This is a genomic window from Reichenbachiella sp. MALMAid0571, assembly GCF_040151475.1.
Lineage (GTDB): Bacteria > Bacteroidota > Bacteroidia > Cytophagales > Cyclobacteriaceae > CAXBNB01.
In genome coordinates, this window is the sequence record NZ_JBDKWG010000116.1 from 1 (window position 1) to 57,671 (window position 57,671).

General features: G+C 38.3%; 51 protein-coding genes and 1 tRNA gene (1 of these 52 running past the window's edge). 46 read left to right on the forward strand and 6 right to left on the reverse strand.

The window, feature by feature from the left end:
- The 37 genes from AAOP42_RS07655 to AAOP42_RS07835 form a co-directional block, all read left to right on the forward strand.
- On the forward strand, nt 1–772 hold a 772-nt coding region (locus AAOP42_RS07655), incomplete at its 5' end, for a cadherin-like domain-containing protein (protein ID WP_349527895.1).
- 11 nt (nt 773–783) lie between these two features.
- Nucleotides 784–1,698: a PorP/SprF family type IX secretion system membrane protein gene (locus AAOP42_RS07660; protein ID WP_349527896.1), complete on the forward strand. Its 915-nt coding sequence runs from the start codon at nt 784–786 to the stop codon at nt 1,696–1,698.
- A gap of 49 nt (nt 1,699–1,747) precedes the next feature.
- Nucleotides 1,748–3,979, forward strand: coding sequence for an OmpA family protein (locus AAOP42_RS07665; protein WP_349527897.1), 2,232 nt, complete (start codon nt 1,748–1,750; stop codon nt 3,977–3,979).
- A gap of 258 nt (nt 3,980–4,237) precedes the next feature.
- The gene (locus AAOP42_RS07670) at nt 4,238–5,323 is read left to right on the forward strand and encodes a glycosyltransferase (RefSeq protein WP_349527898.1); all 1,086 of its coding nucleotides are present in this window, start codon (nt 4,238–4,240) and stop codon (nt 5,321–5,323) included.
- 4 nt (nt 5,324–5,327) lie between these two features.
- A complete protein-coding gene (locus AAOP42_RS07675; protein WP_349527899.1) occupies nt 5,328–6,098 on the forward strand; it encodes a TatD family hydrolase in 771 nt (256 codons plus the stop codon).
- Nucleotides 6,099–6,121: 23 nt separating this feature from the next.
- A complete protein-coding gene (locus AAOP42_RS07680) occupies nt 6,122–7,183 on the forward strand; it encodes an asparaginase (protein ID WP_349527900.1) in 1,062 nt (353 codons plus the stop codon).
- An 82-nt stretch (nt 7,184–7,265) separates the two neighbouring features.
- A tRNA-Ser gene (locus AAOP42_RS07685) sits at nt 7,266–7,352 on the forward strand.
- Between the two features lie 74 nt (nt 7,353–7,426).
- Nucleotides 7,427–8,245 (forward strand): MotA/TolQ/ExbB proton channel family protein, encoded by an 819-nt coding sequence (locus AAOP42_RS07690; RefSeq protein ID WP_349527901.1) that lies wholly within the window; start codon nt 7,427–7,429, stop codon nt 8,243–8,245.
- A 26-nt stretch (nt 8,246–8,271) separates the two neighbouring features.
- Nucleotides 8,272–8,598, forward strand: coding sequence for a hypothetical protein (locus tag AAOP42_RS07695; RefSeq protein ID WP_349527902.1), 327 nt, complete (start codon nt 8,272–8,274; stop codon nt 8,596–8,598).
- A gap of 1 nt (nt 8,599) precedes the next feature.
- Nucleotides 8,600–9,241, forward strand: coding sequence for an ExbD/TolR family protein (locus AAOP42_RS07700; RefSeq protein WP_349527903.1), 642 nt, complete (start codon nt 8,600–8,602; stop codon nt 9,239–9,241).
- 1 nt (nt 9,242) lies between these two features.
- Nucleotides 9,243–9,701 carry an ExbD/TolR family protein gene (locus AAOP42_RS07705; RefSeq protein WP_349527904.1) on the forward strand — a complete coding sequence of 153 codons (459 nt, stop codon included), beginning with the start codon at nt 9,243–9,245 and terminating at the stop codon, nt 9,699–9,701.
- Between the two features lie 230 nt (nt 9,702–9,931).
- On the forward strand, nt 9,932–11,026 hold the full coding sequence (locus AAOP42_RS07710; RefSeq protein ID WP_349527905.1) for an NAD(P) transhydrogenase subunit alpha: 1,095 nt from the start codon (nt 9,932–9,934) through the stop codon (nt 11,024–11,026).
- Between the two features lie 18 nt (nt 11,027–11,044).
- Entirely contained in the window at nt 11,045–11,350 is a 306-nt protein-coding gene (locus tag AAOP42_RS07715) for an NAD(P) transhydrogenase subunit alpha part 2 (RefSeq protein ID WP_349527906.1), read from the forward strand.
- Between the two features lie 2 nt (nt 11,351–11,352).
- A complete protein-coding gene (locus AAOP42_RS07720; protein WP_349527907.1) occupies nt 11,353–12,729 on the forward strand; it encodes an NAD(P)(+) transhydrogenase (Re/Si-specific) subunit beta in 1,377 nt (458 codons plus the stop codon).
- A gap of 58 nt (nt 12,730–12,787) precedes the next feature.
- On the forward strand, nt 12,788–14,227 hold the full coding sequence (locus tag AAOP42_RS07725) for an ATP-binding cassette domain-containing protein (protein ID WP_349527908.1): 1,440 nt from the start codon (nt 12,788–12,790) through the stop codon (nt 14,225–14,227).
- A 268-nt stretch (nt 14,228–14,495) separates the two neighbouring features.
- Nucleotides 14,496–16,406 (forward strand): outer membrane protein assembly factor BamB family protein, encoded by a 1,911-nt coding sequence (locus tag AAOP42_RS07730; RefSeq protein WP_349527909.1) that lies wholly within the window; start codon nt 14,496–14,498, stop codon nt 16,404–16,406.
- 98 nt (nt 16,407–16,504) lie between these two features.
- A complete protein-coding gene (locus AAOP42_RS07735; RefSeq protein WP_349527910.1) occupies nt 16,505–19,705 on the forward strand; it encodes a caspase family protein in 3,201 nt (1,066 codons plus the stop codon).
- Between the two features lie 73 nt (nt 19,706–19,778).
- Nucleotides 19,779–20,567: a hypothetical protein gene (locus AAOP42_RS07740; RefSeq protein ID WP_349527911.1), complete on the forward strand. Its 789-nt coding sequence runs from the start codon at nt 19,779–19,781 to the stop codon at nt 20,565–20,567.
- Nucleotides 20,568–20,804: 237 nt separating this feature from the next.
- The gene (locus AAOP42_RS07745; RefSeq protein ID WP_349527912.1) at nt 20,805–21,983 is read left to right on the forward strand and encodes a CHASE2 domain-containing protein; all 1,179 of its coding nucleotides are present in this window, start codon (nt 20,805–20,807) and stop codon (nt 21,981–21,983) included.
- A gap of 707 nt (nt 21,984–22,690) precedes the next feature.
- Complete coding sequence (locus AAOP42_RS07750) at nt 22,691–23,464, forward strand: IS982 family transposase (protein ID WP_349527913.1); 774 nt, start codon at nt 22,691–22,693, stop codon at nt 23,462–23,464.
- A gap of 39 nt (nt 23,465–23,503) precedes the next feature.
- Entirely contained in the window at nt 23,504–24,802 is a 1,299-nt protein-coding gene (locus AAOP42_RS07755; RefSeq protein ID WP_349527914.1) for a DNA methyltransferase, read from the forward strand.
- Nucleotides 24,802–25,680 (forward strand): hypothetical protein, encoded by an 879-nt coding sequence (locus AAOP42_RS07760; RefSeq protein ID WP_349527915.1) that lies wholly within the window; start codon nt 24,802–24,804, stop codon nt 25,678–25,680. The genes AAOP42_RS07755 and AAOP42_RS07760 overlap by 1 nt, the downstream gene beginning before the upstream one ends.
- Before the next feature lie 196 nt (nt 25,681–25,876).
- Complete coding sequence (locus tag AAOP42_RS07765) at nt 25,877–26,191, forward strand: RNA polymerase alpha subunit C-terminal domain-containing protein (protein WP_349527916.1); 315 nt, start codon at nt 25,877–25,879, stop codon at nt 26,189–26,191.
- Nucleotides 26,166–26,750, forward strand: coding sequence for a dihydrofolate reductase family protein (locus tag AAOP42_RS07770; protein WP_349527917.1), 585 nt, complete (start codon nt 26,166–26,168; stop codon nt 26,748–26,750). The genes AAOP42_RS07765 and AAOP42_RS07770 overlap by 26 nt, the downstream gene beginning before the upstream one ends.
- A 173-nt stretch (nt 26,751–26,923) precedes the next feature.
- Nucleotides 26,924–27,484 (forward strand): alpha/beta hydrolase, encoded by a 561-nt coding sequence (locus AAOP42_RS07775; protein ID WP_349527918.1) that lies wholly within the window; start codon nt 26,924–26,926, stop codon nt 27,482–27,484.
- The gene (locus tag AAOP42_RS07780) at nt 27,481–27,969 is read left to right on the forward strand and encodes a VOC family protein (RefSeq protein ID WP_349527919.1); all 489 of its coding nucleotides are present in this window, start codon (nt 27,481–27,483) and stop codon (nt 27,967–27,969) included. The genes AAOP42_RS07775 and AAOP42_RS07780 overlap by 4 nt, the downstream gene beginning before the upstream one ends.
- A 21-nt stretch (nt 27,970–27,990) precedes the next feature.
- Nucleotides 27,991–28,383, forward strand: coding sequence for a DUF1398 domain-containing protein (locus tag AAOP42_RS07785; protein WP_349527920.1), 393 nt, complete (start codon nt 27,991–27,993; stop codon nt 28,381–28,383).
- Nucleotides 28,384–28,581: 198 nt separating this feature from the next.
- A complete protein-coding gene (locus AAOP42_RS07790; RefSeq protein ID WP_349527921.1) occupies nt 28,582–28,713 on the forward strand; it encodes a hypothetical protein in 132 nt (43 codons plus the stop codon).
- A 44-nt stretch (nt 28,714–28,757) separates the two neighbouring features.
- The gene (locus tag AAOP42_RS07795; RefSeq protein ID WP_349527922.1) at nt 28,758–30,176 is read left to right on the forward strand and encodes a sulfatase-like hydrolase/transferase; all 1,419 of its coding nucleotides are present in this window, start codon (nt 28,758–28,760) and stop codon (nt 30,174–30,176) included.
- A 99-nt stretch (nt 30,177–30,275) separates the two neighbouring features.
- Entirely contained in the window at nt 30,276–30,641 is a 366-nt protein-coding gene (locus AAOP42_RS07800; RefSeq protein ID WP_349527923.1) for a DUF2200 domain-containing protein, read from the forward strand.
- A gap of 213 nt (nt 30,642–30,854) precedes the next feature.
- Nucleotides 30,855–31,388 (forward strand): hypothetical protein, encoded by a 534-nt coding sequence (locus AAOP42_RS07805; protein ID WP_349527924.1) that lies wholly within the window; start codon nt 30,855–30,857, stop codon nt 31,386–31,388.
- A 124-nt stretch (nt 31,389–31,512) separates the two neighbouring features.
- Entirely contained in the window at nt 31,513–34,707 is a 3,195-nt protein-coding gene (locus tag AAOP42_RS07810) for a UvrD-helicase domain-containing protein (RefSeq protein ID WP_349527925.1), read from the forward strand.
- A gap of 108 nt (nt 34,708–34,815) precedes the next feature.
- Nucleotides 34,816–35,790, forward strand: coding sequence for an NADPH:quinone oxidoreductase family protein (locus tag AAOP42_RS07815; RefSeq protein ID WP_349527926.1), 975 nt, complete (start codon nt 34,816–34,818; stop codon nt 35,788–35,790).
- A gap of 29 nt (nt 35,791–35,819) precedes the next feature.
- On the forward strand, nt 35,820–35,969 hold the full coding sequence (locus AAOP42_RS07820; protein WP_349527927.1) for a hypothetical protein: 150 nt from the start codon (nt 35,820–35,822) through the stop codon (nt 35,967–35,969).
- A 59-nt stretch (nt 35,970–36,028) separates the two neighbouring features.
- Nucleotides 36,029–36,283, forward strand: coding sequence for a hypothetical protein (locus AAOP42_RS07825; RefSeq protein WP_349527928.1), 255 nt, complete (start codon nt 36,029–36,031; stop codon nt 36,281–36,283).
- 196 nt (nt 36,284–36,479) lie between these two features.
- On the forward strand, nt 36,480–39,674 hold the full coding sequence (locus tag AAOP42_RS07830) for a DUF1553 domain-containing protein (protein WP_349527929.1): 3,195 nt from the start codon (nt 36,480–36,482) through the stop codon (nt 39,672–39,674).
- A 4-nt stretch (nt 39,675–39,678) separates the two neighbouring features.
- Nucleotides 39,679–41,121, forward strand: coding sequence for a DUF1501 domain-containing protein (locus AAOP42_RS07835; protein ID WP_349527930.1), 1,443 nt, complete (start codon nt 39,679–39,681; stop codon nt 41,119–41,121).
- A 218-nt stretch (nt 41,122–41,339) separates the two neighbouring features.
- On the opposite strand, the gene AAOP42_RS07840 is transcribed toward AAOP42_RS07835, so the two are convergent.
- Nucleotides 41,340–43,271 carry a hypothetical protein gene (locus AAOP42_RS07840; RefSeq protein ID WP_349527931.1) on the reverse strand — a complete coding sequence of 644 codons (1,932 nt, stop codon included), beginning with the start codon at nt 43,269–43,271 and terminating at the stop codon, nt 41,340–41,342.
- Nucleotides 43,272–43,509: 238 nt separating this feature from the next.
- Here AAOP42_RS07840 and AAOP42_RS07845 point away from each other — a divergent pair, with 238 nt between their 5' ends.
- On the forward strand, nt 43,510–43,971 hold the full coding sequence (locus AAOP42_RS07845; RefSeq protein ID WP_349527932.1) for a heme-binding domain-containing protein: 462 nt from the start codon (nt 43,510–43,512) through the stop codon (nt 43,969–43,971).
- The gene (locus AAOP42_RS07850) at nt 43,972–44,346 is read left to right on the forward strand and encodes a VOC family protein (protein WP_349527933.1); all 375 of its coding nucleotides are present in this window, start codon (nt 43,972–43,974) and stop codon (nt 44,344–44,346) included. It begins immediately after the preceding gene.
- A 9-nt stretch (nt 44,347–44,355) separates the two neighbouring features.
- Here the strand turns inward: AAOP42_RS07850 and AAOP42_RS07855 are convergent, their stop codons facing one another.
- The 3 genes from AAOP42_RS07855 to AAOP42_RS07865 form a co-directional block, all read right to left on the reverse strand.
- Nucleotides 44,356–44,949 carry a bifunctional nuclease domain-containing protein gene (locus AAOP42_RS07855; RefSeq protein WP_349527934.1) on the reverse strand — a complete coding sequence of 198 codons (594 nt, stop codon included), beginning with the start codon at nt 44,947–44,949 and terminating at the stop codon, nt 44,356–44,358.
- 79 nt (nt 44,950–45,028) lie between these two features.
- On the reverse strand, nt 45,029–45,991 hold the full coding sequence (locus tag AAOP42_RS07860) for an electron transfer flavoprotein subunit alpha/FixB family protein (RefSeq protein WP_349527935.1): 963 nt from the start codon (nt 45,989–45,991) through the stop codon (nt 45,029–45,031).
- A gap of 53 nt (nt 45,992–46,044) precedes the next feature.
- Complete coding sequence (locus tag AAOP42_RS07865) at nt 46,045–46,782, reverse strand: electron transfer flavoprotein subunit beta/FixA family protein (protein WP_349527936.1); 738 nt, start codon at nt 46,780–46,782, stop codon at nt 46,045–46,047.
- A 341-nt stretch (nt 46,783–47,123) separates the two neighbouring features.
- Here AAOP42_RS07865 and AAOP42_RS07870 point away from each other — a divergent pair, with 341 nt between their 5' ends.
- Both AAOP42_RS07870 and AAOP42_RS07875 read left to right on the forward strand, forming a co-directional pair.
- Nucleotides 47,124–47,594 carry a (2Fe-2S)-binding protein gene (locus tag AAOP42_RS07870; RefSeq protein ID WP_349527937.1) on the forward strand — a complete coding sequence of 157 codons (471 nt, stop codon included), beginning with the start codon at nt 47,124–47,126 and terminating at the stop codon, nt 47,592–47,594.
- Nucleotides 47,591–49,852 (forward strand): xanthine dehydrogenase family protein molybdopterin-binding subunit, encoded by a 2,262-nt coding sequence (locus AAOP42_RS07875; RefSeq protein WP_349527938.1) that lies wholly within the window; start codon nt 47,591–47,593, stop codon nt 49,850–49,852. The genes AAOP42_RS07870 and AAOP42_RS07875 overlap by 4 nt, the downstream gene beginning before the upstream one ends.
- Nucleotides 49,853–50,109: 257 nt before the next feature.
- On the opposite strand, the gene AAOP42_RS07880 is transcribed toward AAOP42_RS07875, so the two are convergent.
- Nucleotides 50,110–50,277, reverse strand: a complete 168-nt coding sequence (locus tag AAOP42_RS07880; RefSeq protein ID WP_349527939.1) for a hypothetical protein — start codon at nt 50,275–50,277, stop codon at nt 50,110–50,112.
- 9 nt (nt 50,278–50,286) lie between these two features.
- Here AAOP42_RS07880 and AAOP42_RS07885 point away from each other — a divergent pair, with 9 nt between their 5' ends.
- From AAOP42_RS07885 to AAOP42_RS07900, 4 genes are all read left to right on the forward strand, one after another.
- Entirely contained in the window at nt 50,287–52,539 is a 2,253-nt protein-coding gene (locus AAOP42_RS07885; RefSeq protein WP_349527940.1) for a xanthine dehydrogenase family protein molybdopterin-binding subunit, read from the forward strand.
- Nucleotides 52,540–52,701: 162 nt separating this feature from the next.
- Nucleotides 52,702–53,748 (forward strand): hypothetical protein, encoded by a 1,047-nt coding sequence (locus AAOP42_RS07890; RefSeq protein WP_349527941.1) that lies wholly within the window; start codon nt 52,702–52,704, stop codon nt 53,746–53,748.
- A 127-nt stretch (nt 53,749–53,875) separates the two neighbouring features.
- Nucleotides 53,876–54,724: a TIGR01459 family HAD-type hydrolase gene (locus tag AAOP42_RS07895; protein ID WP_349527943.1), complete on the forward strand. Its 849-nt coding sequence runs from the start codon at nt 53,876–53,878 to the stop codon at nt 54,722–54,724.
- A gap of 295 nt (nt 54,725–55,019) precedes the next feature.
- Complete coding sequence (locus tag AAOP42_RS07900) at nt 55,020–55,631, forward strand: SiaB family protein kinase (protein WP_349527944.1); 612 nt, start codon at nt 55,020–55,022, stop codon at nt 55,629–55,631.
- Between the two features lie 27 nt (nt 55,632–55,658).
- Here the strand turns inward: AAOP42_RS07900 and AAOP42_RS07905 are convergent, their stop codons facing one another.
- On the reverse strand, nt 55,659–57,140 hold the full coding sequence (locus AAOP42_RS07905; protein ID WP_349527945.1) for a dihydrolipoyl dehydrogenase family protein: 1,482 nt from the start codon (nt 57,138–57,140) through the stop codon (nt 55,659–55,661).
- Between the two features lie 277 nt (nt 57,141–57,417).
- Between AAOP42_RS07905 and AAOP42_RS07910 the strand changes: the two genes are divergently transcribed.
- Nucleotides 57,418–57,671: the 5' portion of a paraquat-inducible protein A gene (locus tag AAOP42_RS07910; protein ID WP_349527946.1), read on the forward strand. Its footprint extends 247 nt past the window's final position; only the first 254 of its 501 coding nucleotides appear in the window; its start codon is at nt 57,418–57,420; the stop codon falls past the right edge of the window.

Consider the following 57,671-nt stretch of genomic DNA (forward strand, 5'->3'; position numbering starts at 1 on the left):
TCAACTATTATGGCCTGGAGCAGAAGTAGATGGAGAGGGCAATCCGATTGCATGGCCGGGATGGGATTTTGTGGATGGAGTCTGGATTCAGATTAATGATGGTTTACGTCCGGAAATGGAACTGGTGATCTCAGTGAATCCTGAAACGTCAGTGATAGTTTCTTATCCACCAGCCACACCAACATGTTCGGCTAATCCAAACAACCCTCCAATTGCGGTGGATGATGAAGAAACGACCGATTCAATAACGCCTGTTGATGGAAATGTATTGGATAATGACACTGATCCTGATGGACATAACCTTACGGTAAATCCTTCACCTGTATCAGGTCCACTTAATGGTACTTTGGTATTGAACTCGGATGGCACATTTACTTACACACCAGATTCTCAATTCGAAGGAGTTGATACCTTTGAATATGAAGTGTGCGATGATGGAGTGCCGTCAAAATGTACAACGGCCATTGTATCAATTACAGTAGAGAAACCTCCATTGGATATACCTCAGATTTTTGGAGGATCTAACAATCCAACATGGTATATAGAGGGTATTGAAGAATATCCAGACAACCATGTACAAGTATTCAACCGTTGGGGTAATTTGGTGTTCGAGCTTAGGGGCTATGACAACAATTCAAGAAACTGGGCTAGTGAATCTACAGTGGGAGTAATTATTGGTTCTAATCAGGTGCCTGATGGTACATATTTCTTTGTGATTGACCTAGGTGATGGATCGAAACCTAAGAGTGGGTTCGTTGTAGTGAATAGATAAATTCTTTAGATATGAAGAAAATAAAAATATTATTATTATCGGTGGGGATTGCTTTTGCAGTGTGTAGTACCGTTATGGGTCAGCAGCAAGTGATGTTTACTCAATATATGTTTAATGGGCTTGCACTCAACCCTGCTTATGCAGGTCATGATGGAGCCTTAAGTATTACTGCACTTACAAGACATCAGTGGCTTGGTATTGATGGAGCCCCTAATACGCAAACATTATCTGTCCATACGCCAATTAGAAAGAATAAGATTGCTGTAGGTGCACTGGTATATCGAGATCAAATTGGGTTAACCACAGAAACAGGACTCACCGCATCCTATGCCTATAGAATCCAATTTGGCAAGGGTAATCTTTCCATGGGAATGCAATTTGGGTTTAGTGACTATAAAAACAATCAGGCTAATGCTTATCAGGGAAGTAATGTGATTCAAGATCCTTATGCTAATGCTCAGGCAGTGAAACCTAATATTGGAGCTGGGTTTTTCTATAGTACGGATAGATTCTATTTAGGTCTTTCGTCACCGTTTTTACTGAACAATAAAATCGAAACGGCAGATGATCCGGTAGAGCAAATTCGACACATTTTTGCTACTTCAGGATTTGTAGTTGATCTAAATCGATATTTGAAATTGAAACCAAGTGTCTTACTTAAAATGGTACAAGGAGCACCATTAGAAATGGATTTTAGTGCTATGCTTCTGATTGAAGATCGTATTTGGGTAGGGCTGTCATATAGGTCATTTGATTCTGTTGATTTTCTTCTAGAATTACAGCTTAATTCTAAATTTAGCTTAGGCTATGCCTATGATTATTCAGTTACAGACTTGAATCAAGTAAACTCCGGTAGTCATGAAATAATGCTTAATTATATATTGTCATTCTCAAGATCCAGAGTAATTACGCCTAGATATTTTTAATCTTTTTGAAAAGTAATACTTATAGTATTCGACTCAATTTTTAATGTATATGAAGAAATTATATATCCTAGCCAGTTTACTAATGGTTTTGTACCTGCCTGCCATTTCTCAGGATACTAAGGAAAAAGCTGAAAAGGAAAAAAATACCATTATTTCAGGTGATGAGCGAAGGGGAGATAAGCACTACTACAATTTTGCTTATAGTTCCGCCCTTGATTACTATATGGATGCCTACCAAAAAGATTCTACCAACCAAATCATAAAATTGAAAATAGCAGAATGTTATAAAATGCTAAACAATTATTTGGAAGCAGATGATTGGTATCATAAGGGTCTAACTGAGCATGGTACTGATGTGGATCCAAAATACAAGCTGCATTTTGCCCAAGCATTGAGTACGGAACAAAAGTATGATGAGGCAAAAGAATGGTTTGAAGAATATCAAAAGGATGTAGGTAGTGATTCCAGGGCTGGAAAGAAACTGGATGGCCTCAATGATATGGGACAGTTCTTTAAAGATTCTGTTTATTATCAAATAAAACCGTTAAGTGTTAATTCTGTAGGATTGGACTTTAGCCCGATGTGGTATGATGATGGTTTGTTGTTTGTAAGCAGTAGAACAAATAAACCATTTTCAAAGACTGTGTTCAATTGGGATCAGAGTAGTTATTTAGATTTGTATTATGGAAAATTAAAGCCTGATGGCGATTTGGAAACTCCAAAGATTTTCCACAAAAAAGTAAATACAAAATATCATGAGGGACCATTAACGTTTTATAACGACCAGAATAATGTTGTTTTTACCCGAAATAATTATTTTAAAGGAAAGGCACGAAAGAGTGAAGATGGTATTACGAAATTGAAGCTTTATTTTGCTGACCGAAAGAAGAATGATAAGGGTGATGAAGATGACTGGGTAAACATCAGACCATTTGAGTACAACAATGATGAATATTCTATTGGTCACCCTTCAATTACCAATGATGGAAAGAGAATGTTCTTTGCCTCTGATATGCCAGGTGGATATGGAGGTACAGATATTTATGTTTCTTATTATACCAATGGCTCTTGGGGGACACCTCAAAACCTCGGTTCAGAACTTAATACTGAAGGCCAAGAGATGTTTCCTTATTTGAATGGAGACTACCTGTATTTTTCATCTGATGGACACGGAGGCCTAGGTGGTCTGGATTTATACAGAGCCACATTGGTACGTGATGATGTAGTAGAACTTAAAAACCTTGGTTATCCGATGAGTTCTAGTTTTGATGATTTTAGTCTGATAATTACTGAAGATGATCATTATGGTTATTTTTCCACCAATAGAGATGATACTGTGTATGACAACATATACTACTTCGTATATGACAAAGAAGGGGATATATTTGTTCGTGGTACGGTAATAGATAACTACGACAATACAACTGTAGCAGAATCCCGGGTCAAATTGATGGACAATGAAGGAAAGGTGCTGAAGGATACTTTGAGTGATAGTGAAGGTAACTTCGAATTCCGGTTGAACTACAAGAGGCATTATAAACTTATTGCGGAGAAGTTGGGGTATGTGCCCGTAAATACCGATAGCGTATATACAGACAAAGCAAATGACGTAATTGAAGATAGAATATTAAAGATCGAACAGCCACGTTTTATTGTTTCTATCAAGGCAATAGATAAAGTGACAGGAGAGCCAATAAAAGATGCTACCATTCATTGTGTAGATATTAAAGATGGGGAATTGGTAGATTTGAATCAAAGAGAGTCTCTCCATCATGAATTTATGACTACTCCGGGAAACAACTATCGAATGGCCGGATTTAAAGTTGGTTATTTTTCTAATACTGTTGAAGGAAAGATTGGGTATGATCATAAATATGATACTGTATTTTATGAGATTCCTTTGGAGAAAATAGAACTGGGAAAAGCCATAGAATTGGAAAATATCTATTATGATCTTGACAAGTCTTTTATCAGAGCTGATGCGGCTCTGGAATTAGATAAACTTGTAACCATACTCAAGGAAAACCCCACAATTAAAATAGAACTAGGTTCACACACAGATTCCAGAGGTAGTGACAGTTATAATATGGCTCTGTCACAACGACGAGCCACCGCAGCAGTGGAGTATATTGTAAAAAAGGGAGGTATTAGCAACAGCCGTATTGTCGCTAAGGGATATGGAGAAACCAAATTGGTAAATGGTTGTAGCAATGGAGTAGAATGTAGCAAAGAAGACCACCAGCGCAACAGAAGGACTGAGTTTAAAGTAACCTCCTACTAACAGATTGTATTTCATAATGCTTTGAAGGTTTATTAATAGTTTGTGGTTTATTAACAAGGCAAACGCATTTAAAAACAAAACCTCCTTACCGCACCAGTTGCGGTATCTTTTGGAGTCACAGCTAACCTTAAGAGCCCTGATCAAGCCCAGGGGGATAGTAAGAATTTTTAAATGTGTATGCCTTGAGTTTATTGACAGATTGATTTTTCAATCGGCCAACATGGATTAACTTGACAGTTGGTTAGTTTAATCTTCTGCATGATAACAGCGTATTCTCTATTTGTCATTATTTTTAACCTGGTAGTTTACGCAGTACTTGGGATTTTGTACAAATTCAACTTTAAGATTTTCAAAGCGGATGGTTCAGAATTACCAACAGTTTCTATATTAATTGCCGTCCGGGATGAGGAACAACATATTGAAAACCTGTTGAATGATCTGAGAAATCAGAATTACCCCAAACATAAATTACAAATTCTGATTGGAAACGATGGTTCAAAAGATCGAACCAGAGAATTGCTGTTTAAACATTCGGACAACCAGATTCATGTCATAGACATTGAAGATCAGGTAGGGCATTTGAAAGGCAAGATGAATGTCCTGGCGCAACTTAGCGAACTAGCAACAGGAGATTACTTACTTTTTACCGATGCTGATGTCAGACTAAATGAGAATTGGGTAAAGGGAATGATACTATCCCGAAGACCAGAGGCAGCTATGAACTGTGGTTTTACCGGAATAGAGACAGAAAGTATTTTTCAAAGTTTGCAGCATGTGGATATGGTTTTTGGTCAGGGAATGCTCAAAGTATTAAATGACTTGGGAATGAACAACGCCGTAATAGGAAATAATTTGTTGGTATCAAGAGATGCATACAGCAAGGTAGGTGGTTATAAGAGTTTGCCATTCAGTGTAGTAGAAGATGTTGCATTGATGCAGTCTTTTTTGAAAAAAGGATATGGAGTACATCTCAATTATACTCCTGATACTTATTTAACTACAATAGGGGAATCAAGTTGGTCTAAATTGATGATTCAAAGGAAAAGGTGGATGGCTGCATTTGCTACTGTTCCCTATTGGTTAATAATTGTCTTGATAATTAAGGTTTCTTTTCTTCCGGCACTTTTATACTTATTGCAATTCAGCCCTTGGTTTGGTTTGTTTTTCGTATTGAAAGTTGGTTTGGCTTTGGTTTTTTACAATAAAATAGCTAAAACAGTGAAAATCAATATACCTGTTATTCACGTAGTTCTTTATGAGTTTTTCGAGCCAATTACCTACTTTTCCACTTTGATTTACTATATCCTTCCTGCCAAAGTAAAATGGAAGGGTCGAGAATACTAGCTTTATGACATTAGTTGATACCCATGCACATCTGTATAGTGAAAAATTCAATGACGACCTCAATGATGTAATCAAACGATCACAAGATGCAGGTGTGGAACGAATATATATGCCCAACATTGACAGTAAATCCATAGACTCAATGCTGGAATTGGAACATCTGTTTCCGGACTATTGTATTCCTACTATGGGTTTACATCCCTGTCATGTCGATAAAGATTTTGAAAAGGAACTTTACCTTGTAGAAGATTGGTTGTCAAAGCGGTCATTTGTTGCAGTGGGTGAAATGGGAACTGATTTATATTGGGACAAAACCAATTTTGAATTACAAAAGAAGGCTTTCATCATTCAGTGTGACTTGGCTGTGAAATATAATATTCCAATCATCATACATTGCAGGGAGTCTGTTGCTGAAACGATTCAGTTGGTTGCCGGTTTTAACAATGCAAAATTGAAAGGTATATTTCATTGTTTCAATGGAGATGTAAAACAAGCCGATGAGGTGATCGATTTGGGTTTTGTAGTAGGAATAGGAGGTGTGTCAACTTTTAAAAATGGAGGACTGGATGATCTGATTATAGGTACAGACCTTAAAAGCATTGTATTAGAAACAGACAGCCCATATTTGGCACCTGTGCCTTACAGGGGCAAAAGGAATGAGCCGTCCTATGTGAAGGAAGTAGCGAAAAAAGTTGCTGATTTAAAGAATCTGGACTTGGAGCAAGTGGGGAGGATTACAACTGAGAATGCCTACAGGGTTTATAGCAATGTATAATATTGAATATCAAATATCTGCTTTTGAAATTTAAAATAATAAATATTACAGACAACCCTGATGGTAATCAATCAATCCTGATAATATACACAGGAGGCACTTTTGGCATGGTTTACGACGAATCAGGGGCTCTGATTCCTTTTAATTTCAGTTCAGTATTGGAAAGGATACCTGAATTAAAGAGCCTTGGTTTGAATTTAACAGTAATTTCTTTTCCTGAACCGGTCGATTCTTCGAATGTTGGCTCTGGTCATTGGGCAGATATGGCTTATATCATTCACAGCAACTACAATCAATATGATGGGTTTGTGATTTTACATGGAACAGATACAATGGCTTATAGTGCTTCTGCACTTAGTTTTATGCTTGAAAACCTGAATAAACCAGTAATTTTCACAGGAGCACAAATACCTATAGGAGCCACACGTTCTGACGCTCGGGAAAATTTGATCACGGCTCTTGAAATGGCAAGCAAAACTGAAAATGGTAAGCCTGTGATTAATGAGGTTTGTTTGTATTTTAATTTTGTGCTATTGAGAGGAAACCGATCTCAAAAAATAAGAAGTAGTACTTTTGGTGCATTTGAATCTGAAAATTATCCTCATTTGGCCGAATCAGGAGTTGAAATTGAATACTTCCAGGATAGACTCAATGAACATCAATCCAATCAGACTTTGACTTATAAAAATAAATTCGATCCCAATGTAGTAGTTTTGAAGATTTTTCCAAATATGACACCAAGTTTGGTGAAAGGTATTTTGAATATTCAAGGATTGAGAGGGGTAGTTTTAGAGTCTTTTGGTTCTGGCAATACTATGAATTTTGAATGGTTCATCAAGTTGCTAAGAGAAGCGATAGAAAAAGGAATAATCATACTGAATGTATCACAATGTATAGGCGGAAGCGTATTGCAGGGTAAGTATGAAACAAGTAGAAAATTATTAGAAATTGGAGTCCTTAGTGGGGGTGATATTACTACAGAAGCAGCATTGACAAAAATGATGTTTCTTTTGGGTAATGAGAAATCTCATGAAGTATTAAGAAGTATGCTAACAAAACCATTAAGAGGTGAAATGACAATATAATTTCTACTTCGGAAATAGTAGGTAAAATTTGCATATAGAGATTTTTATTAATTTATTTGTCGCTAGTTGTGAAACTAATATTGGAGAGGTGGCCGAGTGGTTGAAGGTGCTCGCCTGGAAAGTGAGTGTGTCCGAAAGGGTACCGGGGGTTCGAATCCCTTCCTCTCCGCTGTAGAATTACGATGAAAACCTTATTTGAATTACTTTATAACCATTAATTTAAGATTTATTAAAAATTAGACTATGAAAAAATTAGTAACATTAATGATGCTGACTGGGGTATTTATGCTTGTTCACCTAAAGTCGATCGCCCAAGATGATACAACGGCGCAAACAGATTCTACAGAAGTAGTGACTGAAGAAGTGGTAGAAGAAGAAGTAGCTGCTCCTGTACCAGCGACCATACAAGATGACGAGCCGGAAGCTGAATTATCGTTTCATCAAATAGTAAAAGAACAATTTATTGCTGGTGGATGGGAATTTATGGGTATCGTTCTTTTGTGTTTGATACTGGGTCTGGCTGTGGCGATCGAGAGAATCATTACATTGAACCTTGCTACTACAAATACTAAAAAATTATTGGAAAAAGTAGAAGGAGCACTTGCACAAGGTGGTGTTGATGCGGCCAAAGAAGTATGTAGAAATACTCAGGGGCCTGTAGCTTCTATTTTTGTACAGGGTCTTATGAGAATGTCAGAAGGTGTTGATATGGTTGAAAAATCTATTATCGCTTACGGTTCTGTTGAAATGGGCAAATTGGAAAAAGGAATGATCTGGATTTCATTGTTTATCTCTATGGCTCCTATGTTGGGTTTCATGGGTACTGTAATAGGTATGATCGGTGCATTTGATGCGATTGCAGAAGCTGGTGATGTATCTCCTGCTCTTGTTGCTGGTGGTATCAAAATAGCACTTTTAACAACAGTTGGTGGTCTTATCGTTGCTGTAATACTTCAATTGTTCTATAATTACCTTGTTTCAAAAATTGATTCCCTTGTGAACTCAATGGAAGATGCTTCTATATCACTTGTTGATATATTGGTGAAGCATTCTGCGAAATAAGTTAATTAACCTAAAAAGAATAAAACATGGATTCAATTGATATAATATTATATATATCGTATGCCTTGACTATCTTGGCTGCAATTGCTGCAATTGTGTTTCCTATAATCAATTCTGTGAGTGACCCTAAGTCTTTGATTAAATCGGGATTGGGTTTGGTAGCGTTGGTTGTAGTATTTGGTATTTCCTGGGCTTTGGCTGGAAGTGAATTTACTGAATACCAGGCATCTGAATTTGAAATGAATGCATCATTATCAAAGTTTGTTGGTGGTACACTTATTATGATGTACATATTGACGGGAATAGCTATTGTTGGTATCGTATATACTGAATTTTCTAAAATGATAAAATAATATGGCTAGAAGTAAATTAGGCGCATCATCCGAGGTGAATGCTGGCTCTATGGCCGATATTGCTTTTCTTTTATTGATTTTCTTTCTGGTTACCACAACCATAGCAAACGATAAAGGAATTCTTATGCAGTTACCTCCAAAGCCGGATCCAAACGAACCGCCACCGGAAGTCAATAAAAATGACAGGAATATCTTTAAAATTTTAGCCAACTCAAAGGACATGCTTCTTGTAGAAGATGAGCCATTGACTGACGTTAGTGAATTGAAAGGTATGATTAAATCATTTGTTTTAAATTTTGGCAAACCATCTGCTGAGTATGTGACAATGTACAATAATTTGCCACCTACTTTGCGAAGTTATGTCAATGCCAATGGGAAAAGGCCTGACTCATCGGATGATCCGGGGGAAGCAGTGGTATCATTCAAGGCAGACAGAGGTACTACTTATGAATTGTATGTCAGGGTATTGGATGAAATCAATGCGGCATACAATGAATTATATGGACAAAGGGTTGGTCTCACAGGAGAGGAGTTTCTACAGTTGGACAGAAGAAATCCTGAAGAAAAAGCTTTATACACTAAGGCCCGAGAAGGAATTCCAAGAGCGATTTCTATTGCAGAACCAAATAAAATAGGAGGGTAATATGGCAAAGTTTAAAAAGAGTTCAAGTACATCGCAGGATATACCTACCGCAGCATTGCCGGATATTATTTTTATGTTATTGTTTTTCTTTATGGTAACAACTGTATTGAGAGAGACTACAATAATGGTGGAGCAAAAACTTCCCAAATCTACCCAATTAAATAAATTGGAAAGGAAATCTTTAGTAAGTTATGTGTATATTGGTAAGCCTAAACAGCCCAATTTATATGGTACTGAACCAAAGATTCAGGTCAACGATGTGTTTATTGAGACAAAAGACATAGTAAGATTTGTGAACGTAGAGAAGGATAAGTTGAGTGAAGTTGAACGTGATCAGATTACAATGTCTATGAAAGTTGATATTGAAGCGAAGATGGGTATTGTGTCCGACGTTCAGGAAGAATTTAGAGAAGCAAACGCAAGAAAGGTGTTATATAGTTCACTTAAACGAACAGACTGATACCATTTCAAACAGATATTTAAAGAGGGTCTTTCCTATTTGGATAGACCCTTTTTTTATCCCTTTAGCATGAGCTTAGTTGAGATCACTTTCTTGACTACTTTTAAAGTAGCAGGAAAATACCCTATCTTCGCAGGCTGCAAATTTGATTAACCCTATAAATGACATAATTCTACTCAGAGATTACCCAAAAATGAGAATGATTTATTGTTAATTACTTATAGATTAAAATGATTATAGGTTTATTAAAATGTACTGAGGAAAGTCTTGTTGGGCTTATACCAAATGTAGTTTCAAAACTAAAAAAAGAAGGACATGATATCGTGTTTGAGCCTGGTGCAGGAAGTAGCTCTGATTACACTGATCAAGAGTACTTAAGTGCAGGAGCTACATCTCTTGAACGTAGGGAAATACTGATTAAAGCTGATGTTCTGATAACAGTATCGGGATTGAAGGCAGATGATCTGTCTGTAATAAATGATACTTCTTATGTTATAGGTAAGTTTAATTCGAATGTTGAATTGGTTGAGAAAATCAAAAGCAATGGAATTAAAGCATTTAGCCTGGACTTGTTGCCCAGAAGTACAATTGCACAGTCAATGGACGTACTTTCCTCATTGGCTTCTTTATCTGGTTACAAGTCGATCATAACGGCAGCCGATAATTTTTCAGGTTATTTTCCTATGATGACTACTTCTGCCGGAACTATTCCACCTGCAAAGGTGCTCGTTTTAGGTGCAGGTGTTGCCGGACTCCAGGCAATTGCTACAGCCAGGAGACTGGGGGCAGTGGTTGAAGCATTTGATGTCCGGTCTTCAGTAAAAGAAGAAGTACAAAGTTTAGGAGCAAAATTTATAGAAGTAGAAGGGAGTCAGGAAGATGTAAGTGCTGGTGGATACGCAGTAAAGCAATCCGAAGAATACATCCAAAAGCAAAAGGAATTAATTCATGTTTCTGCTGCAAAAGCAGATGTTATTGTGACTACAGCCGCCATTCCCGGAAGAAAAGCCCCGTTGCTTATAGAGGATAGAACTGTCACCTCCATGAAAAAAGGAAGTGTAATTGTGGATTTGGCGGCAGCTACAGGTGGCAATTGTGCGCTTACTCAAAATGATAAAATTGTAGAAGTAGAAGGAGTTACCATAATAGGAGACTCAAGGCTTTATAATAAAATGGGTAAACAAGCCAGTTTGGTTTACAGCAACAATGTTTTTAGCTTCTTAAAATTTGTATTTAAAGAAGGATTAGAAAATATTCCGTATGGCCATGAGATTGTTTCTAAAACCTTATTGACCACAACTAAAACAGAAGCTGTTTCAGCTTAATCACTTTATCATATTTTTATGTTAGAAATTTTAGCTTATCTAAAGGCTAATGTATTAGCCATTAACCTTATTGTAATTACTATTTACCTGGGGTTCGAAATTATTTCCAAAGTACCTGCTGTACTTCACACTCCATTGATGTCGGGTTCTAATGCCATTAGTGGTATCGTGATCATAGGTGCTATTATCCTCATGAGACAATCTGAAAGTAATGATTATTTATCGCTGACGGTGGGTTTTGTAGGAATAGTACTGGGAACTATTAATGTTGTGGGAGGACATGCAGTGACCAATCGTATGTTGGAAATGTTCAGAAAAAAATAAGAATGGAAAATATAGACTTATTGTATATTGTTTCGACAGTATTATTAATTATTGGATTGAGAAAACTAAGTAGCCCTGCTACAGCAAGGAAGGGTAACATACTGGCCGCTTATGGCATGGCTTTGGCAATAGTAGTTACCATTCTCAGTCCCATAGAAGGAGATCATGGCAATTATCTGTTGATCATAGCAGCCATAGTGTTGGGTTCTGTTATTGGTTTGATTTTTTCAAAGAAAGTAGAGATGACCGCCATGCCGGAGTTGGTGTCACTTTTCAATGGATTTGGTGGTGCATGTGCTGTGTGTATTTCTATTATAGAGGTTTACAAATTCAATGCATCTACCAGCATTGGAATAGCTGCTACTACATACCTTGCCCTTTTTGTTGGAGGAATTGCTTTTACGGGAAGCTTGGTAGCTTATGGTAAGTTGACAGGAAAAGTGAAGGATTGGAGAGGGGCATTTGCATCCTATTTCAATCTTATATGGTTGATAGTATGTGTTGGACTTATTGTATATCAAATCATTTTCCCTGCACAAAATGAATGGCTTCCTTTGGTAGTGCTTGCCATTTCATTGGTTTATGGGTTGACCTTCGTTTTGCCAATTGGTGGAGCGGATATGCCCGTTGTGATCTCATTGCTCAATGCATTTACCGGAATTGCCGCTGCTTTGGCAGGAATGGTTTACGACAATATGGTGATGTTACTTGGTGGAATACTTGTTGGGTCTTCAGGTACAATACTTACAGTATTGATGTGTGAGGCAATGAATAGGTCATTGTTTAGTGTCATTATTGGAGGGTTTGGGAGTACTGCAACGAGCGCAGTTGCTGATGAAGAAGGAGTAGTGAAAGAAGCTTCATTGGTAGATACGGCAATAATGATGAGGTATGCACAAAATGTGATGGTTATTCCCGGTTATGGAATGGCGGTGGCACAAGCACAAAAGATTTGTAAAGATTTGGATAAATCATTGTCCGAACGAGGTGTGAATGTGCATTATGCCATTCATCCTGTGGCAGGTAGAATGCCTGGCCACATGAATGTATTGTTGGCAGAAGCAGATGTGCCATACAATAAACTCATTGACCTGGATGATGCCAATGAAATGTTTAAAGATTCGGATGTCAGTCTTGTGGTAGGTGCTAATGATGTGGTAAACCCTGCTGCTATGGATGATCCGTCCAGCCCCATATATGGTATGCCCGTTTTGGAAATATTACATTCTAAAAATGTGATTGTACTCAAGAGAAGTATGAACAAAGGGTATTCCGGTATTGAAAATCCACTGTTTTTCCATGATAAGACCAAGATGTTGTTTGGAGATGCCAAGAGTTCTTTAGAACTGTTAAATACTGAAATAAAGGGAATGGATTGATGCAATGTTTAGTTTAGCAGAACACATACTGATACTTTAGAATTAACAACAGTACCCAATGCCTGAAATTAACTACTCTCAAACTTCATTTTCTTATAAAGGGAAAATTGTACTTTCAGACATTTCTTTTTCAATAAAAGACAAACAGCACTGTGGTATAGTAGGAGCTATAGGAAGTGGTAAAACCATGTTGCTGAAGAGTTTGACGGGTATTCTTCCACTTAGGGAAGGAGCAAGGACATTCAGGGTAGATGGTGTTGAGGTTTCACCATATGAGTTTTCATGCCTGGTGGAGTCGGTAGAATCTTCTGACAGCAATAAGTTTTTTAAGCCTGCCAGTCATTTTTACCAGCAGCGCTATCAATCATTGGAAGACGATGAATCTAGAAGTTTATTGGTTAAAGAGTATCTGGAGCTTCTCAGAATTGATCTTTCTGATACTAATGTATCGGGTATTATTGCAAAAGGCAGGATAACAGAATTATTGGATCGGAAGCTGATTCACCTGTCTAGCGGTCAAAGGAAAAGACTTCAGTTGACCATTGCAATTACTAAGAAACCCAGAATATTGCTGTTGGATTGGCCTTATACCGGTTTGGACTCATCTACCAGAGCATATTTGAATGATTGGCTTCAAGAAGTCACCGATCAATACGGGATTCAACTGATCATAGTTGCTAATAGAAAAGACTTGCCGGATTTTATAGATACCGTTGTAGAGCTTGAAAACAGGCCTAAAACAGCTTCGTCAGATTCAAATCTAGCCTTAGATCAGTTGATTGAAAGCTGGAAGAGAAGTGCATCTCAATTACGTTTTGATTCGATGATTTGTATGAAGGAGGTATTGTTGGGATATGGAGATGTACAGATCTTGAAAGGGGTGAACTGGGAGGTGAAGCAAGGAGAACTAATAGGGTTGCAAGGCGAAAATGGTTCAGGAAAATCATCACTTTTGAGTTTGGTTTACGGAGATAATCCATTGGCTTATAATAAGGAAATTTACCTTTTCGATAGAAAACGGGGTACGGGGGAGAGTATCTGGGACATAAAAAAGAACATAGGATTTATTTCTTCGGAATTCCACCTTTATATGAGTGATAACATCACTTGTGAGAAACTTGTTGCTACAGGATATTTTGATCAATTATTCATTCCCAGAAAATTAACTGAACTGGAGCAGGTGACTATAGATTTATTTTTTGATTATTATGGGGTTCAAGACCTGAAAAAGAAGTTTTTCGATCAAATTTCTATAGGAGAACAACGGTTGGTATTATTGATCAGGGCTTTTATAAAGAACCCATTGTTACTTTTATTGGATGAACCTTTCCATGGTTTTGATGAAAATACTATAGCAAAATCAAATTTGTTGATCGAAAAAATGGTTGAGTATTCAGGCACTACTTTGGTTTTTATCAGCCATGATAAACAAGTAATGCCTGACATTATTAATAAATACTATCTGCTACAAGAAGGTACTATACATCAAATAAATTAGTGCTTCTAAAAAACATCCGGATAGTTATATAACAAACATAAATTTTGTATATCAAGGCATTGTGTTATATTTTTATACACAGTGTGGTAATTGAAACCCACGGTAATTTATTATACCGTGGTTTCGGGTTATTGTAGTTCATTCTATACCCACTACCACGTAGTACAATACCTTCATTGGGGTATTGCACCAACATAAGACTAAATCTAAATTTGAACATGTATTAACCTCTATTATCAATCAATATTATATTTTAACATTTATACTCATGAAAACCTCTTACTTAAAACTTTCATTATTGCTCTTGACTATTGTCATAATGTCAAGCATGGCGCAGGCGCAGGATGCCCTTTGGCAACTGGACTTTGACAAAGAAATAGTATTTAATCAAAATACTGATGCCGGAATTCTATTAGTTGGCACAAGCGATTGGAGCCTTCATGGTGTTGATAGTCGCGACGGAAACAAACTATGGACCAGTGAGATTATGGATGGAGCAAAGCAGGTGCGAGGTGCCGATGGAAAGAAAATTGACGCAGCAACAGCTTTTAAAGACTTTGTAAGTGTATTGGAGGATCCTGATTTTCCAGAGATTTCCGACTTTATAGAGATTAAATATAAAGATGCAACAGGCATGTATAAAAATTATGCTGTTATCAATTTACGAACTGGTGCTGAAGTAATGAGCCCGGAAAAGGCCGAAATGCCGATTACGAAATTTCTGGGAAAAGAGATGATTACATTCAACTACAACGGTACGGGTTATATACCACAGCTTAGGATGATCATCATTTCAGCTTCATGGCAGGATTTTGCCCAAAAGGGAGCACCGTGGATGAATATTACTAAAATGGTAGAATTGCCTAGTGCTAAGGTGATTTGGACTAACAATGAAGTGGCTGTGGATGGTTATCCTTATGTGATGGAAAACGGTGATATTGTGCTGCCTGGTAAGTTTAATATCGCCAGAATGGAATCTAAAACAGGAAAGGTGAAATGGTACAATGCACCTTCTGAAAAAAATCAGACTTATGAAAGCTTCGATTTAAGCCTTGATTTGACTACTGGATATTTCTTTGAGAAAAAGAAAAATAACGGAGCACTTTTGGCTGTCGATATGGCTTCCGGTAAGAAAATTTGGGAGCAAGAAATGAAATTGAAAGAAGTGCCAGCTATGTCAGCAATGGGGTATGGAGTAGTTGTGATAGATGATAAAAACTTTACGTTGTATGATCTTGCTTCAGGAGCAGAAAAATGGGTAGCTAAGAAAATTGATGGTTACGTAATTGACCTGGGTGACAATGGAATTGCGGCTACTTCTAAAGGAAAAAGATTGGTACTGTTGGATAAAGAGACCGGAAATGTAGTTTGGGATGAGAAAATTCAGGGAATACAGATTGATCAGATTGCAGCAAAAGGTATCATGTATTCTGATGTAAAAGGAAGGTTGGGTTTTATTCAGTATGATGGTCAAAAGATTTGGGATAAAAAAGGAATGCTTGAAGTACCAACATTGAGATACAAGCCTGAATTCACCAAAGAGATTATGTACATAGATGGCGATTTGTACGAAGTAGATTTAATGACTGGAGATTATTCAGTATTGAAAGCCAAGCTGGACAAAGAATTTGACAAAGAAGATACTCCTAATAATATAGAATTAGTAGAAGGAGGATACTTGATCTCCAGCGATCAGGCACTTTTGATGCTTGAAAAAGATGGTTCAATCAGATTTAAAAAATATTGGGAAGCACCGGGCCTAAGTATGGCTGCAAAAATTGCCTTGAGAGTAGGACAGGCGGCAGCCATTGCTATGGCAGCAAGCGCAGCAGTAGAGTCTAGCCGTCACAAAACCGCATATGGTGGAGATACCTACTACAGCAAAATGTACGCACAGCAGGCTGATGACTGGGCAGCTATAGCAGGTATGGCTGGTGCTGCAACTAAGCAAAAATTTAGTGCTACAGTTTCTAAAGGTAATATTCGAATGATCCTTACCAGAGTAGGAGAAGGAGGCCAGGGAAAAAGTTCTGGATTGATGAAAGTGGATAAGAGAACCGGAGAAGAAATGGGCTCATTGCTACTTGGTGATAAAAAACCAATATACGACTATGACCCTGTTTCTGGGCAGGTATTTTTCAAAGCTGACAACAAACAAATAATAAGTTATAGTTTTTAAGAAAGAATTCATAGCTAACCTATAGTCCATAGTTGATTTAAAAAAGTCTTAATTGGACGATCGACTATGGATTGGTTTTTTATTTAAACAATACAAATATGCTTCGTCAATTGTTGTTAACTCTTCTTTTCAGTTCTGTAATTTTTATTTCCACTGCTCAGGATGTGGAGCTTGTGGTACGCCAGGGGCATAAATCAGCCATTAATATGGTTGCATACTCTCCAACAGGTAAACATATTTATTCTGCGAGCGAGGATAAGAGTATAAAGATGTGGGATGTAGCTACGGGCATAGATGTAAATACATTCAATGCCCATGAAGCTGGTGTCAATTGTATTTATTTATCAAAAGATGGTAAGACATTATTATCTGGTGATAAAAATGGTAAAATGATTTTGTGGAATGCTTTGACGGGCGAAATACTGTTGACCATAGACGGTCATGAAGGAGGAGTAAATACAGCTAAGCTTTCCGCCGACGGGCAAATGATAGTGTCAGGAGGTGAGGATGAATTGCTCAAACTTTGGACTGCTAAAGGTGATACCATTAAGACAATCAGGGGATTTTCTGCGCCTATTAAAAATCTGGCTATTTCCCCTGATGGAGATCGTATAGTTACCGGAGGAGGTAAAAACAATTCACCGGAAGTAAAATTAATTGATCCTGACAAGGGTGTTATTTTGGCTGATGCTCTCGACAGCTACAAAGGATCAGGTGCTGCGCTAGCTTACACCAAGGTTATCATGACTGGATTTGCTGTTATTGGAAATGTAGCCAATGGCAGGATTGGTAAGGATATGACTACTATATTCATAATGAGTTACTCTAATATTGAATTTACTGACGATGGTAAGAAAGTTCTGTTTTCGCAAAATATTTACATACCATTTATCGCTTCAAAAGGTGAAGAAGAAGATACTGGCAATGCAAGTGCCATGATTGCAGCACTTACAGAAGATAGAAATGCATTTGCACCATTGAATAGACCGAACCAATGGCAATTGGCTAATTCTCGAGGTGTGGCAGTTTATAATCAGGATCAAACAAAAATTATTGTAAATGAAACCAGATCCATTAAAGTATATGATGTAGAAAATGCTGAATTTCCAGAGCCGGGAAACAAAGAAGCTACTAAATATGTTCCTCCTGTGGTGAAGGAAATTAAAAACATTACAAAAAATACCAACTGGTTGTCACTGTCTCCTGACTATCGTACTGTAGTAACATCCGATGTTGAGCGTAAAATGAAACTATTTGACTTTGAGTCAGGTAGAAAGATCAGAGATTTAGAAGGCTATGTACAGCCAGCCTTGGCTGTGGATGTATTGCCCGATGGCAGACATATTTTAGTAGGTTCGGCGGATAAGAATATGACTATGTGGGACATTACTTCCGGACAAATGGTAAGGTCGTTTGAGCGTACGCCAAATGTAAATTCCATAGACATTTCTAAAAATGGTAAATCTATAGCAACTACTGAGGAAAATTCTTTGTATTTAAAGGTTTGGAACATCACATCGGGTAGAGTGACGAAAACTCTGATGGAGAAAAAAGACAATATGGATTGGATCAAATTTGATCCAGATGATGATGATAAAGTATGGGCTCACACCACGTCAGGTGATACTAAAGAATGGTCATTAAGCAGCAGGAAAGACAAGAAAATGAAGGAAGAATATACTTCATTGGAAGATAAATTCAAAAGAGGTGATTTATCAGTGTCATTTGATGGTTATGACTTGTCAGTGAAAAAAGGAGGCTCGGAACTTTTTACAGATACCCAAAAGGGTGTGATTACAGATGCAGTTTTCAGCATTGATTCTAAATTTTTAATCACTACCAATGAAGGAGGTGAGATAGCCATGTACGACCTGAATACCAGAAAGCGAGCGATTACTATGGCTTTAATAGACGAAGCAGACAATATCGCCTTTACTCCTGATTTTTACTATACCTCGTCTAAAGGTGCGGCAAAGGCTATTGCTTTTAAAACTGGTAATAAGGTATTGCCGGTAGAGCAATTGGAATTGAAATATAACAGGCCCGATATTGTGGCAAACAGGATAGGCTATGCACCACAAAAGTTGGTTGCTTCTTACAAAGCAGCGTATGAAAGAAGGTTAAAAAGGCTCGGTTTCAAGGAATCAGACCTGGGTAATAATTTTGACCTGCCAACTGTAACAGTTGATGCAGGCAAACTTCCTCTGGAAACTGATCAGCGATCTATTTCATTCAGCATAAAAGCTCAGGACAAAGATTCAAACATAGACAGGTTGAATGTATATGTAAACGATGTGCCTGTTTTCAGTTCATCCGGGATAGATGTTTCGGCTCAGTCTTCCAAAGTAGTTTCTAAGGATGTCACTTTCGATTTATCAGCCGGATTGAACGAAATAAAAGTAACAGCACTAAACGCCAAAGGACAGGAATCCATACCGGAATTTTTTGAAATCCAATATAGTGCCGAGTGGGACAAACCCGATTTGTATCTGGTGGGAGTAGGGGTTTCCGAATACCAGCAGTCGAATTACAACCTGGCTTTTGCAGCCAAAGATGCTAATGATATAGCCAATACACTGAAAAAATCCAGTGCTTACGGTAATGTAAATGTAAAGATGGTTACAAATGCTAATGCCACTGATTCTAACATTAAAGCCATCCGATCATTTGTAGAAAAAGCCAAAGTTGACGATGTGGTAATGATTTTTATAGCTGGCCATGGAGTTTTGGACAATGATTACAACTATTATTTTGCAACACACAATATTGACTTTAGCAATCCTGCAAACGGAGGCCTTCCTTACGGGGAGCTTGAGAAGATCATCGATGGAATCAATTGCAGAAACAAGGTATTGATGATGGATACCTGTCACTCAGGAGAACTTGATGACGATGATGTGGAAGAAGCTACAGCACAGACAAAAGCAGTCGGCTCTGTTGCTTTCAGATCTGCAGGTGCATTGGTCAAGTTAAAAGAAAATAGTTTTGGACTGGAAAATACATTGGAGTTGTCCAAAGCACTTTTCGGAGATATGAAAAAAGGGACTGGTGCTACTGTGATATCCGCCGCTGGTGGCACAGAGTTTGCCGCCGAAGGAGTCAACTCTGCCAATGGATTGTTCACGGCTAGTTTTATAGAAGGGATAAAAACCAGATATGCGGATTGGAATCGGGATGCGAGCTACACAGTATCGGAAATGAGAAACTTTGTGAGTGAGCAGGTAATAAAAAAGAGCAATGGCAATCAGGTGCCTACCTCCAGAGAAGAAAATGTAAAAAATGATTTCAGACTATATTGACAATTAACTTTAACCATTAACCATTCAACTTTATAACTTGTTACTTTCTGATTTTATACTTAAAAAAGGCATCATGAGAACTACATTGACCATATTACTCGTGTTTTTTGGACTTTCAGTAAAAGCCCAGACCTATACCATTATCCATTCGATCGGTAAGATATACGATACCAAAAGTGAGAAGTATTTAACCAAAGGAATGCGTATAGATGAATCAGCTAAACTTAAATTTGAATCTTCGGATGCTAAGGCAGCAGTTTTAAGTTCCAGTAGAGGTCGTTTCGTCATTCAGGAGCAGGAGAATGTTGCTGGCAAAAGTGAAATTGCTTATGCCCTTTCTTCAGTACTGTCTCCGGCCAGAGGCAGATTGAGTACCCGATCCGGAGGCATCAACAACAAACTCGATTTTGAGAAAAGGTTTGGTGAAGGCCCAGTCGCCATACTGGGCAATACCTACAAAGTGGCTGTTTCTTCTACCGCTTATCCCATGAGCGACAACAGGTTTTTCTATGCCAGCTATGCTTATAAAGGAGAGGTAATCAATAAAAAATTGTCTAATGAAGGAGATTCACTTGTTTTTGAGGCTTCAGATTTTTATTCAGTGGACGATAAGTCAATTGATCCTGCGGAAGTATCGGATGTTAAATTGTTTTATTTCAATGCTACAAGCGAACAATCAGAACTGATTACAAGCCTTGAGCTGGTTGTTATCAACAAAGACGACATAAAATACCTGATGGAAAATATAGGTGGTGGGACTACCTCAGAGAAGGAAAAGAATGTGGCGGAAATTATTGCCATGCTTTATGGAAAATGTTCCGAGAGCGACGTAAGACGAGCTTTAGCGAAAAGTGCGCAATGATAAGCCTGTTTCTGGAATTAGAATGTCAGAATTTTGATTGGTATTTATTCTAAATTGAGTGCTGGCAGGTCAGTAGATTTTAGTTCTATTACCTCCTCTTTGTCACCTCGACGAAGGAGAGGTCTTTCTTACTGATTTACAAATGACAAAAAGATTTATGCTGGTTTTTGCGCAAGGCCCTATGGTCTAAATGAAAATGTATAGGGGAAATATGAATTGTAGTAAAAAACTATTGAATTGAAAAAAGCCTTACTCTTTATCTGGATCGTTGCAAACACTATAGCAATGCTTTTTCTTACTTTTTACCTGATGAAGTTGCCTTGGCTTGCCGGAGATGAAAAATTCCTCATCTGGAGTTCTTCTGCACTGAAATTTGCCAATCGTGAAATTCCTAATTCTGCTGAATACGCTTTTATCAATACATCTTATGACCTACAATTGATAGACCGATACGATGAGTTTGGTTTTCCTGTAGGAAATCAGGTGATTACCGACAGAGAAAAGCTTGGCCTGTTTTTAGAAATTATCAATTCAGCAGAAACAAAACCCAAATACGTTATATGTGATATTCATTTTGCCGACTCTACCGATGTGGATGCACCACTACATGCCGCACTACAGCAGATGGACAATGTCATCCTTTCTTCACATCTCAATGACAAAGGGGAGCTGGAAGCACCAGTTTTCAAAGACATCAACAGGGGGCTTTCTGATTACGTCATTGGCAGTGTGTTTGACGGAGTGTATAAATACCAATTGGTGTACAATGACTCCCTGAAGCTCACTCCGCTAAAAGTGTATGAAGATGTATATGGAGTAAAATCAGAAAAGAAAGGCCCTTTTGTAAAAATTGGTGACCATTGGACAATCAATAATTTCATCATGAACTACAGGCTGTTGCAAAAAGACATAATGGAGCAGGAGGCGGGTTTTAACCCGGTCAGTCTGGGAGAACTCCTTTTTCTGGAGGACAAAGACATACAGGATTTTACCGCCGGAAAAATAGTGATTATCGGTGATTTTTTTGAAAATGACATGCATGAAACCCTGTTCGAAATTACAGCTGGCCCACTGATTTTACTCAATGCTTTCCTTACCATAAAAGAAGGCGATACACTGGTCAATATTTGGTTTTTTCTTTTAATTTTTTGTATATATATCTACCTGAGCTATATGGTTTTTGTAGAGGGAGACTATATGGAAGCTATTATCACCAAAAAATTCGGATCGATAGCCATAGCCAAATACCTTGCAGGATTTGCCAGTTACATTACGATTTTGGCCATGCTGTCATTGACCACCTTCTTCTTTTTCAACATCCACCTCAACATCTTCTTCCTCGCACTGGCTTTCTACGCTATGGATAAAATCGTAGGGTTCATCTATTCCCGACAATCAAAAGCTCCGGTTAAGTAATTATAGCAATACAAGTGCTTGTTAGCAAAGGGCTCATTCTTTTTTACTTAGTTACAAATTTATTGAAAATGGCAGCAACTTAGCCGTTAAGAGGATGAATTAAAAATTCATTAGATTTGAGAAAAACATAGGGCAAGTATGTTGCCTCGTTGAAAGGTGTCTTTCAAAACGTGTACACGTGTTACACGAAAATTACCACAAAGTCAAGAGGTAAAGACTGAGCATCAACCTTTATTCTTAAAAATGACGGCAGATAGCAACCCTATCATTCCATAATTTTTCAGATCAAAGCGTAGAAATGCGGTAGTAGTTTCCGATATTTAAACGAACAATAACAGCGTCCAAATAATCATGGCCCCTAAAGCTTTCACGCAAAAAGCCATGAGCCGCTGTGCGTTGGGGGCAATGTAAAAACGAACGACACAGAATAAGGTAACGTCAATTCGGGGTATAATCAACTGACATATAGCTTGTTATAGTATGTGTTTTCTTGAAAATAAGGATTAGAATCATTAGAATTGTAAAAAAACAAGAAATACTAATGATCTAATCCTTATGAACCATACTGAAAAGTTAGTAGAAATCTTCGTAAGATGCGATGATTTCTACCAGGAGTTCGAAAAATTCCTGAATCAAAAAGGGGTCAGCGAAGATCCCATTAAAAAAAACTCTCTGCTTTAAAATGCAGCCTGTCTCCAAGTGAGATCATGGCCATAGTCATTTTCTATCATTACAGTGGCTCGAAGTGCTTCAAATATTTTTATTGTCAGGGTATATTGGGTACTTGGAAAAGCTACTTTCCACAGGCTGTTTCCTATAACCGTTTTATAGAAATTAAGAAACAGGTCAATCTGGCTTTGTACTTTTTTATTTTCCATAATGGCCTTGGCGAGCTGATTGGCACCTATTATGTCGATTCGACCAAACTGGAGGTTTGTGACAACCATCGCATACACAGCCATAAGGTATTTAAAGGCTTTGCCAAAAGGGGAAAAACGTCCACCGGGTGGTTTTTTGGTCTAAAATTGCATTTGATCGTCAATCAAACAGGAGGGCTGATGGGCTTTACATTCACTTCGGGTAATGTAAGCGACAGCAACCCCGATACGGTCAAACAGATGTGTGCGGCAATTGGACAGGGCAAGCTGTATGGCGATGCAGGCTATGTGTCCAAAAGGTTGTTTGACATACTATATGAACAAGGTCTTGTACTGGTCTCCAAGATCCGCAGGAACATGAAAAACAAGTTCATTACAGTCAGGGACAAGTTCCTGTTGAAAAAAAGAAGCCTGATCGAAACAGTGATCGACCTGTTGAAAAACATCTTTGACCTTTGGCACACCCGACACAGAAGTGTCGAAAATGCCATCAATAATATGCTCGCTGCTTTGATGGCTTATTCTTTCATGGATCGCAAACCAGCTATCACTGACAGATACAAAAAGAAAATTGTACTTTCTTTAGATAAAACATCGAACTGAGGTTAAGGTAAGCCGACAAATTAAAAGTAAATTAGCAGCATGGAAAATGGAGTACAAGAACCTCAATTGGAACTCTTCAAAACAGAGACAAATAATAATGGAAAGGCAGATTTGACTTCAACCTTTGCAGATAACATGAAACTGCCTATTCATAGGTGGTACAGGTATACAGCAGGCTTCTCAGGACCTTGGGTAAGGGAATTGATTGAACGTGAAAACGGACAAAATGTGCTTGACCCATTTGGTGGCTCAGGAACAGTAATGCTCGAAGGCGAATATGCAGGAATCAATTCAATTGGAATAGAGGCTCACCCTTACGTATATCGAATTGCAAAGGCAAAACTTTCTTGGCAAATTGAACCTAGGAACTTCAAAGAAGCTGCAAAACAATTACTTGAAAATGCCAAGTCTAAGAAAGTCAATAAGAAAGAATATCCTAAACTTATTGAAAAATGCTATCCCATTGAAATACTAAAAAAACTAGAAGCATTAAAAGAAGCTTGGTTCGAATCAACTGATGATACTGTAGTAAAAGAACTTAATTGGTTTGTTATAACAGCCATTCTCAGAACAACTTCGCCTGTTGGTACTGCTCAATGGCAATATATTCAACCTTCAAAAACCAAAGGTAAAGTCATTGATGTGTTTCATGCTTTTGAAGCCAAGTTGTACGAAATGGTTCAGGACATGCAAAACATGCAAAGACGTTATCCCAACGCAACTAAGAGCGCAATTTTTATGGAAGATGCTCGACATATGCCCTCCGTTCCTGACAATTGGGCTGATCTAGTAATAACTTCACCGCCTTACGCTAACAATTATGACTATGCAGATGCGACAAGACTTGAAATGACTTTTTGGGGAGACATTGAAGGATGGGGAGATCTGCAAGAGAAGGTTAGAAAATTTCTTGTAACCGCTTGTACACAGAACGTTACCAGTTTAAAAGATAAAGCGAACGAGATTTTGGAATCACCCTTGTTGACTCCAATTAGAAAAGAAATCACAGATGTGTTCAATGAATTGGCTGAAACAAGGTTAACTCGGGGTGGTAAAAAGAATTATCACTTAATGATAATTGCATATTTCAAGGACCTTGCGGAAGTTTTTCACGAGTTAAGAAGAGTAACAAAGAAGGGATGTAAAGTATGTTTTGTTATTGGCGATAGTGCTCCATACGGAGTTTATGTGCCAGTCGATAAGTGGTTAGGTGAACTTGCAGTTTATGCAGGTTTTGAATCATACGAATTTGAAAAACTTCGTGATCGTAATACAAAATGGAAAAATAGAAAACATAGAGTCCCTTTGCATGAAGGAAGACTTTGGATAAAAGGATAATGGCAAAATCACCAGCACATAAATGGGGGCAAATCATAGGAGACTTTCTTGAAGAAGTCTTTGCTACTGAACTTTCAAAGTTTGCCCGAAAACATAAGTTATACCTAGACACTCAAGGAGACCGTCCTGCTCGATCAGGAAAAAAGGTGAGCTGGATTGACTCATTTGAAAATTCTCATGACTTGGATTTTGTTCTTGAAAGAAATGGAACGAAAAACAAAATTGGAGACCCAGTTGCATTCATTGAAAGTGCTTGGAGACGGTACACCAAGCATTCAAGAAATAAAGCTCAAGAAATTCAAGGTGCTATTTTACCATTAGTAGCTACACATAAGAATTTCGCTCCATTTATGGGAGTTATGTTAGCAGGAGAATTTACAGACGGAGCATTGAATCAATTAAGGTCGTTAGGTTTCCATGTTCTTTATTTCCCTTATGACTTAATTCTTCAGGCATTCAAAAAATATGGAATAGACGCAAGTACAGAAGAAAATACGACAGAGAAAGACTTTCAAGATAAAATTGACAAGTGGGAAAAGTTCGATAATAAGAAGAATTTGGCCAATTATCTGCTAAGACTAAATAAAGTAGAAGTTGATGCCTTTTTTGAAAGCTTAGAAAAAGCCGTTTCAAGATTTATCGAATTAATAAGTGTTTTGCCTTTGCATGGAACTTCTAATACTCTTACAACAGTTGAAGAAGCCATCGACTTCATAGAAAGCTACCAAAATGATAATGGAAGCCTTCCTGTATTGAAATATGAAATCGTAGTTCGATACAATAACAAGGACAAGGTTGAAGGGATTTTTAATTCAAAAGAATCTGCAATTGAGTTTCTTGAGTCATATGCTGCACCAAAACCAAAGGACAAGAAATAAAAACACTGCCCCAGCATTGGCTAAGAAAACATAGGGCAGATAAGGCTTTCAGAAAGGTTCGTTCACTTAGCAAACTTCAGATTAGGCGGACAGGTCATCGCCTTGAAATCCGCTACTGCTCTTATACTTGACCGTTGACGGTTATTGTAAGAGCCAAAACAGATGCGGAAAACGGAATTCAAATATCGGCAAAAATATGGCGACAGAGAAAATAAAAAAGACTTGTAAGTATGGACATACTTTTTATAAAAGTAGTGCCTGTCCGACTTGCCCGATTTGTGAAAAGCTCAAAGAACCTGCTTCAGGATTTTTAGCACTTTTAAGCAGCCCTGCAAGAAATGCATTGCTTCATTACGGAATTGACACAATTGAAAAATTGTCTTCATATACAGAGAAGGAAATTCTGAAATTACACGGAATAGGAAAAGCGTCATTGCCCGTTTTTAGAAAAGCACTTGAAGAAAAAAGGTTGTCCTTCAAACGGAATGAAGACAAAAAATCAAGAAGATAAACATAGTATGAGAAAACTAATTGCAGCAATCAATATGACACTTGATGGGTTTTGCGATCATACGGCCGGGTTGCCTGATGAAGAAATTCATCAACATTATACGGAATTATTGGGTCAGGGAGACGCCATTTTATATGGCAGAACTACATATCAGCTTATGGAATTTTGGCGAACATTTTTGGAAAATCCTTCTGAAATAAAATCAATGAATGACTTTGCCATAGCTATTGACAATATTCCAAAGATTGTTTTTTCCCATACCCTGAATAATGTTGAATGGAAAAGCGCAACCATAGCAAATCGTGATATAAAAGAAACTGTTTTAGAACTCAAGCAACAATCAGGTAAAGATATTTTTGTTGGTAGTCCTGGTTTAATTATACAGTTAATGAAACTTAACTTGATTGATGAATTCCAACTTTGCATACATCCGGTTGTTGCGGGAAACGGTTTGCCATTATTTGAAAACATAAACGACAGGACTATTTTTAAACTCGTTAAGACTAAAGTCTTTAATGGTGGAGCGGTAATTCTGCATTATGAACCGAGAAATGAATAACAAAGCAGAACATAAAAAATGAAATAAATTATTTTGCAAAAAAACATTAAAATTGAAAGCAGATGCGAAAAATATCACTCTTCATTGCTACAAGTTTAGACGGTTACATTGCAAAACTGGAAAATTATAATTCACAAAATGAGTAAGACATTTTATAAATTTATTGAATCCGAATGAAACCAATAAAAATTTTATTCGCTCACAGCGGTGGTGGACAAGGGGGTGCAGGACAAGGAAGTTTCGACCTTGTTTCGTACCTGAAGAAAGAATTACAGAACGATTTTGAAATTCACTATCCAATAATAGATGATCCGGAAGACCCATCCTATCAAAAGTGGAAAAAGCTCTTGTCTAAAGAGTTTGAAAATTTAGACCAACCTGTTATGCTAATTGGACATTCATTAGGAGGTTCAATGCTGCTTAAATACATCTCGGAAGAAAAACCAAATATTTCAATTTCATCACTGTTTTTAGTTGCTACACCACATTGGGGAAAGAATGGTTGGGATATTGACGAATTTGTGCTGCAAGAAAATTTTGAACATAAATTAGGAAAAATAGCAACGGTATTTTTATATCACTGCAAAGAAGATTTAATTGTCCCTTTCAAACATTTGAATTTCTATAAAAAGGTATTCCCAAATGCAATCGTAAGGATTTTAAATGGAACAGACCATGCTTTTTCGAACGGATTACCGGAATTGGTTGGCGATATAAAATTGAAGAAATCATGACAAAAAGTAAATTAATGGAAATGCACAATGTTGGTATCGTGGTGGAATCCCTCGATAACGCAGTTGCATTTTTTTCGGAGATTGGATTGACTCTGGAAGGACGGATGAAGGTAGAAGGTGAATGGGCAGGACGTGTAACGGGACTTGGTAATCAGTCTGCTGAGATCGCAATGATGATTACCCCCGATGGACACTCCCGACTTGAACTTTCACAATTTCTAACTCCTCAAACAATTGCAGACCACAGGACCGCCCCGGTGAATTCACTTGGTTATCTCCGTGTCATGTTCAGGGTTGACAACCTTGACGAATTGCTGATTAGACTTGAGAAACATGGTGCTGAAGTGGTAGGAGAAGTGGTTCAGTTTGGGGACATGTATCGGCTTTGCTATATACGTGGGACGGAAGGACTACTTGTCGGATTGGCAGAACAACTCGGGACTGAAACAGCAACGGATATTTTGGAGAACACAGAAGTAAATTAACATTTTAAAATAAGATAGATAATGTTTACAGTAGAACAAATCGAATTGGCTCACAGCAAAATAAAGTCAGGAGCTGAATTTCCTAATTACATTCAGGATATTAAAGAAATTGGAGTCGTTGCATTTGAAACGTGGGTGACTGACAGTCATACAAAATATTTTGGTAACAACGAATTTCAAACAAAATCCAAACCGAAATATGCTGAAATGGTAATAGCTGAAAAGAGTGACACTGATAAATTCAATCACTATTTAAAAATTCACCAAAAGGGAGAAACAGACTATTTTACTTTTTGTACACATTGTGCTGAAACAGGAATTGAAAAATGGATTGTAAACCTTAATAAAATGACCTGCACCTATTATGACAAGGCTGAAAATGAAATATTAATTGAAAATGTTCCGTCTGTATAAAAACAACGAACCTCCACTGGTGTTAGCATCTCGCTGAGGCTAGTCAGTTTAAGACTATAGTTTCCTGATATAGAACAAAAAATAATAATAAATCAAAATTACTTATCTCAGTTTGCCCTTGATATAATCAAATAGCAATTCATATGAAAAGTCATTTTTGCATGCTTTTGATTATAAATAAATTATGGGTTTAAACAGATGACTAGACGAGTTTCATTGGTCAGTATATTTCCGTGGAGATCGGAAAGTTCGCTACAATTTATATATTTAAAATATGGTGTGCTTGCTATGAGTGAATGGAAAGCCCGCCTGCCGGAAGGGCAGGGTTAGTGCATTCTAATCCCCACTTGCCATTGCCAAACTATATATAAATTATGAAAAAGATACTTTATCTAATTGTTTATGCTTTTTTTCTTTGTGGCTGTGCAGGTATAGAAAACAAAAAGCCAAATATTATCCTGATATTTATTGACGATATGGGATGGGCAGATTTATCCTGCTTTGGAAATGTAGATGCGCAAACACCTAATATTGATAAACTGGAGTCAGAAGGTATATGCTTTGAGCAATTTTATGTGAATTCACCTATTTGTTCACCATCTCGTGTAGCAATCTCAACAGGAACTTACCCACAGCGCTGGAATATCACTTCTTACCTGGCTCATCGAGACCTTAACCATGAACGTAGCATGGTAAATTGGCTTGATCCTTCAGCACCTATGCTGGCTCGAAGATTGAACAATGCCGGGTATGCCACTGGTCATTTTGGCAAATGGCACATGGGCGGACAACGTGATGTGACTGACGCACCATACATCAATGAATATGGATTTGATAAATCACTGACCAATTTTGAAGGGATGGGAGCCAAATTGCTTCCCCTTACGAAAGACGAAAGTGGAAAAGTAGGACAGATTTGGAAGAAAGCGGAAATGCTTGGAAAACCTTTTAGGTGGATGCAAAGGTCTGAGATTACCACGGGATTTATTGATTCAGCTGTAAATTTTATTGATGAAGCTGTTAAAATGCAAAAACCATTTTACGTAAATATTTGGCCGGACGATGTACACAGCCCTTATTGGCCACCGTTTGAAGAATACGGAGTGGCAAAAGCATCCGGTAAAAGAGGGTTGTATCTGGCGGTTTTGGAAGCAATGGATCAACAGTTTGGAAAACTGGTTGACTATATTCAGACAAATAATGAATTACGCAACAATACACTGGTTTTGTTTTGTTCAGATAATGGGCCGGAGTTGGGTGCCGGACGAGCGGGAGAATTAAAGGGATATAAAACACATCTTTACGAAGGAGGAATACGTTCTTCCCTGATAGTCTGGGGGCCTGGATTTATGAGTGAAAAAGTTCAAGGTACTCGAAATAAAAGGTCGGTTTTTTCCGCTATAGATTTAGCACCGTCATTGCTTGAGTTTACCGGAACAAAATCACCTGACAGCTTCATTACAGATGGAGAATGTCATATACAAACAATTCTGGGAGAAGCAAATTCATCTCGTAAATCCCCAATATTTTACAGTCGTCCTCCGGATCGAAAAAATTATTACAATTTTAAGAATCTTCCTGATTTGGCTATGCGTGAAGGAGACTGGAAACTTTTGTGCGATTACGATGGAAGCAGGCCAGAACTGTATAATATTGTTAATGACCCTGGAGAGTCTCAAAACCTTGCAGAGGTACATGTCGGGAGAGTTGAGGAAATGACTCAAAAAGTGGTGTCATGGTATAGGTCTATGCCTGTATTGGAAACAGAAAAACATGAAGCTTCAAACCAGTAATATTTGATAGTATTAAAAGATTTAGGATATAATTGTTAAAAGAAAATACAAATCAGAAAGGTTTAAATAGTTTGAAAGATTAACGTAAAAATGTAAAGCATGAACAACTCAAAAAAACATGATGAGCGTATTGCAACTATGACGTTCGCTTCCGTGTATCCACATTATATCAAAAAAGTGGAGAGGAAAGGGAGAACAAAAGAAGAATTACATCAGGTAATTGAGTGGTTAACTGGCTATGATGAAAAAAAACTGCAAGCACTTATTGATGAAAAAGTAACTTTTGAAATATTTTTTCGGAATGCTACATTAAATGCTAATACTTATCTCATCACGGGTGTAATCTGTGGCTATCGGGTCGAAGAAATCGAGAATCCGTTAACGCAACAGGTGAGGTACTTGGACAAGTTGGTAGATGAATTGGCGAAAGGACGTAAGATGGAGAAGATACTGAGGGTTGTGTAGGGAGCTTTCATTAGTCTGGAATCACACTTAGTTTCGAAAAAAACTTTCCTATAAGTGCTATAAATTGTGAGAAAGTCGTAGAGTTACATCTATTATTTATTCCCCCGATTGACGAACTGCCTAATACCTTAGATGGATTTTTCCTAAGCAGAGAAAAACTTAAATGATGTATGTGCGTTATATTCAGGTGTTTACAGTTAACTGACTATCGATATGAGCAAATTAGGAATCATCATTATTGCATTTTTTTGTCTTCGAACAGATTGGCTGGGAGAGGCAGAATACTTAATTGATCAAACTGATGAAAGAGCTACTCTTTCTAATACCATCAAACTTAAAGAAAAAGGAGGTCAAACTGCCATTATGGAGTATGGCTTGGATGATGTCGAAAAATTAAGTGTCCATTATGACTATGGTAATGTAATGGACATGGAATCAAACTTTTACTCAAAAGACGGATTAATATTTTCAGAGTTTACCGTTGGACAGGATGTTTTAATCTATAAAAGAGAACTACAACCAAGCGAACCCTACGCATCCCTGATTGAATCTAAAATATACTTTAAGTCAGAAACTTATGGCCTTAAAAAGACCAGAAAGATAAATATCCATGAATCCGATAATATTGCGGAACTTAAACTTAAGCTTAAAGACAAGGAATTTAAAATTGATACGCTTGGTAGTACTGATTATCAAAGGATGACCGATAAATACAATCGAATAAAAAGAAAAACACAACAAGAGTAATCATTACTTTTTCTTGCACAAAACCATTTCCACAGTCTATTGTCTTAGGTTTTTGGTACATTTCCCCAAACTTTTGCATACTCATTTTAGCTATTCTCCTCCGTTCTCAATAGCTTAGTTTTAGATGAGTGCAACAAGCGTACAGGAAATTAAAAATTTCCATATATACCAATCTTCTGCCGGATCAGGAAAGACTTATACCCTGACCCGTGAATACCTCAAACTGGCTTTGAGGCGACCTGACTATTACAGGAGCATCTTGGCGGTGACTTTTACCAACAAAGCTACCGAAGAGATGAAATCCAGGATCATTGATACATTGGATTCATTATCTAGAGGTGCACATAGCATGTCAGGTGAGTTGCAGGAAGAACTGGGTATGTCAGCAGATCAATTGAAGCAAAGAGCGACTGATGTACTCAAAAATGTATTGCACAATTATTCTTCTTTTGCGGTCATCACCATTGATGCTTTTTTTCAAAAAGTGGTGCGTTCGTTTGCACGAGAGATAGGGGTTCAGGGAGGATTTCAGGTAGAGCTCAACCAGCAAAAAGTAATATCCGAGGTAGTCGATAAACTACTGATGGAAATAGGGGAAAATAAAAGCCTTACCAATTGGCTGACTGAATTTGCCTTTTACAAAATCAATGAAGGACAATCCTGGGATACCAGAAAAGACATTAATGGACTAGCAAACGAGCTTTTCAAAGAGCTGTTTGTGCAGGAAAAGGAGAAGATTTTCCAAAGTATGGGAGATGAAGACTTTATGCCTTCTTTCATGAAATCTTTGAATCAATTGGTTAGAAATTTTGAAAGCAAACTACTTGCTCATGGCAATGCTGCTATCAAAATCATGGAGCAATACGGATTGAATCAGTTCGATTTTTCTTATGGCGTGGCTGGTGTTGGTGGTTATTTACACAAGCTTTCGCAGCAAGTAGTAGCAGAGCCGGGAATACGCGCTATCCAGGCACTCAACGAAGGGAAATGGTACAGCAAAGCATCCAACAAAAAGGAAGCTATAGATCAGGCTGTTGACGGTGGCTTGGCTCAGGTCTTGCAGGATATTATTGTGCATTGGGAGCAGCATTTTCAAAGGTATTTTACTGCCAAACAAATTATCCGAAACATCTATACTTTTGGCCTGTTGTCGGAGGTGTCCAACCAGCTCAATGACTATCGTGATCAAAATGACCTGTTGTTGATTTCTGATTTTCCGGTATTCCTCAACAACATCATTCGTGACAGTGACACACCATATATTTATGAGAAAATAGGATCAAGGTTTAGCAACTATCTGATCGATGAGTTTCAGGATACTTCAGGGTTGCAATGGCAAAATTTTAAACCACTGGTGAAGGACGTAGTGGATGCAGGGAATTTCAGCATGGTGGTGGGAGACATCAAGCAATCCATCTACCGCTGGAGGGGCGGCAATTGGAAATTGCTTTTAGAGAAAATAAAGGAAGATGTAGGGGAACAATATGCTGTAAACATTCCGTTGCAAGCCAATTGGAGAAGCAAGAAGAATATCGTGGAATTTAATAATGACCTCTTCAGTAAGACACCTCAAATTATTTACGAACATTTCCAAAAGGAAGCAGGGGAAGGTATTGATGAGATTGAAAACATAAAAAAAGCATACTCGGAAGTCGAGCAAGATCATGTGGAGGGAGAAAAATCCACCGGGGGTATCATCGACATCCGGTTCATTCGTAAAGAGGAAGGTGAAAGCTCCAGGGAGACAGCCATTGGGAATCTGATTGAAACAGTAGAAAAACTACAGGATACAAAATGCAATCTTAGAGACATTGCCATATTGATCAGAAACAAATACGATGGCAAACTGATCACTGAGGCATTGATGCAACGTGAATCTGAAAATGAACAGTCGAGGTACAAGTATGACATCATTTCTAACGAATCACTATTCCTAAAGAATTCTCCGGTAGTCAATTTCATTGTATGTGCGTTGAAAGTCTTGTTCCATTCGAAAGAACAGGTTTATCAATCTGAGTTGCTGTACGCCTGGAATGTGTATTTGAAAAATGAACAGCCTCAGCTTATTGGTGTTTTCAAAGAGCAGAAAAACAATCCTTTGAGCATTTTGGCTGAGCATAAAAAAGAATTGAATGCACAAAGTCTGATAGATCAGATAGAATCTCTGATCAGGTTGTTTGGACTTCAGGAATATAAAGACCAGATGGCTTATCTTTTGGCTTTTCAGGATGCCGTGCTTGATTTTTCAGAAAGGGAAAATACTGGCGTGGATGGGTTCCTGCAATGGTGGGAAGAAAACAAAGACCGTTCGATTCAGGTTTCTGACGAAATGGAAGCCATGCGCCTGATGACCATCCACAAATCAAAAGGTCTGCAATTCAAAGTGGTCATTATACCATTTTGCAACTGGAAAATGGATCATAGCCCCATGCATGACAATATCGTTTGGTGTGATACTAAGGAAAATGAGCCTTTCTCAAACTTACCTTATGTACCCCTCAAGTACAAAAAGGACATGGATAAGTCTCTTTTTGCGGCAGATTACTGGGAGGAAAAAGTAAAAGCTTATGTGGACAATTTGAATCTCCTGTATGTGGCATTTACCAGAGCAGAAGAGGCACTTTACATTATGTCCGAATTGGATGAAAAGAAAACTGATGCGCTATCAGGTGTAAATACACTATTGCACCATTACATTACTTTGCATGACCTTGAGGGATGGCATGTAGAGGAGGATCACTATAGTTTTGGAGAAAAGTTGCCTTACTCTGTGTATGAACGAGATGGAAAGGCTGAGGAATTTTCCCTGACCAAATTAATTTCCAATCCATGGAATGAACGAAAGGATTTGTCTATCCGATCTGGCCAGTTTATCCGCAACGAAGAGGTACTTGACCGCATCAATGAAGGAGTGATCATACACTACATATTGTCAAAAGTAACATTACGCAAAGATTTTGAAAAGGCGATAAAAGCAGCAGAAATTGAATATGGATTGAGCATTGATGAGGTAAGTGAAATCAAAATAAAGTTACGCTCTATTTTCAATATCGATCAGGTGAACGATTGGTTTTCTGATCGTTGGCAGGTGAAAAATGAGGTCAGTATTATTACAGAATCGGGAAATGATAAAAGACTGGATCGTGTAATGATTCAGAAAAATAAGGCGGTAGTAGTGGATTTTAAAACGGGAGAACAACGGGATAGCAACAAAAGGCAAGTAAAGGAGTACATGGATATTTTAACTTCCATGGGATATGAAAATATAGAAGGGTATCTCTTATATATTTCTTTGAATAAAGTGGAAAGTTGTAAATAGTCAACAGTCAATGGTCAACCGTTTACCAGTATTAGTTAATCAAATAGGATGAAAATATGGTTGCCTTGGACGACTAACGAGTAATTTGTAAACATAAACCAGAATAAAATGAAAGCAGTACTATGCAAATCTTACGGAAAACCGGAAACTTTGGTAATAGAAGAAACAGATTCGCCAACACCCGGCAAGGGTGAGGTGATCATCACTGTAAAAGCTTGCGGCTTGAATTTCCCGGACACGTTAATCATAGAGGGTAAATATCAGTTTAAACCCGAAATGCCATTTTCTCCCGGTGGTGAAGTAGCCGGGATTGTCAAAGAAGTGGGAGAGGGTGTTTCTCATTTGAAGCCTGGTGACAAGGTAATGTCAGGTACTGGTTGGGGAGGTTTTGCCGAAGAAGTAAAAGCCATGGCGAGCAATGTATTCCCCATTCCTCCCAAAATGGATTTCGTAACTGCCGCTTCATCTATGATGACTTATGGCACATCTTACCACGCCTTGGTAAACAGAGCCGAATTGAAATCAGGGGAAACCTTGCTGGTGCTAGGTGCAGCTGGCGGAGTTGGTACGGCAGCCATACAAATTGCAAAAAATATTGGAGCTACTGTAATAGCAGCAGCTTCAAGCGATGAGAAGCTGGAATATTGCAAATCCATAGGAGCAGATTTTACCATCAACTATTCCAAAGAAGACCTCAAAGAAAGAGGGAAGGAGTTGACCAATGGAAAAGGTGTAGATGTGATTTACGATCCGGTTGGAGATAAATACACTGAACCTGCTTTGCGTACCATAGCCTGGAAAGGCCGCTATCTGGTAGTAGGTTTTGCTGCTGGAGATATTCCGAAAATTCCACTAAACTTGCCATTGCTCAAAGGCTGCCAGATTGTAGGTGTGTTTTGGGGAGGTTTTTTCCGCAACGAGCCGCAGAAAAATGCAGAGAATTTCATGACCATAGCCAGGTGGTTTGCCGAAGGAAAGTTAATACCTCAAATACACGCACAGTACCCACTGGAAAAAGTAGCCGAAGCTATGAATGCCCTGACCAATAAGGAAGTGATGGGCAAGGTGGTCTTAGTGCCTTAGTATTTTAAATAAACAAATAGCAATAAAAAATGGATAAAAATCAACTTAATGAAGAAGTAAAGATCGAAATGTTGAAATTGATCAGGGAAAACAAAATTACGGAAGCCATGAAGGTGGTTATGGATGCTTTGGGTTGTGGATTACGAGAGGCAAAGGAAATTGTAGATCAATACAGATGATTTTTACAAAAGTCATTATTCAATTGATCAATTAAAAGTGCTACGCTTGCTTATTGGTCATGTTGTTTCTAGCTGGTTGTGGGGTAGAAATGCATGAGGATGTGGCAATGGCTTATGAAAACCTTCAGGAGGTAGTTGATTTCAACATCCACATCAAGCCAATTATTTCTGACCGTTGCTATCAGTGCCATGACCCGGATGAGCAAACCCGGGGAGTTGACTTGCGCCTTGACAATGAAGAAGGGCTTTTTCCATGGAAGTTCCACAATTTGATTAGCCTTTCTTATAATTTCAGTTCTACTCTAAAATCATAAAAAAAATCATCATTTATAGACTTCTGGGTTGGACTTTGCGATGAAAGCCGATGATACTTTTTGCCAAGTGGATTACCTATAAAATGTTAAATAGGAATTTATCGATAAAAAAATACAGTAAATTAAGCAATTAATCCACTCAATGATAAATGGACTTGTTTTCCTTTAAGCTATGAAAACTATTAGAGTACGGTTAATGAAGAAACTACTATCGGCGTGCAAGATGAATTGCTGTGCATGGATATTTATATTGTCTTTAATGATGGTAGGTTGTGGGGTGGATATGCCAGAAGATGTTGCCATTGCTTACAAGAAGCTACCTGAATCCATTGATTTCAACATTCATGTAAAGCCCATAATTTCCGATCGTTGCTTTGCCTGTCATGGCCCTGATGAACAAACAAGGAAGGCCAATCTACGCCTTGACAGCAAAGAAGGTTTTTTTGCGAAAGGTGAAAGTGGTGAATATGCTTTTGTTCCTGGAAATCTGAATAAAAGTGATGCCATTAGCAGAATATTGAGTGAAGATCCGGAGTACATGATGCCTTCCCCAAAATCAAACCATGTATTAAGTGCAGAGGAAAAAGCTGCCATAGTAAAATGGGTGGAGCAAGGAGCAGAATGGAAGGATCATTGGGCGTTTATTCCACCAGAAAAAAGGCCACTTCCTGAAAACATTTCGGGCTGGAAAACCAGAAATGAAATAGATCTTTTTATTCAGGAGAAGCTGTCACAAAACGACTTGAAAACATCTCAGGAGGAAGATAAGTTGAGGTTGCTAAGAAGGGTGACCATGGAGCTCACCGGGTTGCCACCTACCATTTCTGAGATAGAGGCTTACATGAATGACGATTCAGAGGAAGCATACGAACGGGTAGTAGATCGATTACTTGAATCTGATGCCTATGCAGAAAGGATGACACTGGAGTGGCTGGATTTGGCAAGATACGCCGACTCTCATGGTTTCCATGCCGACGGTGAGCGTATGATGTGGCCATGGAGGGATTGGGTGATTAAAGCTTTCAAAGAAAACAAACCTTATGATCAATTTGTGACCGAACAGTTGGCAGGAGATCTGATGCCTAACGCTACCAAGGATCAGATAATAGCAACTGCATTTAACAGGAATCATCCAATGACAGCCGAGGGAGGAGCCGTAGATGAGGAATTTAGAGTTGAATATGTGACCAACCGTACCAATACATTAGGAACGGCTTTTCTGGGGCTCACTGTAGAGTGTGCGAAGTGTCATGACCATAAGTTTGATCCCATTTCCCAAAAAGAGTATTTTCAATTGAGTGCATTTTTCAATAACGTAAAGGAATTGGGCATGACTGGTGACGATGGAAACTATGGCCCAATGTTAACACTTACCGATGAAACAACCGATCAGATTATCGCAGCACTGGACGAAGATATTCACAAATTGGAGGAAAAAAATCGTTTGAAAACTGAAGAATTATTAGCCATAAAAGACTTTGTCAATAACCAAAATCTGACACAGGTAAAACCGATTTTACATCATTCCTTTGAACGATTGACCAAAACTGATTCAAGTGAGTTTTTGGACAACCGGGCACTCACTGTGCAGAATGGAACTGATACTATTAGAGGTGTCTCAGGGTCGGCACGCCGATTTGATCATCAGGATGATAAGATTGTTTTCAACGAATTTGGACAGTTTGAAGCGACCGATCATTTTTCTGTTTCTGTGTGGGTAAATCCCGTTGAGGATAATGGGAAGAGTAAAGTTATTGTGAGTAATGTAGGGTCAAAAAATAGTTTATGGCGTGGTTGGGAGTTGTACCTCGATTCAACCAATAATGCAGCAGTGCGACTGATCAGTAGCCTGCCTCATAACTATATCCATGTGAAAAGTAGCGAGAAAATACCATTGAATGAATGGACTCATGTGCTGTTTACTTATGATGGATCATCTAAAGCTGATGGAGTTAATATATATGTAAATGGGAAAATGAGTGCTCAGGGAATTGTTTATAATGACCTGTACAAAAGTATTTTACCTACCAATACTGCCCGCCAAAGAGATTTTCGTGGGTTGCTGATGGGAAAAAGCTACCGAACTTTTGGAGGAGACAATGGTATCTACAAAGGCTCTTTTGACGAGTTTTTGGTTTTCGATTGGGAAGTACCGGATACACAGGTAACATCCATTTATGAACAATCCAAACAAGGAAAAATGCCAGTCATTTATGTTGATAAAAGCAAAGATTTCAAAAGAATTTCAGATGAACTGGCGAAGTTAAGGGCAAAACGGCTCAATATGGTGGATACCATTCCTGAACTCATGGTAATGAAAGAAATGGAAAAAACACGTCCAACTTATGTGCTTCGAAGAGGTGTTTATGATGCGCATGGCGAACAGGTAGATCCAGGGACACCCAAGAAAGTTCTTGAAATGCCTTCTGGTTTTCCAAAAAACAGACTTGGTTTAAGCCAATGGCTTTTTGATAAAAAGAATCCTCTCACGGCAAGAGTGGCAGTAAATAGATATTGGCAAATGGTTTTTGGCCGTGGAATTGTGAGCACAGCAGATGATTTTGGTAGTCAGGGTGCCCTGCCTACACACCCTGAATTGTTGGATTGGCTAGCGGTTGAGTTTATGGAGTCGGGCTGGGATGTTAAAGCCCTGATAAGGAAGATGGTAACCAGTTATACCTATCGGCAAAGCTCAAAAGCATCTAAAGAGCACATGGAAAAGGATGATGAGAATATCTGGTTGGCAAGAGCTCCCAGCTATCGTTGGCAGGCAGAATTTATCCGAGACAATGCACTGGCATCAAGCGGTCTTCTAAACAAAGATTTGGGAGGGGAAAGTTCTAAACCTTATCAACCAGATGGGCTATGGATTGAAAAGGGAAATTTTTCTCATTTCCTACTGAGGTACAAGCGGGATGGGGACAAAAGACAGTACCGCAGGAGTATGTACACTTTCATTCGCAGGACGTCCCCACCACCGTTTATGGAACTTTTTGATGCTCCAAGCAGGGAAGTTTGCACCATAACGAGAGAACGCACAAATACCCCTTTGCAGTCATTGGTTTTACTTAATGATCCACAGTTTTTGGAAGCTTCCAGGGCTTTGGCATTCAGGTTGAAAAATGAGGCCGGAGATTCGTTGAAGGATAAAATAGAGACTGGTTTTCAATTGGTGTTGAGCAGGCCACCGAATGAAAAGGAAACAGAAATATTTGAAGCTCTTTATCAGGAAGAGTATGAAGAATTTAAGAAAGATGAAATGGGAGTGAAGGATTATCTTGCTGTGGGGGACTATTCTGATTCCGAAAGTTACGATCCGATAGAAATGGCGGCACTGTCGGTCTTGTCAAATACGCTGTTTAATATGGATGAAGCTTACGTAAAAAGATAGAAACATGTGTGATCATTTTAACAGCAACTATAGCAGACGTGATTTTTTAGCACGAACATCACTTGGATTGGGAGCCCTGACATTGGGTTCGTTGATTGATCCGTTTAGCTTAACGGCAGCAGCTCCGCCTATGGGTGGTGGGGTACTTGGCGGTCCACATTTTACACCTAAGGTGAAAAGGGTTATTTATCTCTTCCAAAGCGGAGCTCCTTCACAGCTGGATTTGTTCGATTACAAGCCCTTGCTCAATAAGATGAATGGACAAGAACTGCCGGACAGTGTGCGAAAGGGGCAAAGACTGACAGGTATGACTTCCGGTCAAACTTCATTGCCATTAGCAGGCTCTATTTTCAACTTCAAACAGTATGGACAAAGTGATGCATGGATGAGTGAACTCATGCCACATACTGCAAAGATTACCGATGAACTATGCTTTATCAAGTCGATGTACACCGAGGCTATCAACCATGATCCTGCAGTTACTTTTATCCAGACGGGTTCTCAATTTCCTGGAAGGCCCTCTATTGGTTCGTGGGTGAGCTATGGATTGGGTAGCGACAATGCCAATCTTCCGGGGTTTGTGGTACTGGTAACTAAAGACAAATTTGGACAGCCACTGTACTCCCGGCTTTGGGGAAATGGGTTTCTTCCGTCAGAACATCAGGGAGTGCAGTTCAGAGCGGGTAAAAACCCGGTATTGTTCCTGTCTAACCCTCCGGGTGTCAGTGAAAAGAACAGGCGTACTCAATTAGATCACTTGAATGCTTTGCAGCAGATGCAATTTGATCAGATGGGGGATCCGGAGATCAAAGCCAGAATGTCTCAATATGAAATGGCGTATAGAATGCAGACATCTGTGCCAGAAATAATGGATGTCTCAGGTGAACCGGATTATATCTATGACATGTATGGGGAGGACAGTAGAAAGCCGGGTACTTATGCAGCCAACTGCCTGTTGGCCAGAAGGCTGATTGAAAAGGATGTGAAATTCGTACAATTGTATCATCAGGGTTGGGATCAACATGGCAACCTGCCAAACGCAATTAAAAGCCAGTGTAAAGAAACCGATCAGCCGTCAGCAGCTTTGATAATGGATTTAAAACAAAGAGGCTTACTTGAAGATACGCTAGTGATATGGGGAGGGGAATTTGGCAGAACCAATTATTCACAAGGAACATTGAGTGCAACCAATTATGGCCGAGATCATCATCCGAAGTGTTATACATTGTTTATGGCAGGAGCTGGAATAAAGGCAGGAACGGTATATGGCAGTACAGATGAATTTGGATACAACATACAGGAAAATGGTGTACACATACATGATTTTCAGGCGACACTTATGCATCTGCTGGGAGTGGATCATGAGCGACTTACCTATAAATATCAGGGAAGAAGGTTTAGACTCACTGATGTGCATGGTAAAGTGGTGAAGGATATTTTGTCGTAGTTGATATAATCTGAAAAGAACTTTAGTGTAAATTTCGTGGGATTTATACAAATGAGATTATTTTAAGCAGGGCAAACGCATTTAAAAACAAAACCTCCTACCGTACCAGTTACGGTATCCCATGAAGCTGTAGTCAACCCTAACAGACCCCAGAACAACTTGCCTGACGGCAGTCAGGAGCTTGGGGATAGTAAGAATTTTTAAATGCATTTGCTCTGTTATTTCAAGTTCCGAATCATCTTATGGTAATCCAGGTGTAGGTATTTTCCATTGTAATTGAAAGTAATAGAATTAGCTTTTTTCTGAGCTTTACAATAAGGGGAGTCATAGCGATCATATTCCGTATTTATTGGTTTTTTATTTACCAAAAAATCAGAATTATAAGTTAATTGATATTCTTTACCATTTGAAAAATAGATCACTTTAAGGTTTTGCGAATCAAATGTCAATTTGTTATTAAGTATTCTTTTACAGAATCCTCCAAAAGTGTGATCTTCTTCTTTCGATCCTGCTTCTGTTATCCAAAACGTTTGTTTTCCATTCTGAATAAGATCGTCAGTAGTGTTTTCTCTGAAGAAAAATCCATTTTTGCCAATGAATGCACAATATGTATTGCCTTTTTTCCCCATTGCATAGTTGTCAGTGACATAGACACTATCAAATTGTTCTTTAGGGAAATTTGCATGAGTATAATCCAATAGGTCATATTCCATCAATCCTTTCTTATCAGGAAGATTATATATAGCAAGGCTAACATTGCTATTCTGGGCAACATGAGGCAAATGTCCGTACCCCACCCAATAGCTGGGAGAATGCGCTTCCACATCTTTTTCAACGGCGGGGTGTGAATGAAATATGCTAAATGAATTTCCTATATTCATACCAGAAACATGTTGTTGACTACCATAAGTGCCCGGGTGATAATTTTGTACTGAATAGATCGAATAGTCTTTTGTTTTGTACGTATATGTATTTCCCTTTTGAATGGCTACTCCGTTACTTTGTGGATTGAGCATGCGGGTAAGAACAGGCTCCAGATGGAGCAGTCTTAAAAATGTAAAGTCCAGAGTAGTAAATCCGGTTAAAAAGCTATTGGAAAACATATTGTTCTTCCGTACAAATTCAAGTGAGTTTCGGATTACTTCAGGGTTTGAAAAAGCTTCCATTCCAAGTTGCATCATCATACTCCTATCATCTGTTCCAAAGTATCCTTCCTTCTTAAGTTCAGAAATGTCCAGTCCATTATTTTGTTTTATGATCATAGTATTTGTATCCTTAGCTATTTCAATGAGCACCGGGGGAGGAGAGTACCGTTTGGTAGTCATCATGCCATACATTAAGCCGGGATTCATCTTTTTCCCGCTACCCCAATAATATTCCGGAATGCCACCGAAGGAAGCAGCAGAATTTGTTCCTTTTCGGTTTCTTTCATATGCTCTGCCGCTCACGGAGATGAACATACCTTTTATATTTTGAGAGGCTACATCATAAAAAAGTAGGTCCATTATGATTTGCATCTTTTTCACCAGTTCCTGATCTTCAGCCAAATCAATTATATTGATCATTCCTCCAATATCTTCTTTGTAATAGACACTGGAAAAAAACTCAGTGAATCCATAATTCCATCGCATTTCCATCCAATCCATTATTCTTTTCCTGGCTTTGGTCATGTGCTCCTTTCCGGACATTCCACTTTTTGGAAAAATTACATCGGGGTATTTTTGCCCTACAAGGTATTCAGCGGAAGCAAATAAAATTTGATGGTTTTCACTCCAGTAGCACATTGAATTCCCTCCTGGCTCATCCCACCAATACCTGAAGGCCATAAGAGCATGTTCTATTTCAGAAATTGTATTTTTTGGAATCTCATTTTCAAATTCATAAATCATACGGATAAGGTTGACCAGATTGAAATCAGAACAGTCGTATTGGTTGTTTATATACTCAAGTGTACCATCCAATCGATTCCAATCTATATCTAAAAATCCATTTGACAGTTCTGCATAGATTTGATTCTGTTGCGTATTAATTTTATCTGGAGGTAGCATGGGGTAGCTTTGATAAGAAGATATCCGATAAAGATCAAAAATAGTAGTTGCACCAATAATCGTTATAAGCAAAATCAGTAGATATAGCCATTTGTATTTCATTTTCGGGATTGCTTTCAGGATGATAGAGTATCCATCAAATATAATTCAATGAGATTTATGGTTTAAATAAATCTACCTCCTTTTGAATTTTAAAATAACCTTGGCAAATGATAATGTACTTGGCGTCATTCAATTTGTGGTGTTGAGAAAGTGATTTTATTCTTGAAAAAAAGAGTACTTGAATCAATGGATAACAAATAAAAATCTCTAACTTTTCGATGAGGAATAAATTTTTAGTATGATGAGGAATAGAATATTATTTGGAATTCTGGCTTTACTTATTGTTATTCAATTTTTTAGAATAGATAAGGAAAACCCACCTGTGGATCCAAAAAAGGATTTCATTGCCATAACCAATCCACCATTAAAGATTGCTAATGTTATTAAGGCAAGTTGTTATGATTGTCATTCTTTTGAGACGACCTATCCCTGGTATTCCAATGTAGCACCTGTCTCTTGGTGGGTGAAGCACCATATAGATGATGCCAGAAAGCACCTAAATTTTTCCACTTGGGCTGATTATAATGATAAAAAGCAAGACCACAAACTGGAAGAATGTGTGGAGGAAGTTGGAGAAGGAGAAATGCCGTTGGACTCTTATACTTGGATTCACAGTGAGGCTGTATTGAGCAAGACCCAAAGGGACGAATTGGTTGATTGGTTTGAATCTAAGCGTACCCACATTTCAGATAAAAAATAAATGAACCTGAATCAGGTTACCATACCGTCTGTGAATCTGGAAAAGTCAGTTGAGTTTTATAAAAAACTTGGTTTGCAATTGATAGTAGATTCTATTCCCAGATATGCCAGATTTGTTTGCCCAGATGGCAATGCTACATTTTCTGTTCACCGGGTAGAAAAGTTACCTGTAGGTGAGGGGGTTACTGTTTATTTTGAATGCGAAAATCTGGATGTTGAATACAATAGGTTACTCTCAGAAGGAGTGGAGTTCATTCATCCTCCCATTGATCAAACATGGCTCTGGAAAGAAGCACGGTTAAAAGATCCGGATGGAAACAGTATTATTTTGTTTTACGGAGGTGAAAATAGGGTTAACCCACCTTGGAGGGTGTAAAGTGGTTTGTCAATTCCTCTTATTCAACTCATCTCTAATCTTAGCTGCTCCTTCATAATCTTCTTTGGCAAGGGCATCTTCCAGCATTTTGTTGAGTTTTTCGGTAGAAAAATCTTTAATTTCCTTCTTTTTACCTGGTTTTTGAGGCTTGGATTCGGGTTTTTGTGCTGTTTCTAATTCGTCTTCAAATTCATCCGAAAGGGTAATGCCGGCATCTTCCAATACAGATTCTTTGGTGTAGATATCTGCTTTGAACCGTATGCCGATAGCAATGGCGTCAGAAGGACGGGAATCAATTTCAACAGTTTGGCCTAAATGTTCGCAAACTATCTTGGCAAAAAACACACCTTCTTTCAGGTCAGAAATGATGATTTCTTTGACTTTGATTTTGAAATGATGGGAAAATGACTTGAACAAGTCATGGGTCATGGGACGGTTTGGAGATATTTTCTCAATCTCAATGGCAATAGCCTGAGCTTCAAATGTACCTATAATGATTGGCAGCCTTCTGGTACCATTTACTTCTCCCAATACAAGTGCAAATGATCCTGCTTGTGAATGGCTTGATGACAATCCTAATATTTCTAGTTTAATTTTATCCAAATCTTGCTCAATTACCTACTTATTTCAAATTAATACTAATTATACTATCCTACACTAAAGTAGTGCAGGACACTAATAATTAATTATTTGCAGCATTTATTGCCTTTGTCAACTTAGGAACTACATCAAATGCATCTCCTACGATACCATAATCTGCAGCTTTGAAAAAAGGTGCTTCCGGGTCTTTGTTTATCACTACAATTACTTTCGAAGAATTTACTCCGGCCAGATGCTGAATCGCTCCGGAAATTCCTACTGCGATGTATAAGCTTGGAGCTACCTTGATGCCTGTTTGTCCTACGTGCTCGTGGTGAGGCCTCCAATCCATATCTGATACAGGCTTGCTACAGCCTGTAGCGGCACCCAAAGATTTGGCAAGGTCTTCTATCATTCCCCAGTTTTCCGGCCCTTTCAACCCTCTTCCGCCAGACACTACAATGTCAGCTTCTGGCAATAGGACGTCTCCCGTTGCTTTATTTTGAGACAATATTTTCACGCCAAAATCTTTGTCTTCAAGATTGGGCTCATATTTTTCAATTGTTGGAGCAGAGCCATCCTCTTTGATGACCGCTGCATTTTTCTTTATGCCTATAATCTTTTTATCGGACGATAAATCCACTATAGCAAATGCCTTACCAGTATAAATACTTCTTTTAACCTTAAATCCATCAGTTGTGTCAGGAAGTTCAGTCACATTAGTAGCCATACTTGCACCAACTTTAATGGATACACTGGCTGCAACCGGATCACCGATTGATGACTGAGCCAGCACCAGGGTATTTGCATTTTCTTTCTCAAAAGCCTGAGCTATTGCAGATGAATATGCCTGAATCACTCCCATGTTAAGTTTCGAATCATCAACATGCAATACTTTGGCTGCTCCGGCTTTTCCTATTACTTCCAGTGCCTGATTTTCAATACTTCCGAATACTATCGCGATTACTTCGGCACCATTAGACATTGCAGATGCATAACTTACCGCTTCCAGTGATGAATTTTTCGCTGCTCCTTCTGCGTTTTCTATAAATACTAATATGGACATGTTCTTTGTTTTGGGTTGATGTTTATTCTAAATATTATTTTTCTCAGCAAGGGTTAAATGACTTTCGCCTCGTTTTTCAAAAGCTGAACCAATTCTTCAACATTGTCAGCATCTACCATTCTTATGGCTCCTTTAGCGGGTGGCAACTCAAATGAATTGGTGGCAACCCGGGTAGTGTTGTCTGTTGGTTCTATTACATTTAGCGGTTTTGTCCTTGCTGTCATAATACCACGCATGTTTGGTATTTTCCATTCTGCTATTGGTTCCTGACATCCAAGTACCAGTGGCAATTCTGCTTCCAGAGATTCTTTTCCTCCCTCAATTTCACGAGCCATTTTAGCAGTAGTACCTTCAATATCAAGTGTCATTACAGGAGATAATGAAGGGATACCTAGTAGTTCACCAACCATTCCATGAACTTGTCCACCGTTAAAATCTATTGATTCTCTGCCCATCAGTATCAAATCGTAGTTTCCGTCTTTGGCTACAGCCGCAATCTGATTGGCTACAAAAAATGAATCAGATGGAAAGGCGTTGATGCGTATGGCCTCATCGGCACCTATTGCCAGTGCTTTTCTCAATGTTGGTTCTGTTTCAGCTTCACCAACATTCAATACAGTAATAGAACCTCCTGATTGTTCTTTGAGCTCGACTGCTCTGGCAAGAGCATAATCATCATAGGGGCCTATAATATATTGAACACCAGTCTTATCAAATGATGTATTGTTGTTCGTAAAGGCAATTTTGGAAGTCGTGTCTGGCACGTGGGTAATGCAAACCAGTATTTTCATTTCAAAGTAATTTGTGTGTTAATGTGTTTGTTTTTTTATTTGATTCAAGTCAATATTAAAAGCATTTCTATATAAAAACGATCGTCTTGAATCAGCCTCGAAGTTATATAAATATAAATAATTTGTAGAAACCGATCTTCATTAATTCATTATTTTGTATAGAATAACAAAGCTACGAGAAAAGCAGATTTTATTGTATATTCATGATTTGATATATCCGGGCTTCACTGTTCTATCTTCCTTTTTATTTCAATTTAGGAAAAACAGAAAGTAAGAGTATGTAAGTTTATTAACATCAAAATTTGTTAAGTTTACTAACCCTAATTAAACTCATTTCTACTATGCCAACATATCAAATAACCATTAATGGAAAAAAGCAAACCATTGACAGTGTGGATGCTGACATGCCCATACTCTGGGTGTTGCGTGACATGCTGCAAATGACAGGTACTAAATTCGGATGCGGTAAAGCTCTGTGTGGTGCCTGTACGGTTCATCTCAACGGAACGGCAATTCGTTCTTGTTCTACTCCGATCAGTGCAGTTGGAGATCAGAAAATTAAAACTATCGAAGGCCTTTCAGAAAATGGAGACCATCCACTACAGCAAGCCTGGGTACAGGAAAATGTACCTCAATGTGGATATTGCCAATCGGGGCAAATTATGAATGCTGCTGCTTTTCTGGATAGCAATCCCAGTCCTTCAGATGAAGAAATAAGAGATGCAATGAATGGAAACATCTGTAGATGTGGTACTTACAATAGAATTCACAAGGCTATCAAAGTGGCCGCAGAGAAAGGAGGGAAATCATGAAAGATATAAAAAGCAGCACCATAGTAAAAGTTGACAGGAGAACATTTCTTAAGACAGGGGTAATGGGTTCTACTGGTCTGATTTTAGGAACACAGATTGCCTGTTCAACATTGTTTCAGGAAGAGCCAAGAGCAAAAGCTACGTTTAGCCCTAATGTTTTCTTAACTATTAATGAAAAGGGTGAGATAACTATTGTAACCCATAGATCTGAAATGGGAACGGGCATTAGGACAAGCTTACCCGCAGTTGTGGCTGATGAATTAGAAGCAGATTGGAATATGGTGACCATCCAGCAAGCGATTGGTGATGAGGAAACTTATGGAGATCAAAACACTGATGGATCTTATTCAATTCGAATGTTTTACATGCCAATGCGTCGTGTCGGGGCTGCTGCCAAGATGATGTTGGAACAGGCTGCTGCTGCCAAGTGGAAGGTAAATGTAAGCGAGTGCAGAGCAAAAAATAATAATGTAGTTCATGAACCATCAGGAAAGAAATTTGATTTTGGAGAACTGGCTGGTGATGCCTCTAAACTTACAGTTCCGGAAGAGAAGGATATCAAATTAAAAGACAGTAAAAATTTTAGCAAGATTGGTAAGTCAACCCCAATTACTGATTTAAAAGATATAGTAACTGGTAAAGCAAATTTTGGATTAGATACTATTTTGCCAGAATTAAAAGTAGCAGTGATCCGAAGGTGTCCGGTGGCCGGAGGTAAGGTGGTTTCTCACAATGCCGAAGCTGCATTGAAAGTGTCCGGAGTACAAAAGGTGTTTGTATTAGAATCACCTGGTTTTCCTGCGGGATTTAACGCCCCGCTTGGTGGAGTGGTAGTGGTGGCAGATAATACCTGGGCAGCAATCAAAGGCAGAGATGCACTGGATGTTGAATGGGACAATGGAGCGAATGGTGACTACAACAGTGAAGAATACTTAACGGATTTAGTTGCTAAAACTAAGACAAGTAATACTATTCGAAGAGAAAACGGAGATATTAAAAAAGCATTAAAAGGAGCTGGTAAAATACTGGACAGCACTTACGTTCTTCAACATTTATCACATACACCAATGGAACCTCCGTGCGGAGTAGCTTATGCTCAGGAAGGAAAATGTGAACTTTGGGTTCCAACTCAAAACCCTAAATGGGTGCAGGAAGGTGTGGCAGCAGCTTTGGAAATAAAAAAGGAAAATGTTACAGTCAATGTAACGCTCCTTGGAGGTGGGTTTGGAAGAAAATCCAAAGCGGATTTTTCGGTGGAGACAGCCAAAATTTCAAAAGAATTTGGTTCTCCTGTTAAATTGTTATGGACAAGGGAAGATGACATTCAGCACGATTTGTATCACTCATGTGCAGTACAAAGAATTAAAGTTGGTATCGATAAGGCAAACAATGTGGTGGCATGGAATCAGAAGTCTGTTTTTCCTTCAATAGGAGGAACAGCAACCAATCAAGCCATACAGCCCAGTGGTCAGGAGTTGAGCTTGGGTGCTATTGATTTTCCATATAATGTCGAAAATGTATGTGTGGAATCAGCCGATGCTCCAGCCAAAACCCGAATAGGTTGGTTGAGATCTGTTTGTAACATTCAGCACGCTTTTGCCATAGGTAGCATGCTGGATGAAATTGCCAGAGCCAGAAACATGGATCCGATAGAAAATGCTTTGGATTTACTTGGGGAGGATAGACAAATAGATAAAGCTGTTTTCGGTAAGGAATTAGTGAATTATGGTACGGAATATGAAGATTACCCATGGAATACGGGGAGGTTCAGAGGAGTAATTAATGAAGTAGCGAAGAAGTCCAACTGGGGAAAAGAGTTGCCAAAAGGTCGGGCTCAGGGATTTTGTGCTCACAGAAGTTTTCTTACCTATGTTGCTTGTGTAGTGGAGGTTGAGGCAGATGAGAATGGAAATGTATTGAGTATTCCGGAGATTCATTATGCTGTGGATTGCGGGTTGGCAGTAAACAGAGATAGGGTAATTGCTCAGTTTGAAGGAGGAGCAGTGTTTGCATTAAGTGGTGCTTTGAAAGGTGCTATTACATTCAAAGATGGCAGGGTAGAGCAAAGTAACTTCCATGACTATAGTGTAGCGAGAATGACCGATGCTCCTAAGAATATTTTTGTTCATTTGATCGACAGTGATGAAAAGCCAACGGGAGTTGGAGAGCCACCAGTTCCTCCTGTAGCACCTGCATTGGCCAACGCCATTTATGCAGCTTCGGGCAAACGGTTTAAGAATTTACCGATGATGGCATAGATAGGTAAACTCCCTTATGTTGTATTATGCTATATAACTGACTGTAGAGATGCTTCTCTACGTTACCAATTACACATATTTAGAATGAGAAGAAGTTTCATAAAAAGTAGGCAGCTTGCCGGACTCGTTCCGGCATCTCCAAGGAAAAGACCGAATGCTGAGTTACCAACGGATCCCAGAATACCTGTCTGACGACAGTCAGGAATCTGGGAATGTAGTTCCTTTTTATGAAATTTCTTCTCATTCATTCAGCTCTGTCATTTCAATTTGTGTGTTTTGGAAATCAAAATGTTAAGTTTCAGCATGACAAGGTTGGAATTGATGTACTCACGGACGTTTGCCTTGTCATCCTGACCAAAGGGAAGGATTTCAATGGGTGTACAATTAGTAGTACTTTTACTCAATACTGACTCCTTGTTCGCCATTTACATTAAATGAAAAAAAATCAGATAGTAAAAATTGATAGAAGGACTTTCCTTAAATCAGGTCTTATTGGGTCAACTGGTTTAATTCTGGGTACACAAATAGCTTGTTCTTCATACTTCTCCGATGAGAAAAAGTCAAATACGGTATTCAATCCTAATGTTTTTGTCAGCATAAATTCTAATGGAGATGTGACGATTATTGCTCACCGTTCTGAAATGGGGACGGGTATCAGAACGAGTCTTCCAGCCATTGTTGCAGATGAGATGGAAGCTGATTGGGATAGGGTTACTATCCAACAGGCTTTGGCTGATAAGGAGTTGTACGGTGATCAGAATACTGATGCTTCTTATTCCATGCGGATGTTTTACATGCCTATGCGAAAATTGGGAGCCTCGGTAAGAATGATGCTGGAACAGGCTGCTGCAAATCATTGGAATGTTGATGTGGAAGAATGCAAAGCGGAGAATCATGGTGTCATTCATCATTCTTCAGGCAGACGGCTCACTTTTGGTGAGCTGGTAGAAATAGCATCTAAACTGGATGTTCCTGATGAAAGCCTTGTCAAACTTAAGTCAGATAAAGACTTCTCTCGAATTGGGAAGGACACATCTATCACAGATTTAAAAGATATTGTAACAGGAAAGGTAATCTTCGGTCTGGATACTATGGTGCCAGATTCGAAAATTGCAGTTGTGAAAAGGTGTCCGGTAGCCGGAGGAAAAATCATGTCTTATGATGCAGATGCAGCACTTAAAATTACAGGAGTGTTGCAGGTTTTTACCCTTGATTCTCCAGGTTTTCCTACCAGGTTTGATATTCCAATGGGAGGGGTTGTAGTAGTTGCTGAAAATACCTGGGCAGCTATTAAAGGCAGAGATGCTGTAGAAGTGGAGTGGGACTATGGTATAAATTCGGATTATGACAGTGGAGAATATATCTCTCAGTTAGTCAGGAATACGGATGGAGAAATGACTATTAGAAGGGAAAATGGCAATGTAGATGAGGCAATGGCAGAAGCAAGTGAATTGATTGATCATACCTATATTTTGCAATACCTTTCTCACTCACCTATGGAGCCGCCATGTGGTGTAGCGTATGCACAAATGGATAAATGTGAATTGTGGGTTCCTACCCAAAATCCCCAGTGGGTGCAAAGGGCTGTAGCCAGTGCACTTCAAATTGAAGTCAATAATGTTAAAGTAAATGTTACATTAATCGGAGGAGGCTTTGGTCGAAAATCGAAACCGGACTTTACCGTAGAGGCATCTGTAATTTCAAAGCTGGCGAATGCTCCAATAAAACTGTTTTGGACACGTGAAGATGATATTTTGCATGACTTTTACCACGCCTGTTCGGTGCAACGAATTAAAATAGGTTTGGATGAGAACAAAAAAGTATTGGTATGGAATCAAAAATCTATGTTTCCTCCAATTGGTGGAACTTCAAATGCTAAGAATATTCAACCGGGTAAAAATGAGATGAATAAGGGTTTTGTTGATTTTCCATATCAGATTGAAAACATACGTTTGGAAACAGGAAATGCTCCGGCTAAGGCACGAATAGGTTGGTTCAGGTCAGTAAGTAATGTGCAACATGCTTTTGCCATTGGCTCGATGATGGATGAACTAGCTGAAGCTCGTGGTATCGATCCTGTAAAAAATGCATTGGATCTTTTAGGGCCGGATCGCCATATAGCCAGAGAAGTTTTTGGTGAAGACTTTCAAAATTACAAAACAGAATTATCAGACTACCCGTGGGATACTGCCAGATTTAGACGAGTGATTAATGAAGTTGCGGCTAAATCTAATTGGGGTAAGAAACTACCAAAAGGCAGAGGACAGGGTTTTTATGCCCATCGCTGCTCCCTCACTTATGTAGCCTGTGTGGTTGAAGTTGAGACTGATAGTATCGGTAAAATATTAAGTATTCCGGGAATTCATTACGCTGTAGATTGTGGAGTGGCAGTAAATAGAGATCGTGTTGTTTCTCAGTTTGAAGGGGGAGCTGTTTTTGCTTTGAGTGCGGCTTTAAAAGGGGCAATTACCTTTAAAAATGGAAGAGTTCAGCAGCAAAATTTCGATGAATATTATGTAACAAATATGAAGGATGCTCCCAAAAACATCTATGTTCATTTGATAGAAAGTAACGAAAAACCTACTGGAGTAGGGGAGGCACCAGTGCCTCCAGTAGCACCGGCATTGGCCAATGCTATTTACGCTGCTTCTGGTAGAAGGATTAGGAAGTTGCCTTTGATAGGGTGAAATGCCCTATTAAACAATTCACTTGGCATATCATTGGATGATTGTTGTGCGTTATCATGGATAACAATTTGTTAAGAAATAAATGAATTTCTATAATGATATTTATCCCTAAAGTTGGGTACTTTTAGCCTTCAAAGGTTATACAATTTTTAATAAAAAAATATGCACAGACTGATTAATTTTTATTCGATAGTGGAAGAAGCGTGGGCAGATTATGACCAGTCTAGGCCCATACGCTCTGTAGTGGATATCAGTGCAATGGTATCTACCAATCATGTATTTAAAGTGACTCTTGCAGATGGGGATTCTGTCATTGCTAAGTTGTCCTATTTTGGAAAATTCGAACATTTCAAAGAAGACCATTCTATTATAAACGCACTGGCTACTAATCTGCCGCATCCGTTTGAAAATTTTCTTGCAAGGTCATTAACCAAAGCCAATGAAGTTTATATTTATAGATATATCAGTACTTCTTTAGATGCCTGGGTGGTGTTTTATAATCCAATTAAAAAAAGAAAGATGCTTCCAAGAAGATTGGAAGAAGATCAAATATCGAAATTGGGAAAAGAAATTGCCAGGTTTCACAAGGCATGTGCCAGAGTGAAAGGAGTGCTGCCTCCCTACTCCAAGACTTTAAAGATTGACCTGGAACATCTAAATGATATTTTGGATACAGAAAATGGAAAGTACGAACACCGTGGACATATTGATGTTACCAAGAAACAAATCGAAATTTTTCATGAAAACTCATTATTGCTCAAAAGTGATTCGTTTGAGACTATTCCGGTCTTTATAGATTGGAATATTGGTAATTTCTCTGTTAATGCCAGCCTGAAACTCTTCTCACGATGGGATTATGATTGGTTTAGAATGAGTGGTAGAGTCATGGATTTTTATTTTTTTAGCAGGGTAGTTTCTGACATTGGAGATAGGACAGAGTTTAGTTACGTTGTTGGTCCGTTGATGGAAGAAAGGTTTATCATTTTTTTACAAGCATATCACAAAGAATATCCCCTTACAGAAAACGAAATCCGGTTTTTAAAAGAAGCATATCGTTTCTTTTTGTTGAATTATGTAGTCAAAGATGGAAGGTATTTTTTTCATGAAATATATGCAACTAAGCTGCAAAGAGAAGTGTATGAAATTTACCTACCCACGCTTGACAAGGTTTTCGATCCTGAAAAGTTGTTAAAGGCACTAAAATTATAAGCATTTGTTTGTAGTGTGATTTTGAGGTAGTTTGCAGATTATTTGATGCGAACCTGATCGTATTGTTTTCAAATTTCTGCCATTTCACAAAGTATTGTCGGCACGAGATTTAACTATAGATGCTTGTATGAAGAACCATAAGTTTAAGTCAGTAGTAAAGAAATATGATGTAGTTTTTTTTGATGCGTTTGGAGTGTTGAAAAACTCAAGTGGATTGATAGATGGTATTAACAATACATTTTCTTACCTGAAAGAAAATGGTATTGATTTTTATATACTGACCAACGATGCTTCCAGAAGTCCCAGAGAACTGGCAGAGAGCTATATCAAAAAAGGGCTCTCTGTAATAAATGAACACAAAATCATTTCATCTGGCATGTTGGCTCGGGAATACTTAAGGTATAAAGTGAAAAAAGGAACTGTAGCGTATTTGGGTACGGAAAATTCTGCACATTATATTGAAGAGCTAGGCCTTAAGACTATTTCCATTGCAAATGTGGATATTAATGATGTAAGTGGGATTTCCGCATTGGTTTTTTTGGATGATGAAGGATTTGATTGGAATCATGATATCAATAAAATAGTCAATTTATTGAGAAAAAGGAATATACCTGTGGTAGTAGCTAATACCGATATGTCGTATCCTGTGTCAGGCAGTGAGGTAGCTATTGCTATTGGCAGTATCGCCAATATGGTCGAAAAAATATTGGGTAGAACATTTATCAGATTTGGAAAACCCGATCCTCAGATGTTCAATTTCGCTTATGAACATATTACCGTTGATAAGCATATACCGAGGAATAAAATCTTGATGGTAGGAGATACTTTGGCTACTGACATTATTGGCGGAAATAAGTTTGGCATTGATACGGTATTGGTACTGACCGGAAATACCATTTCGGAAAACGTCAATGCAAGGATAAAGTCAAGTGGTATTATTCCTGACTACATTTGTGACTCAGCAGTAATTGAATGACGGTATCGTTTTTGATCTTTTTTTAACAAATGCTATTTGTTTTTTCATAATCAAGACAAACGCATTTTAAAATCAATACCTCCTTACAGCACCAGTTGCGGTAAGGGGATAGTAGGATTTTTTTTTTAATGCCTTACCTTGTTTTCGTAATTCGGAATGCAATATATTTTGAGAATTATGGTTAAATTGTTTAGTTTTATCAGAACAATTTGAAATAACATTCAACTACATAACAATATCCGTTTCCAATTGATTTTATTGTACTTTCTTTGAGTAGAAATTTCATTTATTTAGAATGAATCACCAGATTGAGCAAGACGTAAGTGTAGAAAAAAGCCAGATTACTTCTGCTAGCTTTGACTTATATAATAAAATATATAATGAAAATGTCTTGCTTATGTATAAGGGAGCCATTACCTTCGATTTGGTGACTTCTGTGATTGAAACGCTGGATAAAAAAATCACTTTTTTAGAGCCCAACAAAAAAGTACAAAAATTGTTCTATAGTGCCGCTGTAGAATCTATACACAACCTGTACCATCACATGGATGAAGTGAAGGGGAGCTTTAAAGAGATTTCTGAGCATGATGCAAAGTCAGGATTGATTACTGTGATAGCCAAAGAAAAATATTACAATATTCTGACTGGTAATTTTGTCCCTGCTGAGAAGGTTAATAGCATGAAAGCCCGCATAGATGAGATCAATGCTACCGACAAAGATGGTTTGAGGACTTTGTATAAGGATACCCTTAGTAATGGCGAATTTTCAGACAAAGGGACAGCAGGTCTGGGCCTTATTCAACTGGCAAGAAAAACAGGTGAAAAACTTAATTACAAATTTGACAAAGTGAATGAAGAGTATTCATATTTTACTTTTCAAATTAAGATTAATAGAGAAGAGGAGTAATGTAATTTCCCAATTCCCTTCTTAGCCTCAAAATTTAATGTCTTTATATTCTTTGTTTGAGAAGCAGCCACATTTCATGGTATTGCGGAGTACGCTTGGTTTGAGAATTGATTTGTTGGTAAGCATTCTAACACATTCCTGAATTCCCTCAATAATAGATGGGTGGGGATGAATGAGCTCTGTAAGTTCCTCAATTCCTTTGTCCATAGAAATAAGTAAAGCTACTGCTTCTATGGCACTAGAGGCATGTTCTCCAATTACCCGCATACCCAATATTTTCATTTCATCATCATTGGATACCAATATTTTAATAAAGCCCTGAGTGTTTCTCATAGCAATTGCTCTGGAAATACAACCATAGTCCATGCTTACTATTTTATAGTCTATTCCCAGTTCTTGTGCTTTGGTTTCGTTCAATCCTACTCCCGCTACTTCCGGGGCAAGAAACATAATAGTAGATATATTCTCATATATGAGTGGTTTGGTTGGAGTGCCAAATATCCGTTCTACTGCGTATCGGCCTTCGAGTTCACCTACATTTACAAGAGCAATGTCTGCTGTAATATCTCCCACAGCAAATATATTGGGCAAAGATGTTTGCGTTAGTGTGTCTTTAATACCCCTGTTGTCCATTTCTATTTGGATTGAATCATCAAATAGATTTTCATAATTCGGGATTCTTCCTACTGAAATTAGAGCTTTGTCAACCACAAATACTTCTTTGGATCCATCGGTATATTCTAATATATATTGTACTTTATTGTTGACCACTTTCATTTCTATCAATTGAGAGTTTCTATGGATCAACACATTTTTAGCTTCAAGATTATGTTCTATCACCTTGACTACATCTTCATCTTCAAAAGGAAGAATACGGTCTCCTTTATCTATCAAGTGTACTTTGGTTTGACTGAAATTGGAAAAAATAGTGGCAAACTCACAACCTATCACCCCTGCTCCTAAAATGACCATGCTTTTTGGGAATTCAGTCAGCCTGTCAATGCCATCGCTGGTTAAGATGATTTCTTCGTCAATCGGGATGTGTGGTAATTTTCTGGGCCTGCTTCCGGTGGCCAGTATAATGTAGTCGGCCTGTATTTCTTCACTGTCAGAATCATTATGGATTGATACAATATTTTCACTAATGAGTTTAGCTTCTCCCTGCATATAAGTGAATAATTCTTCGTTTGCACTTACATTGATGTTGTACATGTGATGCTCAAGCAATGACATTCTTTCATTCGCTGCTAACCTTACTTCATTTTTAAGCTTTTCGAAATTGTGTTTTGGAGGGCTTAAGTTTAGGGTGTTAGAAAGCTGACTAATTGTATATGCTTCTCGGGAGAGTTCCCACCAGGTTTTACTGGTAAGTGCGCCATGATGAATGCCTGCTCCTCCTAGTTTGTCTTTTTCAACCAACAAAACTTTTTTCTTGAAATCAACTGCTCTCATTGCTGCTGCATATCCGGACGGGCCAGCACCAATTACACATAAATCAAATTTTCTCATAGGAATAGTATGTTTTTGAACTCAAATGGATGAATTAGGGCAGAGCCGGACTTTAAAACAGTTATGAAGTTAATAAAATATAAATCAATTTTCATATTAGTTTACTCTATCAGATGAAAATCAGATATTTTGATGCATTTAAGCTGATTTTTTTGTCGGTTTGTCGAGTTTAACCAAATGATTTTTGTTTTTTCATTCTTTGTTAATGGTAAATGAATCTTAATTTATTACTATTACAAATATTAAAATATTGAATGGCCTTAACTCAACTCTACACATGAATATTAGGAATATAGTAGCATTTATTCTAACAGTAATTTCATTGATTCTTCTTTATCCCGGTTTAACGGAACCTATTTTGCAGATCAAAATAGCACCTGAGCTTCCATTGCTGGGAAAGACAACATTCTATGAGCAAACGCAAAGTATTCTTCAGACGGTTGATACACTGTATAACACCAACAATGAGTTGGTAGCATTTCTTATTTTATTGTTTAGTGTTGTCGTTCCCGTTACCAAAGGACTTATTAT

What these genes read in the sequence shown, in the direction of transcription:
- AAOP42_RS07830 (WP_349527929.1), top strand. Translation starts at nt 36,480, where the DNA reads ATGAAGAAACTACTATCGGCGTGCAAGATGAATTGCTGTGCATGGATA.
- AAOP42_RS07900 (WP_349527944.1), top strand. Translation starts at nt 55,020, where the DNA reads ATGAATCACCAGATTGAGCAAGACGTAAGTGTAGAAAAAAGCCAGATT.
- AAOP42_RS07780 (WP_349527919.1), top strand. Translation starts at nt 27,481, where the DNA reads ATGACAAAAAGTAAATTAATGGAAATGCACAATGTTGGTATCGTGGTG.
- AAOP42_RS07730 (WP_349527909.1), top strand. Translation starts at nt 14,496, where the DNA reads ATGAAAACCTCTTACTTAAAACTTTCATTATTGCTCTTGACTATTGTC.
- AAOP42_RS07860 (WP_349527935.1), bottom strand. Translation starts at nt 45,991, where the DNA reads ATGTCCATATTAGTATTTATAGAAAACGCAGAAGGAGCAGCGAAAAAT.
- AAOP42_RS07875 (WP_349527938.1), top strand. Translation starts at nt 47,591, where the DNA reads ATGAAAGATATAAAAAGCAGCACCATAGTAAAAGTTGACAGGAGAACA.
- AAOP42_RS07740 (WP_349527911.1), top strand. Translation starts at nt 19,779, where the DNA reads ATGAGAACTACATTGACCATATTACTCGTGTTTTTTGGACTTTCAGTA.
- AAOP42_RS07760 (WP_349527915.1), top strand. Translation starts at nt 24,802, where the DNA reads ATGGCAAAATCACCAGCACATAAATGGGGGCAAATCATAGGAGACTTT.
- AAOP42_RS07895 (WP_349527943.1), top strand. Translation starts at nt 53,876, where the DNA reads ATGAAGAACCATAAGTTTAAGTCAGTAGTAAAGAAATATGATGTAGTT.
- AAOP42_RS07670 (WP_349527898.1), top strand. Translation starts at nt 4,238, where the DNA reads ATGATAACAGCGTATTCTCTATTTGTCATTATTTTTAACCTGGTAGTT.
- AAOP42_RS07850 (WP_349527933.1), top strand. Translation starts at nt 43,972, where the DNA reads ATGAACCTGAATCAGGTTACCATACCGTCTGTGAATCTGGAAAAGTCA.
- AAOP42_RS07810 (WP_349527925.1), top strand. Translation starts at nt 31,513, where the DNA reads ATGAGTGCAACAAGCGTACAGGAAATTAAAAATTTCCATATATACCAA.
- AAOP42_RS07695 (WP_349527902.1), top strand. Translation starts at nt 8,272, where the DNA reads ATGGATTCAATTGATATAATATTATATATATCGTATGCCTTGACTATC.
- AAOP42_RS07735 (WP_349527910.1), top strand. Translation starts at nt 16,505, where the DNA reads ATGCTTCGTCAATTGTTGTTAACTCTTCTTTTCAGTTCTGTAATTTTT.
- AAOP42_RS07790 (WP_349527921.1), top strand. Translation starts at nt 28,582, where the DNA reads ATGACTAGACGAGTTTCATTGGTCAGTATATTTCCGTGGAGATCGGAA.
- AAOP42_RS07775 (WP_349527918.1), top strand. Translation starts at nt 26,924, where the DNA reads ATGAAACCAATAAAAATTTTATTCGCTCACAGCGGTGGTGGACAAGGG.
- AAOP42_RS07795 (WP_349527922.1), top strand. Translation starts at nt 28,758, where the DNA reads ATGAAAAAGATACTTTATCTAATTGTTTATGCTTTTTTTCTTTGTGGC.
- AAOP42_RS07885 (WP_349527940.1), top strand. Translation starts at nt 50,287, where the DNA reads ATGAAAAAAAATCAGATAGTAAAAATTGATAGAAGGACTTTCCTTAAA.
- AAOP42_RS07800 (WP_349527923.1), top strand. Translation starts at nt 30,276, where the DNA reads ATGAACAACTCAAAAAAACATGATGAGCGTATTGCAACTATGACGTTC.
- AAOP42_RS07665 (WP_349527897.1), top strand. Translation starts at nt 1,748, where the DNA reads ATGAAGAAATTATATATCCTAGCCAGTTTACTAATGGTTTTGTACCTG.
- AAOP42_RS07815 (WP_349527926.1), top strand. Translation starts at nt 34,816, where the DNA reads ATGAAAGCAGTACTATGCAAATCTTACGGAAAACCGGAAACTTTGGTA.
- AAOP42_RS07825 (WP_349527928.1), top strand. Translation starts at nt 36,029, where the DNA reads ATGTTGTTTCTAGCTGGTTGTGGGGTAGAAATGCATGAGGATGTGGCA.
- AAOP42_RS07890 (WP_349527941.1), top strand. Translation starts at nt 52,702, where the DNA reads ATGCACAGACTGATTAATTTTTATTCGATAGTGGAAGAAGCGTGGGCA.
- AAOP42_RS07750 (WP_349527913.1), top strand. Translation starts at nt 22,691, where the DNA reads ATGGCCATAGTCATTTTCTATCATTACAGTGGCTCGAAGTGCTTCAAA.
- AAOP42_RS07715 (WP_349527906.1), top strand. Translation starts at nt 11,045, where the DNA reads ATGTTAGAAATTTTAGCTTATCTAAAGGCTAATGTATTAGCCATTAAC.
- AAOP42_RS07710 (WP_349527905.1), top strand. Translation starts at nt 9,932, where the DNA reads ATGATTATAGGTTTATTAAAATGTACTGAGGAAAGTCTTGTTGGGCTT.
- AAOP42_RS07905 (WP_349527945.1), bottom strand. Translation starts at nt 57,140, where the DNA reads ATGAGAAAATTTGATTTATGTGTAATTGGTGCTGGCCCGTCCGGATAT.
- AAOP42_RS07690 (WP_349527901.1), top strand. Translation starts at nt 7,427, where the DNA reads ATGAAAAAATTAGTAACATTAATGATGCTGACTGGGGTATTTATGCTT.
- AAOP42_RS07870 (WP_349527937.1), top strand. Translation starts at nt 47,124, where the DNA reads ATGCCAACATATCAAATAACCATTAATGGAAAAAAGCAAACCATTGAC.
- AAOP42_RS07765 (WP_349527916.1), top strand. Translation starts at nt 25,877, where the DNA reads ATGGCGACAGAGAAAATAAAAAAGACTTGTAAGTATGGACATACTTTT.
- AAOP42_RS07835 (WP_349527930.1), top strand. Translation starts at nt 39,679, where the DNA reads ATGTGTGATCATTTTAACAGCAACTATAGCAGACGTGATTTTTTAGCA.
- AAOP42_RS07840 (WP_349527931.1), bottom strand. Translation starts at nt 43,271, where the DNA reads ATGAAATACAAATGGCTATATCTACTGATTTTGCTTATAACGATTATT.
- AAOP42_RS07880 (WP_349527939.1), bottom strand. Translation starts at nt 50,277, where the DNA reads ATGGCGAACAAGGAGTCAGTATTGAGTAAAAGTACTACTAATTGTACA.
- AAOP42_RS07865 (WP_349527936.1), bottom strand. Translation starts at nt 46,782, where the DNA reads ATGAAAATACTGGTTTGCATTACCCACGTGCCAGACACGACTTCCAAA.
- AAOP42_RS07845 (WP_349527932.1), top strand. Translation starts at nt 43,510, where the DNA reads ATGATGAGGAATAGAATATTATTTGGAATTCTGGCTTTACTTATTGTT.
- AAOP42_RS07675 (WP_349527899.1), top strand. Translation starts at nt 5,328, where the DNA reads ATGACATTAGTTGATACCCATGCACATCTGTATAGTGAAAAATTCAAT.
- AAOP42_RS07770 (WP_349527917.1), top strand. Translation starts at nt 26,166, where the DNA reads ATGAAGACAAAAAATCAAGAAGATAAACATAGTATGAGAAAACTAATT.
- AAOP42_RS07700 (WP_349527903.1), top strand. Translation starts at nt 8,600, where the DNA reads ATGGCTAGAAGTAAATTAGGCGCATCATCCGAGGTGAATGCTGGCTCT.
- AAOP42_RS07725 (WP_349527908.1), top strand. Translation starts at nt 12,788, where the DNA reads ATGCCTGAAATTAACTACTCTCAAACTTCATTTTCTTATAAAGGGAAA.
- AAOP42_RS07720 (WP_349527907.1), top strand. Translation starts at nt 11,353, where the DNA reads ATGGAAAATATAGACTTATTGTATATTGTTTCGACAGTATTATTAATT.
- AAOP42_RS07785 (WP_349527920.1), top strand. Translation starts at nt 27,991, where the DNA reads ATGTTTACAGTAGAACAAATCGAATTGGCTCACAGCAAAATAAAGTCA.
- AAOP42_RS07705 (WP_349527904.1), top strand. Translation starts at nt 9,243, where the DNA reads ATGGCAAAGTTTAAAAAGAGTTCAAGTACATCGCAGGATATACCTACC.
- AAOP42_RS07660 (WP_349527896.1), top strand. Translation starts at nt 784, where the DNA reads ATGAAGAAAATAAAAATATTATTATTATCGGTGGGGATTGCTTTTGCA.
- AAOP42_RS07755 (WP_349527914.1), top strand. Translation starts at nt 23,504, where the DNA reads ATGGAAAATGGAGTACAAGAACCTCAATTGGAACTCTTCAAAACAGAG.
- AAOP42_RS07820 (WP_349527927.1), top strand. Translation starts at nt 35,820, where the DNA reads ATGGATAAAAATCAACTTAATGAAGAAGTAAAGATCGAAATGTTGAAA.
- AAOP42_RS07805 (WP_349527924.1), top strand. Translation starts at nt 30,855, where the DNA reads ATGAGCAAATTAGGAATCATCATTATTGCATTTTTTTGTCTTCGAACA.